This window comes from Pseudomonas fluorescens (assembly GCF_040448305.1).
Classification (GTDB): domain Bacteria; phylum Pseudomonadota; class Gammaproteobacteria; order Pseudomonadales; family Pseudomonadaceae; genus Aquipseudomonas; species Aquipseudomonas fluorescens_BH.
In genome coordinates this window covers 6648646-6705763 of sequence record NZ_CP148752.1, presented here as the reverse complement: position 1 = coordinate 6705763, position 57118 = coordinate 6648646, and the positions used below count along the sequence as shown (strand labels likewise).

Below are 57118 nucleotides of genomic sequence, written 5' to 3'. Positions count from 1 at the left end.
AGCCTGCCGGCCTTTGATGATCCCGCGCAGTTGAGCGACGGCTCGGCCATCGGTCTGTTGGGCATCGAGTTGCACACCCGCCGCCGCAACCGCATCAATGGGCATGTTCGCGCCATGACCACAGACGGTTTCGCGGTGACGGTGGATCAGTCCTTCGGCAATTGCCCGCAGTACATTCAGTTGCGCCAGTTTCGCTCGGTGCCGCTGGCCGATCCCTCGACGCGTGCCGCCCAGCATTTCAACGAACTGGATGACGCGGCCAAAGCTATGATCGCCGAGGCGGACACGTTCTTCGTTGCCAGTTATGTGGATGTCGACGGTGAGCGCTCGGTGGATGTGTCGCACCGCGGCGGTCAGACCGGTTTCGTCCGTGTGGAGGGCAATCGCCTGACCATTCCGGACTTCGCCGGCAACCTGCATTTCAACACCTTGGGCAACCTGCTGCTCAATCCCCGGGCGGGGTTGTTGTTCATCGATTTCAATACCGGTGATTTGCTGCAACTCAGCGGGCGCACCGAAATCATCCTGGACGGTCCTCAGGTCGAGGCGTTCCAGGGAGCCGAGCGCCTGTGGACGATCGATGTCGAGCAGGTGGTCCGTCGCCCGGCCGCCCTGGCATTGCGCTGGCGCTTCGACGGAGTTTCACCCACCAGTTTGCTCACCGGCACTTGGGAGCAGGCCAAGGCGCGTTTGCAGGCCAAGGCCCTGGGCGATCAATGGCGGCCGTTGCGGGTGGTGCGGATTGAAGCGCAAAGCCACAACATTCGCTCGATTTACCTGGAGCCCGCCGATGGCGCCGGGTTGCCACTGTTTCAGGCCGGGCAGCATTTGCCCCTGCGCTTCAACATTGGCGGCGATGTGCACATTCGCACGTACAGCCTATCGAGCGCGCCGTCCGATGATTTTTTCCGCATCAGCGTGAAGCGTGACGGGCGGGTGTCTACGCATTTGCATGAGCAGATTCGTGTTGGCGACCTGTTGGAGGCGCGGGCGCCGCAAGGGCATTTCACCGTGGCGCCCCATGAGCGTCGGCCACTGGTGTTGCTGGCGGCCGGGGTCGGCATCACGCCGCTGTTGTCGATGCTGCGGGAGGTGGTTTACCAGGGTTTGCGCACCCGCCGTATCCGGCCGACATGGTTCATCCAGAGTTCGCGCACGCTGGCCGACCAGCCGTTTCGCCGGGAGCTGGATCGCTTGCTCGAGGATGCCGGTGACGCGGTGCGGGTGGTGCGCTTGCTCAGTCAACCGGAAGCCGAGGCGATACAAGGAGAGGACTTCGACCTCAGTGGACGGATCGACGTCGCGCTGCTCAAGGATCTGCTGACAGTCGAGGACTACGATCAGCCGGATTTTGTCGTCTGTGGTCCCGGGAGTTTTACCCAGTCGCTGTACGACGGCTTGCGCGAGTTGGACATTCGCGATTCGCGGATTCACGCCGAAACCTTCGGCCCGTCCACCTTGCGCCGGCGATCGGACCCCGATGCGGTGGTCATCGAGCAACCGCCAGCCGCCACCACGTCCGTACCCGTGGTGTTCCAGCGCTCGGCCAAGGAGGCGCGCTGGCAACCGGAGGGCGGCAGCTTGCTGGAGTTGGCGGAAAGCCGTGGCCTGCGTCCGGAATTCAGTTGTCGTGGTGGTTCCTGCGGCACCTGCAGTACGCGCCTGATCAGCGGTCAGGTGCATTACCCACTGCCTCCAGCGGAGGTGCCGGATGACGGACAAGTGCTGATTTGCTGTGCGATTCCGGCGCAGGGGGCGCAGCCGTTGGTACTCGATATCTGACGATCATTGCAGGCGAATATTGCCCGCCGGTCGATGGCTGGGTAGGGTAGTGAGCAGAACGAAAAAGGGCCGCAGAGGCCCTTTCTGAATTTCAGGAACAGGCGTTTCAATGGTTTTTTTCACTCGCTCGATGGTCTTGCTGATGGCGCTGGCGCTCACCACCGGTTGCGAAAGACAGGATGCACCGCCGCTGGATCAACAGCTTTACGTCTGGCAGCGCCAGTGGACGCCGGCCCACGACGCAGCCCTCAGGGACAGCCGCGTCGATTTTTCGACGTTGCGAGTGCTGGCCTTGCAGGCTTTCCCCAACGCCGGCTGGAGTCGGGCCCGGATTGACCCGGCACTGCTCAAGCGCGATGGCCGGCCGGTGATTGCGGTGATCCGCCTGGATGGGCAGCTCAAGGCGCTGGATCAGGATGAGGTTACGGCGCAAATCCGGCAGGTGATCAGCGATTGGCAGGGACAGGGATTGAACCTCGCCGGCGTGGAAATCGACCACGACGCCGGTAACGCTCGGCTACCGGCGTATCGCCAGTTTCTCGCGCATTTGCGCGGAGCGTTGCCGACGTCGTTGCCCCTGAGCATCACCGCGTTGCCGTCCTGGCTCGACAGTCGCGAACTGTCGGCGTTGTTATCCACAGTCGACAGCAGTGTGTTGCAGGTGCACGCGGTGAGCGATCCGCGTCGTGGCTTGTTTGATGCCGATCAAGCCCGGCAATGGGCGAAAACCTGGAGCCGAATCACGACAAAACCCTTCTATCTGGCGCTGCCGGCCTATGGCGTGGCGTTGCTGCCGTCGGCGGGTGGCGCGCCCATTGTGGAAAGCGAAGTCACGGTGGAGCGCGAAGGACTGCGCCGGGAGTTGCTCGCCGATCCGCAGTCGTTACGCACCCTCGGTACCGAGCTGCGGGCCGATCCACCGAAACATCTTGCGGGCCTGATCTGGTTTCGCCTGCCATTGGCCAACGACCGTCGGGCCTGGAGCCTGACTACTTTGCGCGCTGTGGCGCGCGGTGATGCGCTCGACAGTCAATTGAACCTGAAACTCTCGGCCGACAATGGCCTCTATGACATCGGCATCAGCAACCAGGGCAACCTCGACCGCGCCTGGCCCGAACGCCTGACACTGGCAGTCAGCGGTTGCGAGGGGGCCGATGCCTTGGCCGGTTACGCGTTGCAACAGCGTCCGGATCTGCTTACCTTCACCCGCCTGCGCGATGGCCGAATACCGGCCGGCGGACAGCGTGCCATTGGTTGGGCTCGCTGCGCACACATTGATCAAGGAGGTTCGAATGTTCACCCGTAACTGGCCGCGTCATTTGCTTTGCCTGAGCCTCAGCTTGCCGCTGGGTTCGGCGCTGGCCTGCGGCCCGGACTTCCCCATGCGCCTGCTGGATAACCGAGGCCAGTCGCTGGCGGAACTGCCGGAAGGCAACTTCAGCTTCGAAATCAGCCGCCTCGGCCACGCCATCAAAGGCTTGAAGAATGTCACCGCTGGGGCCAACTACGCGGATGAAACTGACCCAGTAGCGCTGCGGGATCAGGCCGAGCAAGCCGGACTGCCCGCTGAGCAACAAGTGTTGGTGAAACACCTGCGCAGCCTGACGGATGCCCGTCAGATTGAAACCGAAGGGGCGCAACTGCCGCCTGAACTCAGGTTGTACCTGGCCGGCGCTGTGGCATTTGGCGCGGGTGATCCTGCCTTGGCCGCCGGGTATTTCAAGAAAGTGCTGGCCTTGCCCGCCGAGCAACGGGCCTCGCGCAGCACCTGGGCGGCTTATTCGCTGGGGCGCGCGTTGTTCGCCATGAGCGTCGAAGCCGATGCGGCTCCGGGTCTTCTTGAGCAATCCGCAAGGGCCTTCGAGCAAGCCCGGCAACTGAGCATCGACGGCTTCAGCGATCCACTGGAACTGGGTGTCGCCAGCCTCGGCGAAGAAGCCCGGGTAGTACGCACCGCTGGCGACTGGAACCGCGCCATCGAGCTGTACGCCACGCAGAATCTGCACGGCTCCGCGGTGGGCTACGAATCGCTGAAGCTATTGATGGCGGACCTGATGACGCTGCCGGAGGATCAAGTGGCCAAGTTGCTCAAGGGCCAGCCAGTGCAGCAACTGGTGACCGCATCGCTGATCAGTCGGTTGGGTTGGTCGTTCGGCGATCAACCGGCCAACGAACAAAAAATGATCAAGCTGCTGCAAAACAGCACCCGTGGCAGTCTCGAAAACGCCGACCGCCTGGCGGCGATGAATTATCAACAGGGCGATTACGCCAGCGCCAAGGCTTTCCTCGAACATGCTGGCGATGGCGGATTGGCCTGGTGGTTGCGGGCAAAACTGGCGGTGCGCGAGGGCGATAAGAGTGCGGCCGCCGCAGCCTATGCCAAAGCGGCCCAGGCCTTCCCGCAGAATGAATCCTGGGGCGAGCGACGGACCCCGGACTTCGATTACGAAACGCTTCAGCCCAAATGTCGGGTCGAGGGTGAAAGTGCGATCCTGGCCCTGCAACGCGGGGATTACCTGCAAGCCTTCGATCAGCTGTATCGCAGCCAAAGCATTTACTGGTTCGACGCCGCCACCGTTGCCGAGCGCGTGTTGACCCTCGAAGAACTCAAGCACTACGTTGACACTCAAGTGCCGGCACCCCTGCCGCTCAGCCAGCAGGACCGCGACAACTACGTGCCCTTGCCGGTGGCGGCGAGCCTGCGCAATCTGCTTGGGCGGCGTTTGTTGCGCGAGGGGCATTACGAGGAGGCGCCGGCGTACTTCGATAACGTCGATTTGCAGAACAAGGCCAAGTCGTATGCCATTTTGCGCAAAGAGGCCGATGCCGCTTGGTGGCCGACGACGCGGGCGGCAGCCTTGTTTAACTCGGCTGTCGTCGCGCGTAAGGCGGGAATGGAAATTCTCGGTTACGAAATGGCCCCGGACTTCGCCACGTTTGACGGCAACTACGTGCTGGACAGCGCGGAACTGAAGGTCGGGCCGCTGGTGGCCGCAGACGAAGTGAAGCGTCAGCAGGTCAGCGCTGCCCAGCCAGATCAGCGTTACCACTACCGGTATGTTGCCACGGCGCTGGCCAGCCAGGCGGCGGACCTTTTACCTCACAGCAGCCAGGCTTTTGCCGCGGTGCTGTGTCAGGCGTACGGATGGAATAGCAGTCTCGAAGAACAAAGTGCGCTGTACCAACGCTATGTCAAAGAAGGTCCCTACGTGGATTGGGCGTTCAACTTCGGCTCTCAATGTCCGTATCCGGATTTCCAGAATGCCGACAAGCGTTATGTAACGCAGGTGACCGATGCCGCGCGTTCGTCATTGCGACCCTATAAAAAACCTCTGCAATATGGCGCAGTGATTGTCATAACAGCTGTCGCGTTGTGGCTGATCAACCGTCGCCGCCGCAAGGCGCAGTGAGGTTCAAGCCTGTTGCACAAAGGTCAGCCGCACGGCGAAACCGATCAACAGGCTGCCGAACAACCATTGTTGCAGGCGCTGGGCTGAGGGGCTGCGTTGCAGCCAACGGCCGAGTGCCGCGCCGATCAAAGCGTAGGCGCTGTCGAACAGCAAACCGACACCGACCAGCACCACGCCCAAGGTCGCAAATTGCCCGAGCACCGGCCCGGCCTGTGGGTCGATGAATTGCGGTAGTAGCACGGAGCAGAACAACAGTGCCTTGGGATTGAGCAGGTTGGTCAGCAGTCCGCGTCGGATGGCTGCGCCCCAGCGTGGTTTTTCGCCGGTTGCGTCGGCGCTGGTGAGGCTCGGCAGCATCGTGGTTCGCAGGCACTGAATGCCGATCCACAGCAGATACGCGGCACCGGCCAGGCGCACCACGTCGAAAGTCCAGGGCGCCGCCTTGAACAGTGCCGCCAGCCCCAGCGCCGCCAATGCCACATGGCAACCCCGGGCGATGCCCAGGCCCACGGCCGTGGCCAGCGCGGCGCCTTTGCCCTGGCGGGCACCGGTCTGCAACAGCAGGATCATGTCGGGCCCCGGCAACAGGTAGACCACTGCCAGTGCCATGAAAAACAGCCAGAGACCTTGCATGTTGCACCCCATTCGTTGTCGATTTGGTCGTGCCAGTCTAGGGCTGAAGGGCGGGGCAGGTGCTTGCGTTGTCAGCTTCTATCGGGTCGTGTATTGGCATAATCTGCCACTTAATCAAGATTGAACCATCAGGATCTGCCAAACCATGAAACTCGACGCCTACGACCGCAAGATTCTCGCCGCGCTGCAACGGGATGGCCGCCTGAGCAATGTGCAACTGGCAGACGAGATCGGCCTGTCGGCATCGCCTTGCTTGCGCCGGGTTCGGATGCTTGAAGAGGCGGGGGTTATTCGCGGCTACCAGGTCAACCTGGACCGCGACGAAGTGGGGTTGGGGCTGACGGTGTTTGTCGGGGTCAAGGTCGAGCGCCATAACGACGAACAAGCCGAAGCCTTTCGCCAGGCGGTGACGGCATTACCCGAGGTGATTTCGGCGTTTCTGGTGTCAGGGGAGTCGGATTTTCTGCTGCAGGTGGTGGTGCCGGACTTGCGCGCCTATGACCGCTTTCTCACCGGGCGATTGTTGAAGCTGCCGGGTGTGAGCGACATCCGCAGCAACTTTGCGATTCACACGGTGAAGGCCCCGGGGGTGTTGCCGCTGGAGCATTTGCCGCTGTAGACCGAGTCGTCTGCATCGCGAGCAGGCTCGCTCCCACAAGGCTTGCGCTGTACCTGTGGGAGCGAGCCTGCTCGCGATAGCGATAGATCAGTCACTGCAACGCTTCAAGTCTTACATCTGCGTCGCCATCCCCTCCACATTCATCGCCGCCTGGCGCAAGGCTTCGGAGCGGGTCGGGTGCGGGTGGCAGGTCAGGGCAATGTCTTCGGCCGACGCGCTGAACTCCATGGCCACGCAGTACTCGCCAATCATTTCACTGACGCTCGGGCCGACCAGATGCACACCGAGGACTTCATCCGTGCGCTCATCGGCCAGCACTTTGGCGAAGCCTTCGGTTTCGTGGTTGATCTTCGCCCGACTGTTGGCGGTGAAGGGAAACTTGCCGACCTTGTACGCCCGGCCTTCGGCCTTGAGCTGCTCTTCGGTCTTGCCGACGCTGGCCAGTTCCGGTTTGGTGTAGACCACACTGGGGATCAGGTTGTAATTGACCTCGCCCGCCTTGCCGACGATCTGCTCGACGCAGGCCATGGCTTCGTCCTCGGCCTTGTGGGCGAGCATGGGACCCGAGGTCACGTCACCAATCACCCAGACCCCGGCGGCTTCGGTGCGATGCCCCTTGTTGGCGAGCATGCCGCGTTTGTCAGTGGCGAGGCCGACGTTCTCCAGGCCCAGGCCCTGTGTATAAGGTCGGCGCCCGATGGCCACCAGCACGTAATCGGCTTCCAGCAACTCGGCGGTACCGCCAGCGGCAGGCTCGATGCTGAGCTGAACGCCATTGGCGGAGCTGGTGGCGCTGGTCACTTTTGAACTCAATTTGAAACTCAAGCCTTGCTTGCTCAGGGAGCGCTGCAGGGTTTTACCGGCTTCGATGTCTACGCCGGGGCAGATCCGGTCGAGAAACTCGACCACTGTTACCTGCGCCCCAAGACGTCGCCAGACCGAGCCCAGCTCCAGGCCGATCACGCCGGCGCCGATCACCACCAGATGCTTGGGCACCTCGGTCAGTGCCAGGGCGCCTGTGGAATCGAGGATGCGTTTGTTATCGATGTCCACGCCGGGCAGGGGCGTGGGCTCGGAACCGGTGGCGATGATGATGTCCCTGGCGATCAGTTCGGTCTTGCCACCGGCGCTATCGGTCACCGTGACTTTGCCCGGTCCGTCGATGTGGCCCCAGCCTTTGATCCAGTCGACTTTGTTTTTGCGGAAAAGAAATTCGATGCCCTTGGTCAACCCGGTAACGCTTTCATCCTTTTGCGTCATCATCCGGGCGAGGTTGAGGCTGGGTTTGACGTCGATCCCCAGGTTGGCAAATTCCGCCCCCATGGCCGCGTCGTACAGTTCGGAGGCATGCAGCAACGCCTTGGACGGCATGCAACCAACGTTCAGGCAGGTGCCGCCGAGTGTGGCGCGTCCTTCCACGCAGGCGGCTTTCAGACCCAGTTGTCCGGCGCGGATCGCCGCGTTGTAACCGCCGGGGCCACCGCCGAGTATCACGACGTCATAAATGCTCATGGATGTACTCCTGGATCGAAAGGGGAAGGGATGGGTAAAAGTAGTTCCTGGATAAAATTACGGGCGTAATATGTGCGTTCTGCCGTCTTTCGGTCAAGGCTTCAGCTAAGTGACAGGTTGGGAATCTTTAGATAGCGCGCTTGAAAACAGAAATTTCACCATTTTCGTTATATCGTAACGAATTGTTCTGTAAGCGAAGACACTCTGGGGTGGTATGCAAGTCGATCTCGATGTTGATGAAGCGCCGTTAGCCGGGTTGCCGCGCTTTCAGCAGGCGGTCATTCAAGGGCGGCGTTTGCGCCAGTTCGCCATCGGTGCGGGCGTATTCGCGACGGTGGGTGTGCTGCTGGCGTTTTTTGTCGGGCTGTTTTCGTCGCAAACACTGTGGCCAGCGTTGCTGCTGAACCTGAGCGCGGCGTCTGTGGTGTTGATGGCCGGTTTGCAATCGGCCGGGTGGGTAGCCCAGTGGCGTGCCCGCGCCATGAGTCCCGAGGTGCCGGTGGTCGTTGTCGACGAGTCTGTCGCGCCTTCGGGGTGGTATGAGCGTTTGCTGGACCGGATCAGCCAGCAATCGCAGCACCTGCTCGGGCAAATCGGCGCGCCGACGCTGTGGCTTGGTGGCTGGGCATTGTTGGCGGTATTGGGCGTGGAACAGGCCTGGAACCTCACGTTGCCCCCGGCAGCGCTGGGCCTGTCGGCCACGGTCGGGGCTGCGTGCTTTTTGCTGTTGGCGTTCGGCCTGTTGGTGATGGAGCGCCATCTGGCGCAGGAAAACACCGCGCAATGGCCTGAAGCCGCTACGTTGGCGCAATTGATTCGTGTGGCGATCATCAGCCTGGTGCTCGGTGCTTTTTGTCTGTTGTTTGCCGATGAAACGTCGGTGTGGCCTGTACGCCTGGCGGTGTTGATTGGACTGCTACCGGGGCTGGTGGCGGTAGAACTGTTGCTGCGCGCGGTGTTGTCATTGTTCAGTCCGCGCCGCGACCGTCTTGAGCCGGAGTTGTTGGCGCGCAGTTTTGTCGCTGACATGCTGCGCTGGCCACCACAGCCATTGCTGGCGTTGCAGCACGAATTGCATAACCGCTTCGGCATCGATCTGCGGCAAATCTGGGCCTTCACTTACATGCGTCGGGCGTTCCTGCCGGTGCTGGCGGTGGTGTCGCTGGTTGGCTGGTCGCTGACCGGTATTCACGAAATTGCCCTGCAAGGGCGTGGCATCTACGAACGATTCGGCAAGCCAGTGGAGGTGTTCGGTCCAGGCTTGTACATGGGTTTGCCCTGGCCATTGGGCCGGGTGTTGAGCGTCGAGAATGGCGTGGTTCACGAGTTGGCCACCAGTGTTGGCGAAACCACAGCCCCCATTCAGGCCGACCCCGCTGAAGGCCCGGCCCCGGCGATTGCCAATCGCCTGTGGGACGCCAGCCATGTGAACGACAAATCCCAGGTGATCGCCAGCAGCCGAGCCGACAAGCAGAGCTTTCAGATCGTCAACATGGACGTGCGCTTCGTCTATCGCATCGGTCTGAGCGATGAGGCGGCGTTGGCCGCGACCTATAACAGTGCCGATGTGCCGATGTTGATTCGCAGCACCGCCAGCCGAATCCTGGTTCACGACTTCGCCTCGCGCACCCTCGACGGATTGCTTGGCGAGGACAGGGTAGGGCTGGCCGAAGAGATCGGCCGCGCAGTTCAGGCGGACCTGCAAAAACTCGACAGCGGCGTGGAAATTCTCGCCACGGTGGTCGAAGCGATTCATCCTCCGGCCGGTGCAGCCAATGCCTATCACGGCGTGCAAGCGGCGCAGATTGGCGCGCAAGCCTTGATCGCCCGTGAACGTGGCGCCGCCGCCGAGGCTACCAACCAGGCGCAGTTGCAGGCCAGCATCGCCCGCGATCAGGCGACGGCCAGCGCCCGTGAAATCAACGCTGGCGCCCAGGCCGCAGACCTGAAATTCAACGCCGAGCAAAAAGCCTATGCCAGCGCTGGCCAGGCCTTTGTGCTGGAGCAGTATTTCAGTCAGTTGTCCCAGGGTTTGGCCAACGCCAAATTGCTGGTGCTCGATCATCGTCTGGGCGGCAGCAGCAATGCGCCGACCATCGACCTCCGTACTTTCACGCTGCCGGTTGACCCTGCGCCGTCGCGTAAAACCGCTCAGCCAGGAGCTGCCAATTGAGCCAGTCCCATACGCACGATCACGATGACCACGCCGGACACGATCACGGTCATGGCGGGCATCACCACCACGGCCATCACCATCATCACGGCGATCCGCAGGAGGCCGGTCCATTCCCGTGGCGCCGGATGGGATGGGCGGCATTGCTGGTGGCGTTTGCGGTCGCCGCCGCGAGCCTGGTGCAGGTGCGATCGGGGGAGGCCACGGTAATCACGCGCTTCGGCAATCCATCGCGAGTCTTGCTGGAGCCGGGACTGGGTTGGCGCTGGCCGGCACCGTTCGAAGCAGCGATTCCGGTGGATCTGCGGCTGCGCACCACGTCCAGCGGTTTGCAGGATGTCGGTACGCGGGACGGTTTGCGCATCATCGTTCAGGCCTACGTGGCGTGGCAGGTGCAGGGCGATCCGGACAACGTGCAACGTTTCATGCGCGCGGTGCAGAACCAGCCCGATGAAGCCGCGCGGCAGATTCGCACCTTTGTCGGCTCCGCACTGGAAACCACCGCCAGCAGTTTTGATCTGGCGAACCTGGTCAATACCGATGCCAGCCAGGTGCGCATTGCCGATTTCGAAGCACAACTGCGCAAGCAAATCGATCAGCAGCTGCTCACCACTTATGGCGTGCGCGTATTGCAGGTCGGTATCGAACGATTGACGCTGCCTTCGGTGACGCTCACCGCGACGGTCGACCGGATGCGCGCCGAGCGCGAAACCATCGCAACCGAGCGCACGGCCATCGGCAAGCGTGAGGCCGCGCAAATTCGTTCCGCCGCCGAGCGTGATGCGCGAATTGTGCAGGCCGATGCCACGGTGAAAGCAGCGGATATCGAAGCGCAATCGCGCGTCGAAGCGGCGCAGATTTACGGTCGCGCCTACGCGGGATCGCCGCAGCTCTACAACCTGCTGCGCTCGCTCGACACCTTGGGCACGGTGGTGACGCCGGGAACCAAGCTGATTCTGCGCACCGACGCCGCACCGTTCCGCGTGTTGGTTGACGGTCCGCCGAGTCTCGACAACAAGTCCGGATCGCAGCCATGAGTTTGGTTCCACGTGGAACAAATGAGTTGAGCAGCCCCTGGATTCAGGCCGGGCGCTTGGCGTTTTTGGCCTTGTATGCGGTGACTGTATTGGCGGCGTTGGCTTGGGCGTTTTCCAATGTGCGGCAGATCGATCCGCAAAATCGCGCGGTGGTTTTGCATTTCGGCGCGCTGGATCGCATTCAGAATGCCGGGCTGTTACTGGCATGGCCGCAACCGTTCGAGCAGGTGATTTTGTTGCCGGCGGCGGAGCGGGTGATCGAGCGTCGAGTGGAAGGTCTGTTGCGCAGTGGTGCCGCGATCCAGGCAGATCGCGTGGCCAGTTTTGCCACGCCCATCAGCGATGCCCTCGCAGGCTCCGGCTATCTGTTAACGGGTGATGCCGGTGTGGTGCAACTGGATGTTCGGGTTTTCTACAAAGTCACCGAACCTTACGCGTTCGTGCTTCAAGGCGAACATGTGTTGCCGGCACTGGATCGGTTGGTCACCCGCAGCGCTGTGGCACTCACCGCCGCACGCGATCTGGACACTATCCTGGTTGCCCGGCCAGAGCTGATCGGTGCTGACAATCAGGCGGCGGAACGACGCGAGCGTTTGCGAGGCGATCTGGTGCAGGGCATCAACCAGCGTCTTGCTGAACTCACGGCGACGGGGCAGGGACTGGGGATTGAGGTGGCGCGGGTCGATGTGCAATCGAGTCTGCCAAGCCCAGCAGTGAATGCCTTCAATGCGGTACTCACAGCGAGCCAGCAGGCCGACAAAGCCGTGGCCAATGCGCGTACCGAAGCCGAAAAGTTGACGCAAACGGCCAACGAGCAATCCGACAGAACATTACAGGTTGCCCATGCCCAGGCCAGTGAACGACTGGCCAAAGCATCCACCGACACGGCCACGGTGTTGAGCCTGGCCAAGGCGCAACAACAGGGCACTGACCCGCAAATGCTACTGCGCATTTATCGCGAGCGGTTGCCGAAAATTCTCGGTCAGGCCGGTTCGGTCACGACGGTCGATCCCAAAGACGATTCCCGCCTGATCATTCAGGGAGCTGCACAATGACCGCTCAAACCGCCGCCGCACCGAGCCTGTTGTCTTCGGCTGAACAGCGCCGCGCCGCGCGCCAGCTGACCCTGGCCATGCTCGCATTGGGCTTGCTCGCGCTGGGCTTGATCTGGCGTTGGCTGGCGCCGGAGCAGACTGGCGTCAATCAGCTGCTGCTGGGTTTTGCCTCGCTGCTGGTCGCCGTTCCGGTCATGCGTTCGGCCTGGTACAGCCTGCGCTATCCAAGCCTGCACGGCATCACCGATCAATTGATTGCCCTGGCCATGCTGGGTGCCTGGGCCACCGGGGATCTGCTGACGGCGGCCCTGTTGCCGATCATCATGATCTTCGGTCACGTGCTGGAGGAGCGTAGCGTGATCGGTTCCCAGGAGGCGATTCACGCACTCGGCAAACTGACCCGCAGCCACGCGCGCAAGGTGCAGGCGGACGGCTCCATCATTGAAGTCGACAACGGCACGCTCAAGGCCGGCGACCTGGTCGAGGTCCGCGCCGGGGACCGGGTGCCGGCGGATGGTCGGGTGTTGTCCGGCCAGGCCAGTCTGGACACCGCCTCCATTACCGGCGAATCGGTACCGATGGAAGCGGGTGTCGGCATGTCGGTGTTCGGCGGTGCGATCAACCTCGACGGTCTGCTGCGAATCGAAGTGACCCGCACCGGCCAGGAATCGACCCTCGGCAAAGTCATCGCGCTGATGCAAAACGCCGAGCGCTCGAAACCGCCGATCACTCGTTTGCTGGAACGTTACGCGGGCAGCTATATGGTGTTGGTCTTGTTGCTGGCCGCCGTGACCTGGTTTATCACCAACAACGCTCAAGCGATGCTCGCGGTGTTGGTGGCGGCCTGTCCTTGTGCGCTGGTGTTGTCGGCACCGGCCACGGCGATTGCCGGGGTGGCGGTAGCGGCACGCCACGGGATTCTGATCCGCAGTTCTGCGTTCCTCGAAGAGTTGGCGGACCTGACTTCGCTGGTGGTCGACAAGACCGGGACGCTGACCTTCGGCACCTTGCGCCTGCAATCCATCGACAGTCCGCTGGAGGATCGCAGCCATGTCCTCAAGCTCGCCGCCAGCCTCGGCTCGGCCAGCAGTCACCCGGTCAGCCGTGCGCTGGCGGGGTTGGTGACCCAGGAGCATTTCCTGCTGCTTTCTGACATTCATGAGCGCCAGGGCCTGGGCGTGGTGGCGATGACCGAGCAGGGCGAAGCGGCACTCGGCCGGCCGGAGTTGTTTGCGCAACTGGGCATCAGCACAACAACGGTTCCCGATCATGACGGTCCGATTGCCGGGCTGGCGCTCAATGGGGAGTTTCTTGCCTGGCTGTTGCTGGCCGACAGCGTCAAACCCGAGGCGCAATTTGCCTTGGGTGAGTTGCGCGACCTTGGATTGGGTCGCCAGTTGTTACTCACCGGTGACCGGCACAGCGTCGCGCAAACGCTTGCTCGGGATGTCGGGATCAGTGACGTCGAAGCGCAAGCCCTGCCCGAAGACAAACTGAACCGCGTGCTCAAGGAAATCGACAGCGGCTTCCGGCCGATGGTGGTCGGCGATGGCATCAATGACTCCCTGGCCCTCAAGGCTGGCGTGGTGGGTGTGGCCATGGGTGCGGGCGGTGCGGACATCGCCCTGGCATCGGCGGACATCGTGCTGATCGGCAGTGACCTGCGCCGCCTCGGCACCTGCGTGCGCCTGAGCCGTCAGTGCCGCCAGACGTTGCAGGTCAATGTGATCATCGGGCTGGGCTGGACCCTGGCGATCGTGGCCTTCGCCGCGTTCGGCTGGCTTGGCGCTGCCGGGGCGATGATTGCGGCGTTGCTGCATAACCTCAGCACCTTGTTGGTGTTGGGCAATGCCGGTCGTTTGCTGCGGTTCCAGGAGCCGTTGCTCAAACTGAAGGACGAAGCCTGAAGGCGAATGCTCTAAACCGGGTCATCACGGGGGCTTCAACTTTTTAGAACTGTGCGCCCGGTTCGTAGTCATTGGAGATGAGGGCACATCTTTTTGTGTGTTCGCGGCGGCAGGTGCAGGCGTCGCGAATCATTGAAATCGGCTATTAATTCGATAGCCAGCTATTTTTCAAAGATGGTCTACCCTCTGTTTAGACGTCTGAAACAAGGGAGATTCTCCATGCTCGCGCATCTTCCACCGGCCTTACAGAATCTGCAATTACCGCTTCGCCTGAGACTCTGGGATGGCCATGAACTCAATCTGGGACCGGCGCCCAGCGTCACTATTGTGGTCAAGGACCCACAAATGGTCACCCAGTTTACCCATCCAAGCCTGGACGCCCTTGGCGCTGCATTTGTCGAAGGCAAACTGGAACTCGAAGGCTCCATCAGCGAAGTGATCCGTGTCTGCGATGAATGGAGCCAGGCGTTGCTGGATGAAAACGACGACAATCAGCCGGTTCGTAGCGCCCACGATAAAGAGATGGACGCCAAGGCGATCTCCTACCACTACGACCTTTCCAACGCGTTCTATCAGCTGTGGCTCGACAGCGACATGGCGTACTCCTGCGCTTACTTCGAGACCGGCAGCGAAACCCTCGAACAGGCCCAGCAAGCCAAGTTCCGTCATCTGTGCCGCAAGCTGCGCCTGCAGCCCGGCGAGTATCTGCTGGATGTGGGTTGCGGGTGGGGCGGACTGGCGCGTTTTGCGGCGCGGGAATTTGGCGCGAGAGTGTTCGGTATCACCCTCAGCAAGGAGCAGTTGGCCCTGGCCCGGGAGCGCGTAAAAGCGGAGGGCCTGGAGGACCTGGTCGAACTGCAACTGCTCGACTATCGCGATCTGCCGCAGGATGGCCGTTTCGACAAAGTGGTCAGCGTCGGCATGTTTGAACACGTTGGCCACGCCAACCTGGCCGAGTACTGCAATACCTTGTTCGGCGCGGTGAAAGAGGGTGGCCTGGTGATGAACCACGGGATCACCGCCAAATACACTGATGGCCGTCCGGTAGGACGTGGTGCCGGAGATTTCATCGGGAAATATGTGTTCCCCAATGGCGAGCTGCCGCACCTGTCGATGATCTCTGCCGAGATCAGTGAGGCGGGGCTTGAAATCGTCGACGTCGAGAGTTTGCGCCTGCACTACGCTCGTACGCTCGATCACTGGAGCGAACGCCTGGAAGACAACCTCGAAGCGGCGTCCAAGCTCGTACCGGAACAAGTCCTGCGCATCTGGCGGCTGTACCTGGCCGGTTGCGCCTACGCGTTCGCCCGCGGCTGGATCAACCTGCACCAGATTCTCGCGGTGAAGGCCCACGCCGATGGCAGTCATGAACTGCCATGGACCCGTGACGATATCTACCTCTAGAGAATCGGCGAAATAAGCCGGGCGACCCGCATGCCGACCTGCTGCAGGCGGTGGGTCTCCCGGCCTTCTCCTTTGGCGATTTCGTGGGCGTTGGCGAAGTCATCGTTGAGCATCTGTTCGACCTCGGCGGCAAAGGCTCTGTCGACGGTCAGCAACATCACTTCGAAATTCAGCCGGAACGAACGGTTGTCCAGGTTGGCGCTGCCGATGGCGCTGATTTCGCTGTCGATCAACACCACTTTCTGGTGCAGGAATCCGGGCTCGTAACGGAACACCCGCACACCGGCGCGCACGGCTTCGAAGGCGTAAAGGCTGGAGGCGGCGTAGACGATTCGGTGGTCGGGTCGAGACGGCAACAGCAGTCGCACATCCACACCGCGCAGTACCGCCAGGCGCAACGCTGCGAACACGGCTTCATCGGGGATGAAGTACGGGCTGGTGATCCAGACCCGTTCCGTCGCCGCATGGATCGCTTCGACAAAAAACAGAGAACAGGTTTCGTAGGGGTCTGCCGGCCCGCTGGCGAGCAACTGGCACAGTACGCCGTCTTCCGGATAAACCTCGGGCAGGATCAGTGGCGGCAGGGCATGAGCCACCCAGAACCAGTCTTCAGCGAAAGACTCCTGCATGCACGCCACCACTGGCCCGCGCACTTGCACGTGGGTATCGCGCCAGGGGGCCAGAGGCGGTTTCTCGCCCATGTATTCATCACCGACGTTGTGCCCGCCGACGAAGCCGAGAATGCCGTCTACGACCACTATCTTGCGATGGTTGCGGAAGTTCACCTGAAAGCGATTGAACCAGCCATTACGGGGGCCAAAAGCATTGACCTCGACCCCGCCATCACGCAGGGCCTGCACGTAGCCGTTGGGCAGGGAGTGGCTGCCGATTCGGTCATACAACAGGTAGATCGCCACGCCTTCGGCGGCTTTCTTCAACAGCAAAGTTTGCAGGCGTTGGCCGAGACGGTCGTCGTGGACGATGAAAAACTGGATCAGCACGGCTTCTTTCGCCTGGCTGATGGCATCGAAAATGGCGTCGAATGTCGACTGGCCGTTGATCAACAGCCGCGTCTGGTTATTGGCCAGGCAGGGCATGTGTCCGAGCTTGGGCATCGCTCTGAGTGAGGCGTAGGCGGAAGAAGCGCGGGCGGTGAGAGCTTCTTCTACCCAGGGTCGCCAGTTGAGTTCGGAAACGGCCTTGCGCATCTCCTCGTTGGCCTGCCGCCGGGCCTTGATGTAGCCATCAAAGGTGCTGCGGCCGAACATCAGGTACGGGATCAGCGTGAGGTAAGGGATGAAAAACAGCGACAGGGCCCAGGCGATCGAGCCTTGGGCGGTACGGACGGTCAACACGGCGTGTATGGCCGCGATCATGCCCAGCGAGTGCAGCAGGGCGATGGTGTAACCGAAAATATGCGGTCCGAAATAATCCATGGGGGCTGCCTTGCTCCTGAAGATTCAGTGCTTAACAGACCATGTTCCGTGCAGAATGTCGCTAATTAATTGGCCCATGAACCGAAGCCCGCGGCTGACGTCTAACGGCCACTACTGATCAGGAGTTACTCGATGAACGTTCGTCTGCTGGGTTTGGCCATGGCACTGGGTTTGGCACTTCCTGTGGCGGCTCACGCGCAAATGCTGCAACCAGGATTGTGGGAGATGACCACGAGCAACATGAAGGTCGACGAGCAGAATATGCCGGACCTGCAATTGATCCTCGGCCAGATCCAGAGCCAGATGACCCCTGAGCAGCGCGCCCAGCTGGAAAAGCAGGGCATCACCATGGGCGGCAAAGGGATCCGGGCGTGCCTGACCCCGGAACAGGTCAAGACCGACAACATTCCGCTGACCGATCCGCAGTCGGGCTGCAAACAGGAAATCACCGACCGCTCCGGCAACCAGTGGAAATTCCGTTTCAGCTGCCCGAGAGCCCAGGGTGCCGGTGTGGCGACGTTCCTCAGTGATCGCGAATTCACCACCAAGGTCAACGGGACGTTCAACGCCACCGGCCTTCAGCAGAAGGGCAGCCTCGAATCCCGCGCCGTCTGGTTGGGACAGGATTGCGGTACTGTGAAGCCAAGAGCTTAAAAAGCTTCGCGAGCAGGCTCGCTCCCACAGGGTATGTGTGATCGACACACAGTCAATGTGGGAGCGAGCCTGCTCGCGAAAGCGTCCTTCCAGCCTCCCTAGATCCCCGGCCGACTCAACCACTCACACGCCGCCTCGACAGCCATCCGGCCAAAATCCTCCCCCGTGCGACTGCGCACACTGACAAACCCCCCGGCCTGTTCCTTTTCACCAACCACCACCAGGTACGGCACGGTCTGGCTGTGCTGGCGAATCTTGTAGTGAACTTTTTCGTTACGCAGATCGGCCTTGGCACGCACGCCTTTTTGGCGCAAGGATTCGGTCACCGCTTGTGCATAAGTCGCCTGGCGGTCATCCATGCTCACGACAACCACGTGGGGCGGAACGCGCCAGTGTTGCAGTTCCTGATGGCTGGACCAGCAGGTGCCGTAGATCCGTTGTTGCAACGTGCCGCTGATGTGATCGAGGGCAAACGCCTGCAAGACTTTGGTGGTGGGGACGTGGGGTCCATGGCTCTGGTACTCGGTGTCCCCCAGACGGTACAGCGACACTGCTTCGCGCGCTGGCCGACGACGGATCGAGTGATTGGTCGCTGCCAGTGACTGCATGCGCGCTTCGATGAGGGGCAGGTCTGCCGGGGTCAGCGGTTGCTCGACTGCAAACTCGTAAAAGAAACCGTCGCCCAATTCCTTTCCCGCACGCATTTGCGCATGAGGGTGGAGTTGCTTTACCGCCATGGCCAGCATCAATGCACAGGAGCGGCGCAGGATCTCCAGGCCGTCCGGCTCCCGGGGGGTGACAATGCTGACCCGGGCATCCGCCTCGATCATGTATTCGCAGTCCACCAGTACACCATTGACCCTTCCCGCTACGGCCGCGATGGCCAGCTCGGGGCCGATACTGGCGGCCACCTCATGCACGGACAGTGGCTGATCGTATTCACGCAATGAACCATCGGGCAGGGTGATCTGGATCATGGTCGGCGTACTCACGTGCTTCTAACGAGCGTTATCGCATAAACCATAGGGGCAAACATTAAGACGTTTGTCGTGGCAGGCAATTTGTCCTGACACGTTGGCTGTTTTTGGCCACCCGCTTCAGAACTCGTTTTGCAGGGCTTTGTAGCCGCGCACCAGGTCGACGTTGGTGCGCGCCACGTCTTCGGAAAACTCCGAGGCACTGACGCTCACCGGCGGGTATTGCGAGAGGTCGGTGTTAGGGCCGATCCGTGGTGTGGATGGCACGTAGAAGGCGTCAGGCAGGTCACGACCGTCGACCACCGAGTTGTGCCGCACCACGCAACCGTCACCGACCACGCAGTTGAACAGCACGCTGTTGAAACCGATGAACACTCGATTGCCCACGGTGCAGGGACCATGCACGATCGAGCGGTGGGCGATGGAACTGAACTCGCCAATGGTTACCGCCGCACCGGATTTGGAGTGGATCACCACGCCGTCCTGGATGTTCGAGTTGGCGCCGATGGTGATCGGCTGCATGTCGCCTGAGTCATCGACTTCGTCAGCGCGGATCACCGCGTAGGGTCCGACGAACACGTTCTCGCCTATCACCACTTTGCCGCAAATGATTGCTGTCTTGTCGACGTAGGCCGACTCGGCAATCAGCGGTAAATCTCCGGAAGGGTTCTTGCGGATCATGGTTTGCTCAACGCGTTGTACAGGGTGTTGAGGTTGTACTCGAACAACCCGGTGAAGGTGCTGGCCGGACCGCTCGCCGCCAGGGCATCGGAGTACAGCGTGCCGCCGATCTGCGCGCCGCTTTCATCGGCGATCTGCTTGAGCAGGCGGGCGTCCTTGATGTTTTCCATGAACACGGCTTTGACCTTGGCCTGACGAATCTGGGTGATCAGTGCGGCCACTTCGGCGGCTGAAGGTTCGCGCTCGGTGGACAGGCCTTGAGGTGCCATGAATTCGATGCCGTAGGCCTGGCCGAGATAACCGAAGGCGTCATGGGACGTCACGATCTTGCGATTGCCAGGTGGTAGTGAGCCGAGCTTGGCCTTGGCTTCGGCGAGCAGGGCGTAGACCTGTTTCAGGTACACCTGGCTGTTGTGCTCATAGTCGGCGGTGTTCGCCGGGTCAGCGGCGATCAGCGCCTTGGTGATGTTGGCGATGTACAACTCGGTGTTCGCCAGGTTATGCCAGGCATGCGGGTCGGGAACGGTTTCGCCGTCTTCATCCAGGCTGCGCGGGATGACGCCGTGGCTCGCGCTGATGACCGGTGCCCGGGTCTCTGTGCTCGTCACCAGACGATCCAGCCAGGGCTCGAAACCCAGGCCGTTCTTGATGATGAGCCTGGCCTTGAGCAGCGCTTTGGCGTCGTCCGGTGTCGGCTCGTAGGTGTGGGCATCCGCGTCCGGGCCGACCATGTTGGTGATCTGGATATGCTCCTTGCCGACCTGCCGGGTCATGTCGGCAAGGATGCTGAAGCTGGTGACCACCTGAAGTTTTTCGGCGGCAGACAGTGACATCGACACCATCAAGCTGAACAGCACGAGTAAAGCGCGCATCGGGTAACACCTCATTGGGATGTAAGCAAAGGCGGGCGTCGCAGCAAGCCGTGCACCGGCCCGAACACCACGGACAACAGATACCCACCGCCGGCCACCAGCACGATTGCCGGGCCGCTGGGCAGCGAGTAATAGAACGAGATCAATAAACCGACCCACACCGAGAGGCTGCCGAGCAAGGCGGCGACGACGATCAGTACCGGCAGGCGGCGACTCCAGAAACGTGACGCGGCGGCAGGCAACATCATCAGGCCGACCACCATCAACGCGCCGATCGCCTGGAAGCCGATGACCAGATTCAACACCACCAGCGTCAGGAACACGCCGTGGGCCAGTGGGCCGAGTCGGCTGACGGTTTGCAGAAAAAGCGGGTCGAGGGTGTCGAGCAGCAGTGGTTTGTAGATCAATGCCATGGCAATCAGGCTCAGGCCCGAGACCCAAAGCATGCCGGTCAAGGTCGGGCCGTCGACCGCCAGCGCCGAGCCAAACAGCAGGTGCAACAGGTCCAGGCGTTTGCCGGCGATGCCGAGAATCAGCACGCCACCGGCCAGGGAAATCGGGTAGATCGCCGCGAGGCTGGCGTCCTCTCGCAGGCCGGTGCGCCGCGTAATCCAGGCCGCAAGGCCGGCCATGCTCAGGCCGGCGCCGAGACCGCCGATGGTCAACGCCGGCAGGCTCAACCCGGCAAACCAGAAACCCAGAGCTGCACCGGGAAGGATGCCGTGGGCGACGGCATCGCCGATCAGGCTCATGCGCCTGAGGATCAGAAACACCCCAAGAGGAGCCGTACTGCACGCCAGGAGTAACCCACCGAGCAGCGCCCGACGCATGAACACGAACTCGTGGAACGGTTGCCAAAGATGCGCGGCAGCGATCATCAGGCCACCTGCACTTGTGGTGGTTGGCGGATCAGTTCGGTGCTTGGGCCGAATAGGCAACCGCTGCCTTTGATCAGCAACGTATGTGGGATGTGCTCGCGGACAGCGGCGAGGTCATGGCACACGACCACCAGTGTCCGGCCTTCGAGGTGCCAATCGTGTATGTGTTTCCAGAGCAATGCTTGGCCGAGTTCATCGAGGGCCGCGTGGGGCTCATCGAGCAACAGCAGGGGCGCGTCAGTCAGACTCAAACGGGCGAGCAGGGCGCGTTGCAATTCGCCGCCGGAGAGGGCCATCAACGGTCGATCTTCCAGGCCGTTCAGGCACCATTTTTCGAGGACGGTTTTCAGCCGTTGGATACGGATCTCGGGTGACTGTTTGTTGCCCCAGAAACCGGCGGCGACCAATGCCTGAAGGCTGATCGGAAATTGCCTGTCCAAGTGTTGTTGCTGGGGCAGGAACGACAGGCCGCCCTTGAGTGGAACATCCAGTCGCACCTTTCCCACCAACGGTTTTTGCAAACCGGCGATGACCTTCAACAGGCTGCTTTTCCCGGAACCGTTCGCACCGATGATGGCGGTCAGACTGCCCTGCGACAGTTCGAAGTCCAGCGCGGGTGTGAGTGGCTGCCCCGGTGCGCCCCAGCGCAAGGCGTGGCAAGCAATCATGCGACCTCCCAGTTGAAACGGCTTTCGGCTACGGCGTCATGGGCGTGCAGGCTTTCGGCGTGGGTGACTCGAATGTGGAAGGCGTTGATACCTGTGGAGCGTTTCAGGGCCAGGTTCAAACGGCGTGCGGCGTCCTCGCAGAACATCAGGTTCTGACCATTGGCCAGGGCGAAGGCCTGTTCGTCGGCGCGTTTGACCGCTGTTTGAACGGCGGTGCCGAGTGCGGCTTCGGCATCATTGATGACGGCGATCAGAGGCAACTCGTCCAAAAAGTCGGCCAACCGAACGCGCAACTTTGCACTGCTGCGTTGGCTGTGAGGTGTGGCGACTATGCCGTTCGTGGAACCGAGCCACGCTAAAACGTCGGCGTGTTGCAGTGGCTTGTTGGCGAAATCATCGACGAATTGTTGCTGAATCAACTGTCGAGAAAGGGCCGCAGAACACGGGCAGGTTGAGGAATAAGGCACATCGATTTTTAGTTCCACGTGGAACATTGCGTTTTTCAATCGCGCTTCGATGCTGACTGGATAGCTTTTCCAGCCAGCCAGTGGACTGATCAGCGCCGGCCTTTTCAGCAACAAATCGGCATGAATGGTTAGGTGTGCGCTGCTGGATAGCCCCTCGTGGCTCTCAAGAAAACGCTGCAAAACCCGCCGCAACAAAGCCGGTGAAAGATTTTTCTGCTCCAGCAATTCGAGCGCCAGATAGAGCCGTGACATGTGAATGCCACGCGCATTGCCATCGTCGAGGCTCACGCCGGCATCGGCCTTTGCATTCAGTCGTTGGCCATCAAACAAAACGGGAAGAGCAATGCCGCACATGCCCACCCACTCCAGTGGCAGGGCTTGGCGTGAGGCCTGCGCGGCGATATCCGGCAGAGTCAGCGCATTCATGAGCAGGTCCATCGTGGGAGTTGATTTGACATGTTATAGTATAACAATAAAATCGACGATGCCTTTTTCATGAGCGGACTTTCATCATGCGCAACTGCCACATGCCCAGCCTGATTTCACGGCATCAACAGAAAAACAAAGAGGCTTAACAGCCAGCGATCCGGCTGCAGGTGAACCTGGCGCTGCTGCCGCCGGAGCTTGAAAACCGATTGATCGTGGTCCAGCCGACGCGCCGGTTGTAGCCGACCCAGGCCTCGCCATCGGAAGCGATACCGGTGAAAAACGTCAGCTGACCGTAGCGGCTGTTGGTTTGTGCCCAATAGCGTTTTCCGGCCGCTTCGAAACCCCGCAGATAGAGGGTGCTGCCGGCGGTATTGACGCTATAGGCGTTGCCATCCGCATCCACGCAGGCCAGCAGGTTGGCGCTGCGGGTGCACTTGGCCAGGCTCGGGACCTGGGCCGTCGCGTCGGCAGCCACCAGCAGGGAAAGCATGATCAATGCAGGTTTAAGGGCGTTGCGCATGGGCTTTCTCACGAGGGGAGCAGCATTCAGCATCGTGTCCTTTGCCCTGCCGGGCAAGAGGGGATGGTTTATTTGTGATGTTACAGTATAACATTGTGTAGGCCCGACACAGCGACCGGGCATCCCTGTGAGGAATATGCAGATGTCCAATCGACTTCCCGTGACCGTTCTCTCCGGCTTTCTAGGCGCCGGAAAGAGTACACTTCTTAATTACATACTACGTAATCGTGATGGTTTGCGAGTTGCAGTCATCGTCAATGATATGAGCGAAATCAACGTCGATGGCACCGAAGTCCAGCGCGATGTCAGCCTAAACAGAGCAGAAGAACGGTTGGTGGAGATGAGTAACGGGTGTATTTGCTGTACGTTACGTGAAGACCTGCTGGAGGAGGTGAGTCAACTCGCCAGGGAGGGTCGCTTCGACTATCTGTTGATCGAGTCCACCGGTATTTCCGAACCGCTGCCGGTGGCGGAAACCTTCACCTTCCGCGATGAAAACGGCCAGAGCCTCAACGACATCGCCCGTCTCGACACCATGGTCACGGTGGTCGATGGCATGAACTTCCTGCTCGATTACCAGGCTGCCGAAAGCCTGGCTTCCCGAGGAGAAACACTAGGGGAGGAAGACGAACGTTCGATTACCGATCTGTTGATTGAGCAGGTCGAGTTCGCCGATGTGATTTTGCTCAGCAAGATCGACTTGATCAGCAGCCACCAGCGCGAAGAATTGATCGCCATTCTTGAACGGCTCAACGCCCGGGCGGAAATCATTCCGATGGCGATGGGCGAAATCCCCTTGAACAAGATTCTCAGCACCGGTCGTTTTGACTTCGAAAAGGCTGCTCAGGCACCGGGATGGTTGCAGGAGCTGCGCGGCGAACACGTGCCGGAAACCGCAGAGTACGGCATTGCTTCCAGTGCTTACCGGGCTCGCCGGCCGTTCCATCCACAGCGTTTCTTCAACTTCATCGACGGTCCCTGGGACAATGGCAAACTGCTGCGCTCCAAGGGCTTTTTCTGGCTGGCAAGCAAGTACATGGACGCCGGTAGTTGGTCTCAGGCCGGTGGTTTGATGCGCTATGGTTTTGCCGGGCGCTGGTGGCGTTTCGTACCGAAAAACCAATGGCCGCAGGACGAAGAAAGTACCACCGGGATCATGAAAAACTGGACCGCCGACAGCGGGGACTGTCGCCAGGAACTGGTATTCATCGGCCAGAACATCGACTTCACGCAACTCGCGGCCGAGCTGGACGCATGCCTGCTGACCGATGAGGAAATGGCGCTGGGCGTAGAGGGCTGGCGTTTGCTGCCTGATCCATTCGGCCCTTGGTATGAAGAAGCGGCCTGATCCACTACTGGCGCTTCAAGGCTTGAGCCAGGTGCCCTGGCTCTGGGTCTCGCAGTACGGCTGCAAGTACGCCGCGTCGGTGGCAACGCCGTAATAGTGAATATCCTGTCGGTAGGGCATATTGGCGACTTGGGCGTTGCTGCAGATACCAAATGCGCCGCCGGGGCATTGATCGACATACTGCACATCGACTTTCTGCCCCGCCAGGTTTGGTTGGCAGAAACCATCGGCGAAGAGTTTTGGCGGGATGTTGCGGTTCTGCTGGCAAACCTGGACATCAAGCCGCTCGCCCTGGCTGTGAACCACACACGCCTGGGCCAGCGCCTCGCCTGAAACGAGTGCCAGGAACAACGACAAGCCGATTAACCGCATCCACCACCTCCTCAGAAATCATCAACCATGCTGCAGAATATCCCCACTCATGTCATTGCCGGCCCGTTGGGCGCCGGCAAGACCAGCCTGATCAAGCACCTGCTGGCCCAGCGCCCGGCTGGCGAGCGGTGGGCGGTGTTGATCAACGAGTTTGGCCAGATCGGTCTCGACGCTGCGCTGCTGACCCAGGACGCCGATGGTATCGCACTGGGGGAAGTGGCCGGGGGCTGCTTGTGTTGCGTCAACGGTGCGCCGTTTCAGATTGGTCTTGGGCGCTTGTTGCGCAAGGCACAACCGGATCGGCTGTTCATCGAGCCCTCGGGGCTAGGGCATCCGGCGCAGTTGCTCAGGCAATTGAGTGAAGCACCGTGGCAAGGCGTGTTGGCTGTCCAGCCTTGTGTGCTGGTGTTGGATGCCCAGTCGCTCGCCGCTGGCAAACCGCTGCCGGATGTTCAACGGCAAGCGCTGGGCCATGCGGGATTGCTGCTGTTGAACAAATCTGAAGGCCTTGAAGAAGACAGTCGCCAGCGAATCGCCGGGCAATTGCCGCCGCTCCCCCTGTGCTGGACGCAACAGGCGGCTTTACCCTTGAGCGAGTTGCCAGGGCTGAATGCCAAAGCGCGGGCAGGTGTGGATAACTTCGTCGTGCCCAAGGGAATGGCGCAGCTGCCGGCGCTTTGGAGCGATCCCGCGTTGCCCATTTGCTTGAGTCAGGAGCAGGACGGAGGCTGGAGCATCGGATGGCGTTGGCACCCAAGCCAGGTGTTTGATGCCGCTCTGGTTGGCCGGTGGCTTGAAAGCCTTGGCTGGAGGCGGGCGAAGCTGGTTATCCACAGTACCCACGGCTGGGTCTCGGCGAACGCGGTGGATAACTCGGTGCTGGACTGGAAGCCCAGTGAATGGCGGCAGGATTCGCGTATCGAGCTGATTTTCAGTGAGGTGCAGAATGCAGATCGATTGCAGCGTGAGCTGGCAGCGTGCCGAGCCGGATCGGGTTAACGGCTCAAGGCCGCCACTTGGTATGGTCCTGGCGCCACTGGCTCAGCTCGATCACTTCCGCGCGAGGTTTCGCCACGTCGACCACCGGCTCGGTTTCGTCGAACGGGACCGGGTAGGGCGCCAGCTCAATTTGTGCACTGTGAGCGCCGAACTGGGTGATGGTGCCGTTATGGCGGGATTCACCGGTCACGGTGAATTCGAAGTTATACACACGGGCCAGGCGTCGGCGACCACTGGCATCCCTGATGAACGCGATTCTTTTCAAGGCCACGTTGCCATCGAGCAATTCGATCCCGAGTTTGCCGCAATGCTGCTTGACCCGCTCCAGCGCGCGCTCGCGCAAGCCGTGGTTGTGCCATAGCCATGCGCCGGCAGTGGCGAACAGCATCAGCACGAATATATTTCCAAGGGTCAGCATCAACAGGGTGCTCCAACAAGATAGTGTCAGCTTAACTGCGTCGCTGGTCTGTCGTACAGGCTGCGTTTAGTCGCATACTGCGCGGCTAGAATTTCAATCGTTTTACGGAAATCCACCGCATGAAACGTACACCGCATTTGCTCGCTATCCAGTCCCACGTGGTATTCGGTCACGCCGGCAACAGTGCCGCGGTTTTCCCGATGCAACGGGTCGGGGTGAATGTCTGGCCGCTCAACACCGTGCAGTTCTCCAATCACACCCAGTACGGTCAGTGGGCCGGTGAAGTGCTGGCGCCGCACCAGATACCTGACCTGGTCGAAGGCATCGCGGCGATTGGCGAGCTGGGCAACTGCGATGCGGTGCTCTCCGGTTACCTCGGCAGTGCGGCCCAGGGCCGGGCGATCCTGACGGGGGTGGCGCGGATCAAGTCGATGAATCCCAAGGCGCTGTACCTGTGTGACCCGGTCATGGGGCATCCGGAGAAGGGCTGCAGTGTTCCGGCGGAGGTCAGTGATTTCCTGTTGGAAGAGGCCGCCGCCGTGGCGGACTTCATGTGCCCGAACCAGCTTGAGCTGGACAGCTTCTCCGGGCGCAAGCCGCAATCGCTGTTCGATTGCCTGGCAATGGCGCGTGCATTGTTGGTGCGCGGCCCGAAAGCAGTGCTGGTCAAGCATCTGGACTACCCAGGCAAATCGGCAGAGGCCTTCGAGATGCTGCTGGTGACGGCCGAAGGCAGCTGGCATTTGCAGCGCCCGTTGCTGGCGTTCCCGCGTCAGCCGGTGGGCGTGGGCGATCTGACGTCCGGTCTGTTCCTGGCGCGTGTGCTGTTGGGCGACAGCCTGGTGGCCGCCTTCGAGTTCACGGCGTCGGCGGTGCATGAAGTGCTGCTGGAAACCCAGGCCTGTGCCAGCTACGAGTTGGAACTGGTACGGGCTCAGGACCGGATTGCCCATCCGCGGGTGCGGTTCGAGGCGACCTCGATCAGCCTCTGATTGAGCGTTGAGCCCATTCGCGAGCAAGCCCGCTCCCACAGGTTTTGCTGTGTTGCACAAAGAGTGCTTACAACTTGAATCCCTGTGGGAGCGGGCTTGCCCGCGATGGCGATTGAACGATCGAACACGTCAGACGTCGCCCTTGATCTCCTGATAGCGCTTTTCCGACTCCTGACGAATCTGTCGGCGCTGCTGCGCCTGCATGTAACGACGCTTGTCTTCGCTATTCTGCGGTTGCAGCGGTGGTACTGATGCTGGTTTACGCTGGTCATCCACCGCAACCATGGTGAAGAAGCAGCTGTTGGTGTGGCGCACCGAGCGTTCGCGGATGTTCTCGGTCACCACTTTGATGCCCACCTCCATGGAGGTGTTGCCGGTGTAGTTGACTGAGGCGAGAAAGGTCACCAGTTCGCCGACATGGATCGGCTCGCGGAAAATGACCTGGTCCACCGACAGGGTCACCACATAGCGGCCGGCATAACGGCTGGCGCAGGCGTAGGCCACTTCGTCGAGGTACTTGAGCAGGGTGCCGCCGTGAACATTGCCAGAGAAGTTGGCCATGTCGGGGGTCATCAATACCGTCATCGACAGCTGGGCGTTTCCGGGTTCCATAGCATTCTCACGGGTCAAGGCCAGGTTTGAGGGATGCACCTCTGCGGGTGCCTCGGCGGTTTTTTCAAACCATCAGTTATCGGGACGCCGGGTGCGGGGTCGCCGTCACGCCGGATCGATCTGTTTCCATATATTGCACCGCCTTTCTGCCAGAAGTCGCGGTGTTACCCTGCAAAAAGCCCTGCCTCAAGGGCATTTCCTACGTGCAATTCCGATTTTTGTTCTGCTCGATCAGACTTTTCCTGCGTCCGGGGATCGAGCAATACCATCCAGGGAGTCTCACGCCATGCATGCCATCAGTTTCATTCAGGATCTGGCAGTGATCATGTTGATCGCAGGTGTGGTAACCGTGGTCTTCCATCGGCTGAAACAACCGGTGGTGCTGGGATACATCGTCGCCGGTTTCATCATTGGCCCGCACACCCCGCCATTCGGCCTGATCCATGACGAAGAAACCATCAAGACCCTGGCCGAACTCGGGGTGATATTCCTGATGTTCTGCCTGGGCCTGGAGTTCAGCCTGCGCAAGTTGTTCAAGGTCGGTGCCACGGCGTTCATTGCGGCATTCCTGGAAATCGTGCTGATGATCTGGATCGGCTACGAGATTGGTCGCTGGTTCGACTGGAACACCATGGACTCACTGTTCCTTGGCGCGATTCTGGCGATTTCCTCGACCACCATCATCGTCAAGGCGCTCAATGATCTGAAGCTGAAGAACGAGCGATTTGCCCAGTTGATATTCGGAGTGCTGATCGTCGAGGACATTCTGGGCATCGGCATCATCGCGCTACTGTCCAGCATCGCGGTCAGCGGTACGGTCAGCTCCGGCGAAGTGTTTTCCACGGTCGGCAAACTGTCGCTGTTCATGATCGTCGCGTTGGTCATTGGCATCCTGATGGTGCCGCGGCTGCTGGCTTACGTCGCCAGGTTCGAAAGCAACGAAATGCTGCTGATCACGGTGCTGGGCCTGTGTTTTGGCTTCTGCCTGCTGGTGGTCAAGCTTGAATACAGCATGGTCCTCGGGGCATTCCTGATCGGCGCGATCATGGCGGAATCCCGGCAACTGCTGAAAATCGAGCGTTTGATTGAACCGGTTCGCGACCTGTTCAGTGCGATTTTCTTTGTGGCGATCGGGCTGATGCTCGACCCGAAGATCCTGCTGCAATACGCATGGCCGATTGCGGTGATCACGGTAGCCGTGGTGCTCGGCAAGATGTTGTCCTGCGGCCTTGGTGCATTTATCGCCGGCAATGACGGACGCACCTCACTGCGAGTCGGGATGGGTCTTTCACAGATTGGCGAATTTTCTTTCATCATCGCGGCACTGGGCATGACCTTGCAGGTCACCAGTAACTTTTTATACCCCGTGGCTGTGGCGGTTTCGGTGATCACCACATTACTGACGCCTTATCTGATTCGCGCGGCTGATCCATTGTCGATCAAGCTCGCCGGCGTCATGCCAGAACGCCTGGGACGGGTGTTGGGGATGTACGGCGAATGGTTGCGCAGCATCCAGCCTCAGGGTGAGGGCGCGTTACTGGCATCCATGATTCGCAGGATATTGCTGCAGGTGGGGGTCAATCTGGCGCTGGTGATCGCAATCTTCTTTTCGGGCGCGTACTTCGCCGAACGTATGTCGGCTTACCTGCAAGGCTGGATCAGTGATCCGAGCTGGCAAAAGGCATTGATCTGGGGTGGGGCACTGTTGTTGTCGCTGCCTTTTTTGATTGCGGCCTACCGCAAGCTAAAAGCGCTGTCGATGTTGCTGGCGGAAATGGGCGTGAAGCCGGAGATGGCCGGGCGCCACACGCAGCGAGTGCGCCGGGTGATCGCCGAAGTGATCCCGATCTTGTCGCTGCTGGTGATCTTTTTGCTGTTGGCAGCCTTGTCGGCCAGTATTCTGCCGACCAACAAGTTGCTGGTACTGATCGCCGTGGTCGCGGCCGCCGTGGCGGCGCTGCTATGGCGCTGGTTCATTCGTGTGCATACGCGGATGCAGGTGGCGTTGCTGGAAACCCTCGACAATCACAAGGAGTCGTCCGGGCATTGACCACCCAGCGGCGTTGACTGGATCAGCTTTCCAGCCAGACGTCCCGTGCCCAGTGCCAAACCGACTCCCAGGTCTCTTCGGCGATCAGCTCTTCTTCGGCCTGCCAAAGCACCACGGTGCCGTCTTCTTCGACGCAGTAGTAATCGTCACCGTCCTGGCAGATCGGGATCAGGCTGCGATCGACGCCGGCGTCCCAAGCGTTGGCGGCAACGTCGGGCAGGTAGGTGTGGGATTGCGGGTCGGTCACGGTGACCGGTTCCAGGCTGCCGTAGACAACGTCGCTGACGGTCAGCAGAAACTCTCTGAAGACGAAGGGTATGTCGATGAACAGTTGTTCTTCGATTTCGACCAGCATGTCTTCGTCGGGCAACTCCAAGGGGACCGGTACCGGTTCGTTGGCTTCACGCAGTTGTTCGATGATTTCTTCCACGTCCGGGATCCTCTTGCTTGTATGGCGCGGTTTATATGGGGCGGTTTATACAGTAGCTTGCTATAGATGCAACCGCGAAATAGAAAACCCCAGCCAGGGCTGGGGTTTTGTTTACAGCAGATGAAGCTCTGCGCGGGATCAGCCGTTCTGGCGGATACCAGCTACCAGCCAAGGCTGGTTTTCGCCCTGTGCACGTTCCATGTTCCAGCTTTCGCTGAAGACTTCGCCCTGGTCGAAACGCGAGGTTTTCGACACGCCAGTGAAAGTCAGGGTGGCAATGGTCTTGTCGGCGCGATCGTCTACACCGTCCAGCTGTACATTGAGGTTATCGATGTAGGTGGACTGGAAACCGTCACCCAGGTCAGCACGCTCACGCTTGAGGAACTCCAGCATTTGCGGGGTCACGAACTCGGTGATCTTGTCCATTTCGTTGGCGTCCCAGTGCTGTTGCAGGGACTGGAAGTGATTGCGTGCCGCTTCGACGAAGTTTCTTTCGTTGAACCAGGCTGGCGCATTGATCACTGGGCGAGCGGCAACAGGCGCTGCCGAACCACCGAAGATCGAACCGCCGGCAGGCTTTTGTTCGAACGCCTCACGTTGCATCGGCGCGTGGCCGGCCGGAGCGTACTGCTCCTGCTGCTTGCGACGACGGGCGGCGATAAAGCGGAAGACCAGGAACGCAATGACGGCCATGATCAGGATGTCGAGGATCTGCATGCCCTGGAAGCCGTCACCCATGAACATGGATGCCAGCAGGCCACCGGCCGCGATACCGGCCAGTGGGCCGAGCCAGCGCGAAGCGCCACCGGCCTTGGCAGCGGCGCCAGCGGCACCGGCAGCACCCGCGGTCGCCGCAGCGCCGCCCATGCCTGGAGAAGAAGGAGCCATCTGGCTGGTCTGGTGAGTCGGCGCAGCGCCTGCGCTTTTGCCACCACCGAAGCGCTTGGCGGCATTGACGTCGAGACTCATCGTCAGGCCGATGCACAACGCCATGGCGATGCTAAGAAAACGTTTCATAAAGGGAATTCCCATTTGTGGAAGGCACGCGCGCCATGTTGCACAGGTGAAGTGTTACTGGCTAGCGGCAGAGTGTTTCGGGCTTTTGCCTGACAGGTCGTGTTCAGCTCCAGTCAGTGCAAGAAGGCCTTTTGACTTTGATCTGTCAGATGAGTGGACAGGGCTTGTAGGACGCTTGCCTAGCGTCGCAGAGCCAGCATGACCACCCCGGCCGTGATCAGGCCGATTCCTCCAGCAGGAACAGGTAGCTCTTCGCAGAGATCGATCCCAATGACTGATATTGGCCCGTGGCGTACAAAATCAAGGCCAGGCTGACCAATACCACTATCGTACGTAGCAGGGTGGCGAAGTCGGAGTTGACGTTTTCGATGCTAACTTTCGCGAAAATGGCGGTTATTGCGGCGAATGCTGCCGATAACAGGACCCAGAATGTCCAGGAGGAAAAAAGCTTGAGCCCATTTTTCAGCGCCTTTAGTCAGGTCAACCTGTGGGAGCGAGCCTGCTCGCGAATGGGAATATCACGGTGTCTCTGAAACACCGCGTCATCGTTCTTCGCGAGCAGGCTCGCTCCCACAGAAAAACAGTCAGTGCGACCTTAAATAGCTTCCAGTTTGGCGTAACCCAACATCAGCCACTTGCTGCCTTCGCTGAAGTTCACCTGCACCCGGGCCTGGGCCCCGGCGCCTTCGAAGTTGAGGATCACGCCATCGCCAAACACCGAGTGGCGTACGGTCTGGCCGAGGCTGAAGCCGGTCTGCGGAATCTCGCTGCCGCTGAACAGGTTGCTGCCACTCATCGACTGGTTGCCACCAAATGGACGGCTGACGCTGTTGGACAACCGCACCTCCTGAATCAGGCCTTTCGGAACTTCGCGTACGAAACGCGACACCTTGTTGTAGGTCTCGCTGCCATAAAGGCGTCGGGTTTCGGCAAAGGTCATCACCAGATTCTGCATGGCCCGGGTGATGCCTACGTAGGCCAGACGCCGCTCTTCCTCAAGGCGGCCGGGCTCTTCCAGGCTCATCTTGTGCGGGAACAGGCCTTCTTCCATGCCCACCAGGAACACGTAAGGGAATTCCAGGCCCTTGGCGCTGTGCAGGGTCATCAATTGAATGCTGTCTTCGTGCTCGTCGGCCTGGGTATCGCCGGCCTCCAGCGACGCGTGACCGAGGAACGCTGCCAATGGCGTCAGGTCTTCGTCTTCTTCGCTGTTTTCGAAGTTGCGCGCGGCGCTGACCAGTTCCTCAAGGTTTTCTACCCGGGCCTGGCCTTTCTCGCCTTTTTCCGCTTCGTGATAGGCGATCAGCCCCGACTGCTCGATGACGGTCTGGGTCATCAGGTGCAGTGGCATTTCCATGCACTTGGCGGCGAGGTTCTCGATCAACTCGATAAACGCGCCCAAGGCACCGGCCGCACGACCGGTCAGGCCTTTGTTGGCTACCAATTGGCGCATCGCTTCCCACATCGACACATCGCTGTGGCGCGCATGGTCGCGGATCGCTTCAACGGTTTTCTCGCCGATGCCACGGGCCGGCACGTTGATGACCCGTTCCAGCGCGGCATCGTTACCGCGGCCTTCGAGCAAGCGCATGTAGGCCATGGCGTTCTTGATTTCGGCGCGTTCGAAGAAGCGCTGTCCGCCATAGATACGGTAGGGAATGCGCTCGCGCAGCAAGGCTTCTTCCAGAACCCGCGATTGGGCGTTGGAACGGTACAGAATCGCGATATCGCTGCGAGACAAGCCGGTTTTCAGCGCACTTTCGATGGTTTCGACAACGTAGCGTGCTTCGTCGTGCTCGTTGAAGGCGGCGTACAGGTTGATCGCTTCGCCGTCGCCGCCGTCTGTCCACAGCTCTTTGCCCAAGCGCCCGGTGTTGTTGGCGATCAAGGCGTTGGCAGCCTTCAGGATGCCGGCGGTGGAGCGATAGTTTTGCTCCAGGCGAATGGTTTCGGCGTCCGGGAAGTCTTCGGAATACTGGTAGATGTTCTCGATTTTCGCGCCGCGCCAGCCGTAGATCGACTGGTCATCGTCGCCTACGACCATCAGGCTGTCGCCACCCTTGGCCAGCAGGCGCAGCCAGGCGTATTGCACGGCGTTGGTGTCCTGGAACTCGTCCACCAGAATGTGCCGGAAGCGCTTTTGGTAGTGAGCGAGCAGGCCTGGGTGATCGCGCCACAGATCGAGGGCGCGCAGCAGCAATTCGGAGAAGTCGATGACGCCCGCACGCAGGCAAGCAGCCTCGTAGGCTTCATAGATACCGCGCATGGTCGCCAGGAACAGGTCGCCACTGGCCTGGATGTGTTGCGGGCGCAGGCCTTCGTCTTTCTGGCCGTTGATGAACCATTGGGCCTGACGGGCCGGCCAGCGCTGTTCGTCCAGGCCGAGCTCGCGGATCACCCGCTTGACCAACCGCTGCTGGTCATCGCTGTCGAGAATCTGGAACGTCTGGCTTAAGCCCGCTTCCTGCCAGTGCGCCCGCAACAAGCGGTGCGCCAGGCCGTGGAAGGTACCGACCCACATGCCGGCCGGGTTGATACCCATAAGCTGCTCGATGCGCTGGCGCATCTCGGCAGCGGCCTTGTTGGTGAAGGTCACCGACAGGATGGAGTGGGGCGAGGCGTTTTCGACCTGGATCAACCAGGCGATACGGTGCACCAGCACTCGGGTTTTACCGGAACCAGCACCGGCCAGGACCAACTGACGACCCACGGAGGCTGCTACAGCCTGGCGTTGGGCATCGTTGAGGGAGTTCAGCAGAAGGGAGAGATCATCGCGCATCGGGGCATTCTAGGGGGCCGCGACACACCGGGCAAACCCCGCTTCGCTTTAACCGATGAAAGTTATGCGAAGGGCGACCGGTCAGTCATCGGCTGCAGGCGTTGGCGGGGCGTGCCCTCAGCATTTTCAGGGGCATCGGCGGCTGAAATATTTGGCGATTTATTGATCAGCAGCAGTTTGGTCCGGGCAATTGCTTGTGTATGCTCCGAGCAGTTTCGGGCCCATGCTCATCATTATAAGAACAAGAACATCGCCTATGACTCTCAGCTTCGACCTGTCGGGCCCCACTGTGGAGCCCCGGGAGATCCGTAAACAGTACGCCATGGAAATGGCGGTCGAACGCACGCGCCTGTTGTATCAAGGCTCGCTGCTGCCCACGTTATTCATGCTGATCAATGGCCTGGTCTGTGCCGGTTTGCTCTGGAGCCCGCAGCGCTATTTCCTGGTCAGTGTCTGGCTGGTGTGGTTGTTGTCTTTGGTGGCATTGCGGGTGATTCAGGTCGCAGCCTTCGATTCGGCCATTCCCAACCGTCAGGCCCATCCCATTTGGCGACGGATGTTTTTGCTGGGCTCCGGCCTCACCGGTCTGACCCTGGCCGGTGCCGGCATCGCCCTGGTTCCCGCCGATAACTTCATTCAGCAAGCCTGGGTCTTCGGCCTCATTGGTGCCGCAGCGCTCTCGGCCAGCGTGGCTTATGCGGTCAGTTTGCCGGCCTTTCTGTCATTTACCTTGCCCTGCCTGTTGCCGGCCATCGCCTATATGTTTTGGGGAGCTGACGAACAGCAGCAAGGTTGGGGCTGGTTCGGGCTGATTCTGCTAGGTGCATTGAGCGTGGTTGCCTGGCAAGTCAATCGATTGATCGATCGGGGCTTGATGCGACGCTTTCAGAATCAGGCACTGATCGAGCACCTACAGCAGGCGCAAAGCTGCAGTGACCAGCTCAATCAGAAGTTGGCCAAGGAGATTGAACAGCGCCGGCGTGCCGAAACCGAATTGCGAGAAATCCAGATCGACCTGGAAAACCGTGTTGCTCAGCGCAGCCTGGAACTGGATGCCGCCAATCAGGCACTGAGCAAGAGTGAGGCGCGCCTGGCGCTGGCATTGAAGGCCAGCGAGTTGGGGTTGTGGGACTGGAATCTGCAAACCGACGAAGTCCATCACACACAGATTCAGGAATTGTTCGGCCTGGAGCCGGAACAGGTCACGGCGATATTGCGTCACCTCAAGCCGCGCCTTCACCCCGAGGATCTTCCTGCGCTGAAAAGGGCGTTGGTCGAGCATTTGAAGGGCCGCACCGAGGACTATCAAATCGAGTATCGCGTGCGGCATGGCGACGGCCACTGGGTCTGGATCGAGGACCGCGGGCGGGCGGTTGAGCGCGCCAAGAACGGTCGGGTGATTCGCATGGTCGGCACTCGCCGCGATATCAGCGCCAGCAAAGGCCTGGAAGAGCAGCGGCAACTGGCGGCGACCGTGTTCGAGGCGGCCAGCGAAGGGATCGTGATTTTCGACCCGAACTACGTCCTGATCGCGATCAATCAGGCCTTCAGTCGGGTGACCGGCTATGACATCGAGGACATGATCGGACGCAATGTCATTGAGTTGCCATGCAGTCGCGATGCGCGTCGGCATTACGCGGTAATTCATCAGGCGCTGGAACAGCAGGGCAGTTGGCAGGGCGAATTGGTGGAAACCCGCAAGAACGGCGAGATGTATCCGCAATGGCTGCAACTGAATGCCGTGCGCGATACCCGGGGAAATGTGAGTCATATTGTGGGCTTCTTCGCCGATCTCTCGGCCCGCCGAGAATCCGAAGAGCGCATGCGCTATCTGACCCATTACGACGAGCTTACCGGTCTGGCCAACCGCGCGATGTTTCGCGAACGACTCAGCGAGGCTCATCAACGAGTGCGACAGGGCGGTTATCGCAGCCTGGCGTTGCTGCACATCAATCTCGATCGGTTCAAGCAACTCAACGACAGCCTGGGGCATGAAGTCGCCGACCAGTTGTTGCAGAAGATGGCCCGGCGGTTGGTGAATGCATTGCCTGAAGCAGACACCATTGCGCGCCTTTCCGGGGATGAGTTTGCCGTGTTGTTCAACTCCTACGGCAACCTTTCGAGCCTGGCCCGGGTGGCGACTCGTCTGGCGAACAAGTTGCGTCTGCCGGTGACCATTGAGGGGCATGAGCTGGTGGTCAGCGTGTCGATGGGCATCAGCTTGTTGCCGGACAGCGCCCGGGAAATTTCTGCACTGGTCAGTCAGTCGAATATGGCGATGCAGCACGCCAAACACCTGGGTGGTAATAATTTCCAGTTTTACACCGACAGTTTGCAAGCCAGCACGCTGGAGCGTTTACAGCTGGAAAACTACTTGCGCAAAGCCATCGAAGACAGGCAGCTGAAGGTGTTTTACCAACCGAAACTGTGCCTGGCCACTGGCAAATTGAATGCCGCCGAAGCCTTGGTGCGTTGGGATCATCCGACCATGGGCCGCGTGCCGCCGGGGGATTTCATCGGCCTGGCTGAAGAAACCGGATTGATCGGCCCGATCGGTGAGTTCGTACTGCGTCAGGCCTGCTGGCAAGCCTGTGAGTGGCAACGGCAGGGGCTGGAAGCGATTCGGGTGTCGGTCAATCTGTCGGTGCATCAATTGCGCCAGGGCAAGCTGGTCAGTCTGGTGCGCCAGGTGCTGGAAGAGACCGGGCTGGCGCCGCAACTGCTGGAGCTGGAGCTCACCGAAAGCCAGTTGCTGGACAGCGTTGAACACATCATCGCGACGTTCCAGCAGTTGCGTGATCTTGGGGTGAAACTGGCCATTGACGATTTTGGCACTGGTTATTCATCCCTGAGCTACCTCAAGCGCATCCCGGTGGATTACGTGAAGATTGATCAGGCGTTTATCCGTGGCTTGGGGGAGGGCAGCGAAGACGCGGCGATTACCCGGGCCATTATTGCCATGGCTCACGGCCTGAAGCTGAAGGTCGTGGCGGAAGGGGTGGAGCGGGAAGAGCAGCTTGAGTTCCTCAAAGCCGAGCGCTGCGATGAAGTACAGGGCTATTTGATCAGCCGCCCGGTCGAGGCCGAGACGTTGGCCGGTTTGCTGCACGCGCAAGCTGCAAGCTGACGAGGATACGTAAGGTGCTTTTGTCCTTTAAAGCGCGCACCTGGCGCACCTGGGCATGCGTCATGAGTGCTACATCAAGCGCGGGCACCTGAAATCGAGGGATTCGGTAACGCATTGAGCAGGCAAAAAGCCGATTCATGTAGTATAACTACAAGCGTGCTACATCCCCGGCACCTGCCAATAACAAAGAGTCCAGCCCCTTGAATCTGCTGCAACACATCGCCCAGTCTCGCCACCTGTTACGCAAGTCGGAGCTCAAGGTCGCCGACCACGTGCTGCTTGATCCTGCGGCCGTGATGCACAGCTCCATGGCCGACCTGGCCCACAGCGTGGGCATCAGCGAACCGACCATCGTGCGTTTTTGCCGTGCCATCGGTTGTTCCGGCTTTCAGGACCTGAAGCTGAAGCTGGCCCAGAGCCTGGCGGCGGGTGCGAGTTTTGGCCAGTTTGCGATTCACGAAGACGATTCGGTCGCCGATTACAGCCTGAAAATCTTCGACACCACCCTGCATACGTTGATGGAGGTTCGCGAGAAGCTCGATCCGCTGGAATTGCAGCGGGCGGTGACGCTCATGTCCCAGGCCCAACGTGTCGAGTTCTATGGCTTTGGTGCCTCGGGTGCGGTCGCGGCGGACGCCCAGCACAAATTCTTCCGCTTGCTGCTCACTGCTGCGGCATATTCCGACCCGCACATGCAGGCGATGTCGGCTGTGACGCTCAAGCCAACCGACGTGGCGATCTGCATTTCCCAGTCCGGGCGTTCAAAGGACCTGCTGATCACTGCCAACCTGGTGCGCGAAAGCGGTGCCTCGTTGATCACCCTGTGCCCGAGCCAGACGCCATTGGCCGAGCTGTCTACGGTCAATCTGGCGATCGATGTGCATGAAGACACTGAAATCTATACGCCGCTGACTTCGCGTATCGCCCACCTGGTGGTGATTGACGTGCTGGCGATGGGCGTGGCCATGGCGCGCGGCCCGAGCCTGGTCAACCACCTCAAGAGCGTCAAGCGCAGCCTGCGCAGCTTGCGGTTGTCGCCCAAGTCGGTGAAAGCGCTGGACGACTGACGTCGTCGTAAGGTCGTTCCGACCTTAATCGCGAGCAGGCTCGCTCCCACCTTTGACCGCGATCTCCTGTGGGAGCGAGCTTGCTCGCGATGGCGGCCTCGAATACACCGCAATTTTCATCAGTCTGTAACACCCAAGCCGCCAAACCGTCATCCCTCGCGCCTATCTTGAAACTCCCGTACTCGCCTTGGGAGACTCGAAATGGCCATGCCCTACGAAGAACGCAACAGCGCTGTCAAAACCCGTCGTCAGCAAGAAGATCAGCGCCGCATGGAATTCCGCCGCGCCATCGAAGATCGCTGCGAACGCCGTCAGCTTCTGGCCGAAATTGGCGATTTTCCGGAGTTGGAACTCAACTTCTGGCAGGCATCTCCCTCGGCGTCCCGTCGAAACGCTCAACCAGCGCGCTGATCTGAAGCCGTTCGCTACGGATAAACGCCAGGAAGGCGTGAGCCACCGGTGACAGGCGTTTCGCCTTGGCCTGCACCAGGCACCAACTGCGAAACAGTGGCAGCTCTTCGACCGGTAGCTCGATCAGCCCACCGGTTGCCAGCTCAAGGCTCAGGGCGTGGCGCGTCAACAGCGCAACGCCCAGGCCTGCCAGTACACATTCACGCTGAGCTTCGGCAGACGAGACCTCCTGGGTCTGGTTGAAGTGCACGCGCTTCTCTTTGAAATATTCTTCGCACGCCAGCCGCGTCCCGGAGCCTGGCTCACGCAGCAGCAGTGTGTAGGGCTCGAGATCCTGCAGGCGCAGCGGCCCCATATGACACAGCGGGTGATCCGGTGGCGCCACGGCGACGATCGGGTTGTTCAGGAACGGCAGGAATTCCAGGCCCATGTCCTGAGGCACCATGGACATGATCACCAGGTCGTCGCGGTTGTCCGACAGACGTCGAATGACTTGGCCGCGATTGACCACCGTCAGTTGCAGGTTCACTTCCGGGTGCTGGCGTTTGAATGCGGCAAACAGATGCGGCACGAAGTATTTGGCGCTGGATTCAATCGCCAGTTTCAGTTGCCCCTGCAGCGAGCCCTGCATGTCCGACAGCTGCATGTCGAGGTTTTCCAGGCGCCCGAAAATATCCCGACTGGCCCGCTGTAACGCTTCAGCCGCTTCGGTCATGTAGAGTTTTTTGCCGACGTAATCGAACAAAGGCTGACCAATCAGCTCTTCAAGTTGACGAATCTGCAGGCTGACGGCAGGTTGTGTGAGCGACATTTCCTCGGCCGCGCGGCTGTAGGAACGCAAATCACAGACCTCGTTGAAGATCTGCAATTGCCGCAAAGTCATACGCATCAATGACTTACGCATTATCTGGTCGCTCTCGTCGCTGGCTGGTGAATCAACTATAAGTCTTTACTTATGCACGACCCAATTTTTATTCATTTTTGTTAATCCCTTGTGGGCGCTAGTGTGGACCTGCGACCAAATTGAAACATTTGGTCACTCGTCGACCTGGTCTAGCAGGTCGTGGGTACCACCGGCTCAAGGGAAACTCCAAGTGATAACAAAGATCCTGATCGCCAACCGTGGTGAGATTGCCGTACGAATCGTACGTGCCTGCGCCGAAATGGGCATTCGCTCGGTCGCGATCTACTCCGACGCCGACCGTCATGCCTTGCACGTCAAGCGTGCGGACGAGGCCCACAGCATTGGTGCCGAACCGCTGGCCGGTTACCTGAACCCGCGCAAGCTGGTGAACCTGGCGGTGGAAACCGGTTGCGATGCACTGCACCCCGGCTATGGCTTCCTTTCGGAAAACGCCGAGCTGGCGGAGATCTGCGCCGAACGCGGGATCAAGTTCATTGGCCCGTCGGCTGAAGTCATTCGCCGCATGGGCGACAAGACCGAAGCCCGCCGCAGCATGATCAAGGCCGGCGTACCGGTGACCCCGGGCACTGAAGGCAACGTGTCGGGCATCGAAGAAGCCCTGACCGAAGGCGATCGCATCGGTTACCCGGTGATGCTCAAGGCCACTTCTGGTGGTGGCGGCCGCGGCATTCGTCGCTGCAACAGCCGCGAAGAGCTCGAACAGGCTTTCCCACGGGTGATTTCCGAAGCCACCAAGGCTTTTGGTTCTGCGGAAGTGTTCCTGGAAAAATGCATCGTTAATCCGAAGCATATCGAAGCACAGATTCTTGGCGACAGCTTCGGCAACGTGGTGCACCTGTTCGAGCGTGACTGCTCGATCCAGCGCCGTAACCAGAAGCTAATCGAGATCGCCCCGAGCCCGCAACTGACCCCGGAACAGCGCGCCTACATCGGCGACCTGTCGGTGCGCGCAGCGAAGGCCGTGGGTTACGAGAACGCCGGCACCGTGGAGTTCCTGCTCGCCGAAGGCGAGGTGTACTTCATGGAGATGAACACCCGGGTGCAGGTGGAGCACACCATCACCGAAGAAATCACCGGCATCGACATTGTCCGCGAGCAGATTCGCATTGCCTCCGGCCTGCCGCTTTCGGTGAAACAGGAAGACATCCACCACCGTGGTTTCGCCCTGCAATTCCGGATCAACGCCGAAGACCCGAAAAACAACTTCCTGCCGAGCTTCGGCAAGATCACCCGTTACTACGCCCCCGGCGGTCCTGGCGTGCGTACCGACACGGCGATCTACACCGGCTACACCATCCCGCCGTACTACGACTCGATGTGCCTGAAACTGGTGGTGTGGGCGCTGACCTGGGAAGAGGCGATGGACCGTGGCTTGCGCGCCCTGGACGACATGCGTCTGCAAGGGGTCAAGACCACCGCTGCTTACTACCAGGAAATCCTGCGTAACCCGGAATTCCGTAGCGGCCAGTTCAACACCAGCTTCGTTGAAAGCCACCCTGAACTGACCAACTACTCGATCAAGCGCAAACCCGAAGAGCTGGCCCTGGCCATCGCCGCCGCCATCGCCGCCCACGCAGGCCTGTGAGGAATAGAACAATGAGCAAGCAAATCCACGTTACCGACACGATCCTGCGCGACGCCCACCAATCGCTGCTCGCGACCCGCATGCGCACTGAAGACATGCTGCCGATCTGCGACAAGCTCGACAAAGTCGGCTACTGGTCGCTGGAGTGCTGGGGTGGCGCGACGTTCGATGCCTGCGTACGTTTCCTGAAAGAAGATCCGTGGGAGCGTCTGCGCCAGTTGCGCGCCGCGCTGCCTAACACCCGCCTGCAAATGCTGTTGCGCGGCCAGAACCTGCTGGGCTACCGCCACTACAGCGACGACGTGGTCAGAGCCTTCGTCGCCAAGGCAGCGGTCAACGGCATCGACGTGTTCCGCATCTTCGACGCCATGAACGACGTGCGTAACCTGCGCGTGGCCATCGAAGCGGTGAAAGCCTCCGGCAAACACGCCCAGGGCACCATCGCCTACACCACCAGCCCGGTGCACACCATCGAGGCCTTCGTGAACCAGGCCAAGCAAATGGAAGCCATGGGTTGCGACTCGGTGGCGATCAAGGACATGGCCGGCCTGCTGACCCCATACGCCACCGGCGAACTGGTCAAGGCTCTGAAAGCCGAGCAGTCGCTGCCCGTGTTCATTCACTCCCACGACACCGCTGGCCTGGCCGCGATGTGCCAAATGAAGGCCATCGAAAACGGCGCCGATCACATCGACACCGCGATCTCCAGCTTCGCCTGGGGCACCAGCCACCCGGGCACCGAGTCGATGGTCGCCGCCCTTAAAGGCAGCGAGTTCGACACCGGCCTGAACCTGGAGCTGCTGCAAGAGATCGGCCTGTACTTCTACGCTGTGCGCAAGAAGTACCACCAGTTCGAAAGCGAATTCACCGCCGTCGACACCCGTGTTCAAGTCAACCAGGTACCGGGCGGGATGATTTCCAACCTGGCCAACCAGTTGAAAGAGCAGGGCGCACTGAATCGCATGAGCGAAGTGCTGGCCGAAATCCCGCGGGTTCGAGAAGACCTCGGCTTCCCACCGCTGGTGACCCCGACTTCGCAGATCGTCGGCACCCAGGCGTTCTTCAACGTGCTGGCCGGCGAGCGCTACAAGACCATCACCAACGAAGTGAAGCTGTACCTGCAAGGCGGCTACGGCAAGGCGCCGGGCACCGTGAACGAACAACTGCGTCGCCAGGCCATCGGCAGCGAAGAAGTGATCGACGTTCGCCCGGCCGATCTGCTCAAGCCGGAAATGGCCAAGCTGCGTGCCGACATCGGCGCACTGGCCAAGTCCGAAGAAGACGTGCTGACCTTCGCCATGTTCCCGGACATCGGTCGCAAGTTCCTCGAAGAACGCGCCGCTGGGACTCTGACACCTGAAGTGTTGCTGCCGATTCCTGAAGCCGGTGGCGTCGCCTCGGCTGGTGGCGAAGGCGTACCGACCGAGTTCGTCATCGACGTTCACGGCGAAACCTACCGCGTCGACATTACTGGTGTGGGCGTCAAGGCCGAAGGCAAGCGTCACTTCTACCTGTCCATCGACGGCATGCCGGAAGAAGTGGTGTTCGAACCGCTCAACGAATTCGTCGGTGGCGGCAGCAGCAAGCGCAAGCAAGCCACTGCACCGGGTCACGTCAGCACCACCATGCCGGGCAACATCGTCGACGTGCTGGTCAAGGAGGGCGACACCGTCAAGGCGGGTCAGGCTGTGTTGATCACCGAAGCGATGAAGATGGAAACCGAAGTCCAGGCAGCCATCGCCGGTAAAGTCACCACCATTCATGTGGCCAAGGGCGACCGGGTGAACCCGGGCGAGATTCTGATCGAGATCGAAGGCTGAGTTAACAGCCGCGATACAACGCTTTATACCTCGGGGGGGCATGTGCTCCCCTTTTTTTCGCCCAGCATTCGGCGATCAGGTGTTGGTCCGCGGCCGAACTCCCCTGCATCGTCAGTAAAACAATTTCCGGCTTTGTTGCTTTCGAATTATTGGCTTGGTGGGATCTGCATTATTTTGCGATTTTTCTGTTTTTAAGTCATTGGATCTGCATTTAAATACACATTGCCGCTGTACCTGCTTTCTTTATGTGCACTATATTGCATCTATCGCAATAATTAGTCTTAGAATTATGCATTTAAATGCAGGTGGTGACGTCATGTACGATCTGACTTTACAGATCTATTGGGCAGGAAACTGGCACGACGCCATGGTTCTGAGCTTCGACAGCCCTGAAAAAGGCTTCGAAAGTCGCTGTAGTTTTGGCTACCAACAATCATATCTTTTCGAAAATTACGAGGATATTGGAACTCCGTTCGCCAAGGCGGTGAGCGCAAGATTTCCTTTGGATTGGGATGGCAGACGATCCAACGCGCCAGCATTTGTACATGACATAGCACCTGCCGGTGCCGCCAAAAAATTCCTTTTGGCGCATATAGGCAGAGACAAGCCCGCAGACGTCAATGCAGACCTCTACCTGCTGGCGAGAAACACACCGGCGCCGATTGGAAATATGCGGGTCAAGGAATCTGCTGAAGCGGTGGATCAGCGTGAGCCGATAGGTTTTGAGCGGCAGGACGTCGTCAGTCGCAATAATCGATTTCTCGAGTACGCCTATGAGCAAGGGGCAGCCATTGGTGGGGCAACAGGTGCAGGTGGCGAGGCTCCGAAGCTGTTGTTGGCCCGGAACAAGGCCGGGCTTTTGTATCCCGACGCCGTGCTGGACGACGCCGACGTCACCCAGCATTGGTTCGTGAAATTTGCTCGCAATAAAGGATTAGCGACTGATCAGGTCATTCTGAGAAGCGAATACCACTACTACAAAGCCCTCCAGACACTAGGGATCGAGACGGTGGCAGTCGAGGGGCTTGCGCTGGAGGAGGCGACCAAGCCCAGCTTGTGGATGCAGCGTTTTGACCGCCAAGTGACCGACCAAGGAATCGAACGCTTTGCCGTGGAGTCAATCTACTCGCTGGCAAACATTACGACTCCGGGTAGCGCTTTGGATCACATGGACGTTCTCCGGCTGTTGGCAGGACTTTGGCGCGAGACGGGGCAGGCGGATCAGATTCCGAATCTCGTTGCCGATTATCTGCGCCGGGATCTGATCAACAAAATTCTCGGTAACTCGGATAACCACGGACGCAATACCGCAATCATCCGTGATGACACCTCGTTCCGCCTTGCACCCATCTATGATCTGGCGCCCATGGTGATGGATGACGAAGGTGTGACACGCACAACCAAGTGGCCAAAAGAACTTGAGAGAGCGGGTGACGTTAATTGGCGTGGGGTGTGCCGTACATTGGCCGACATCACTGCCCCGGAAGATCCATTAGCCGCTTTGAGTGACGTACAGGATTCATTTGAGCGCCTGCGTGAGGATGCAAATCGTCTGATGGCGCTCCCCGATATTCTCGCTGCCAACGGCCTGCCTGACGCGACCATGAATCACCCGCAAATTGCATTGAAAAATCTGGAGCAACGTTTGAAAGAGTGGGGTTTGAAATGAGCATGACTGTTGCTGAGCGCACAGTGCTCATAGAAAGCATTCAAGAAGATTTAGCTCAGGGCACTCTTGAAATTGGCGAAGCGGTTCGCCGATTGCGAGTTGAGGTTACCGGCCTGCGCCAGACTCAATTTGCGAAAATGTGCAAAATATCGCTGCGTACGCTGGTGCATATCGAGCACGGAGAAGGGAATCAGACGCTAAAGTCGTTGAACGCCGTATTCAGGCCGTTTGGATTGAAGATGGGGGTGGTGCGGATTCGGCGTGATATCAGCTGAATCCGCATGGCTATGGCGAGGAAATCCGCTTGCTCGCCACAGGTATTGCTCAGATGGTCAACTGCGACACTCCACCAACCCTTTAACCTGCCCCGAAGCCGTCTGGTTCTCATCGCTCAGCCACTTCTCGAACCCGGCGCCAATCGCCGGCCATTCCGAGTCCAGAATCGAGTACCACGCGGTGTCGCGATTTTGCCCCTTGACCACCATGTGCTGGCGGAACACACCCTCAAAACTGAAGCCCAATCGTTCGGCCGCGTATTTGGAGCGGGCGTTGGCGTTATTGCATTTCCATTCCAGGCGACGGTAACCCAGGGCAAAGGATTCCTTGGCCAACAGGTAAACCGCCTCGGTGCTTTTCGGCGAGCGCTGCATCGGCGCGCCGAAGGTGACGTGGCCGATTTCGATGCGGCCCTGGGCCGGGACGATGGACATCAGGCTGAGAATGCCCTGGACCTCGCCGCTGGCGCGGTCGATCACGCTGAAGAAATACGGGTCGCTGCTGACCGCGTGGTTGTTCAGCCAGTCGTTGAAGACGCTGCGCTCCGGGAAGGGGCCGTAAGGCAGGTAGTCCCACAACTTCGGGTCGGCGCCGGGACCTTGCAGGACTTTGTACAGGCCGTCGCCGTGGCGTGCAGGGTCGAGTTTTTCCAGGCGGATGTAACGCCCTTCGATCAGTTGAGTCGTGGGGGCCGGGACGCCTTTCCAGTCGGCGAGTGAAATCGACATGCTGTTCTCCTTGAACCTAGATGGCTTTGCGAAACTGGATGAAACCGGGGCGTTCAGCGATGCGCTCGTAGAGCTGGATCGCGGTGGCGTTGGTTTCGTGGGTCAGCCAGTGGACTTTGTTGCAACCGTCGGCCTTGGCCGTGGCGTAGACAAATTCGATCAATTGCCGGCCGACGCCGGTGCCTCGAGTTTCCGGGACCACCAGCAAGTCTTGCAGATAGCAGGAGTTTTCGATGGCCCAGTTCGAACGATGGTAGATGAAATGCACCATGCCCACCGCTTTGCCGTCGGCCCAGGCGAGGGCGGCGTGGGTTGGCTCGTTCGGATCGAGCATGCGCTGCCAAGTGCTTTGGGTGACGGCATCCGCCAGTTCGGTGTTGTAGAAGCTCAGGTAGGCTTGCCACAGCGGCAACCAGGCCGCGTGATCACCGGCGGTGACTTGGCGAATGTCGATTTGACTCATGGTGACTTCCTTAGCGCATCAATTGGGCGAGGGTTTGGTCGTTGACGTCGGGGCTGGCGGCCAGGCCTTCGCGCACGCCGGCGATGTCGGCGGGGCTGCGGTTCTGGCTGAGCTTGCGCTTGCCTTCCAGACGGTCGATGGGAATGGCGAAACCGACAATGGCCTTGAGCATGCCGTCGATGTAGTCGGCGGGGGCATCGGCCACTGACCACGGTTGGGCGCGGCCAGCTTCATGACGATCGGTGAGGGTGCTGACGATGTCGAGCAGCCGCCCGCCATCGCTGAAGGTTTCGGCTCGGCCATAGGCGTGTACGGCGACGTAGTTCCAGGTTGGCACGACTTTGCCGTGTTCGGCCTTGCTCGGGTAGAAGCCAGGGCTGACGTAGGCGTCGGCACCGGCAAAAATCAGCAGGGCTTCGGCGCCGTCGCGCAGGTCTGTCCACTGTGGATTGGCTTTGGCCAGATGCCCGTACAACGTGCCGTTCGAGCCTTGTTCGCAATGCAGCAGCACCGGTACATGGCTGGCTTGCAGGCCGCTTTCACCGTGGGTCACCAATATGGCGAGACGGGTGGCGAGGATCAGTTCATGCAGTTGGGACAACTCGTCGATGGCAAAAGCGCGCGGCGTATACATGGAGATATTTTCCTTGGCGAATGCCTGCATCCTAGGCAGGCTATTGGTCTGTTGTAAGAGCCATTAATGACCAATTTCATGGGTCCATTGCGATGACTAGCGAGCCACTGTCCCTGACCTTCAACCCCGCAGGTATCGAACTTGATCGTCGCCAGGGGCTGAGTCGTCAGCTCTACCAGGCATTGCGCACGCGTGTGTTGGACGGGCGACTGGCCAGCGGTACACGTCTGCCTGCCAGTCGTGATCTGGCAGCCGCGCTGGCGATTTCCCGCAACAGTGTGGTGCGTGCCTACGATCAGCTGTACGCCGAAGGGTTTATTGAAGGGCGGGTCGGCGACGGGACTTATGTCGCGCAATTGCCCCAGGCAACCGTGCCGGCAAAAAAACTATCCACAAAAGTATCCACAGGGTTTTCAACAGGCTTACCCACAGCCTTATCCACAAATTGGCTCGATTTACCTGTGGATCCATCCAGCAAAGTTATCCACAACGACCCGTTGACCCGGGTCAAAAACAACCATTTGGCCAGTCCGCCGAGCGGTCCGCCCCGGGCATTTCGGGTCGGTGTTCCGGCGTTCGACCTGTTTCCATTCGAGGTCTGGGCCAAGCTGAATGCGGCTTTCTGGCGCAAACCGGATTTTCAACAGCTGTGCTACGGCGACCCGGCAGGCGATGCACGCTTGCGCGGGATGATCGCCGCGTATTTGCGCAGTTCCCGCGGCATGCAGTGCTCGGCTGAACAAATTCTGATCACCAGTGGCGCGCAGCAGGGAATCAGCCTTTGTGCACAGTTGCTGGTGGAGCCCGGTGACGGGGTGGCGATTGAAAATCCGGGGTATCGGGCGGCCGGTCATGCCTTCGCCGTGGCGGGCGCGCGGTTGCACGGGGTAGCGGTGGACAGCGAGGGCATCAATTGCAGCGAACTGTCAGCACTCGATGATTGTCGGCTGACCTATGTCACGCCGTCACACCAGTATCCCACCGGCGTGGTCATGAGCCTGGCGCGACGCCTGGAGTTGCTGGCCTGGGCCGAGCGCACCCAAGGCTGGATCGTCGAGGATGATTACGATGGCGAGTACCGCTACAGCGGCGCGCCACTGGCGCCTTTGGCCGCGCTCGATCGTCACGGGCGGGTGTTGTATGTCGGCACGTTCGGCAAGGTCGCGTTTCCGGCGTTGCGTCTCGGTTATCTGGTGCTGCCGCCGGGGCTGGTGCAGGCCTTTGCGCAACGACGCGCGGTGGACGTACGGCACTCCGAAGTCAGCACCCAGGCGGTGATGGCCGAGTTCATGGCGGCCGGGCATTTCCAGCGTCACATTCGGCGCATGCGGCGCGCGGCGCTGAGTCGGCGCAATACCTTGCTCAATGGTTGGCCGCTGGATATTCCAGGCATCGGCAAACTGCCCACCGTCGCCGCGGGACTGCACATGACGGTGCCGGTCGACAGCGTGGCCCGTGAACGCGAGCTGATCGAGTTGGCGAGCAGTGTCGATGTCGAGGTCAACGGCTTGAGCAGTTATTGGCTGCCGGAGTCCGTGACTCCGACGGATCAACGTGCGGGACTGGTACTGGGCTTTGCCGCCGTACCTGAAAAGGCGATCGAGTCCGCATTGGAGCGGTTGCGCAGGGTGTGGAAAGTGCTCTGAAGCGGGCGGCCTGTTCAGTCCATTCGCGAGGGGGCATCGGTGTGCGGTTTGCGATAAGTAAATATCGCGGGCAAAAAAAGACCTGCGCGAACGCAGGTCCTGATGACAGCTGGATCGCGGTGGGTTTCAGGTACCGGACTTGATCTTGGTCCAGGCCCGGGTCCGCGCACGTTCGGCATCGCGCGGCAGCGGTTGCAGGGTGTAGAGCGTGCCCATCGCCGCGTCGGTCGGATACAGGTTGGGGTTGTTGCGGATCGCCGGGTCGACCAGTTCCGTGGCGTCCTTGTTCGGGTTCGGATACCCCACGAAGTCACTGACCGGCGCAATCACTTGCGGCTGCAGCAGGTAGTTGATGAAGGTGTAGGCGTCTTCGGGGTTTTTCGCCCCCTTCGGAATCGCCAGCATGTCGAACCAGATCGGCGCGCCTTCCTTCGGCAAACGCATGTCGACGACCACACCGTTCTTGGCTTCTTTGGCGCGGTTGGCGGCTTGCGAGAAGCTGCCGGAATATCCGACCGCGACGCAGATGTCACCGTTGGCGATATCGGCCATGTACTTCGACGAGTGGAAGTAGGTGATGTACGGACGGATCTTCATCAGCAGTGCTTCAGCCTTGGCGTAGTCCGCAGGCTTCTTGCTGTTGGGGTCCAGGCCGAGGTGTTGCAGGGCCAGCGGCAGGATCTCCGAGGGCGAGTCGAGCAGGGCGACGCCGCACTGCTTGAGCTTGCTGATGTTCTCTTCCTTGAAGATCAGGTCCCAACTGTCTACCGGCGCGTTGTCGCCGAGCACGGCCTTGACCTTGTCCGGGTTGAAGCCGATCAGGATGGTCCCGTACATGTACGGTACGGCGAACTTGTTGCCTGGGTCATTGGCTTCGATCAGCTTCATCAGCTTGGGATCGAGGTGATTCCAGTTCGGCAGCTTGCTGCGATCCAGGGGCTGGAATACCCCGGCTTCGATTTGCTTGGCGAGGAACACGTTGGACGGCACCACCACGTCGTAGCCGGAGTTGCCGGTCAGCAGCTTGGCCTCCAGCGCTTCGTTGGTGTCGAAGATGTCGTAGACCAGTTTGGTCTGGGTGTTCTGGGCCTTGAAGTCTTCCAGGGCCTTGGGCGTGATGTAGTCGAACCAGTTGTAGACGCGCAACGTTCGCTCTTCAGCGTGGGCGGCAACGCTGAGCACCGAGGCACAGAGCGCTGGTACGATGAAACGCTTAAGACTTTTCATTCTTTTACTTCCTCATTAAGCGCTTTCGAAACCTTCGAGAACGTTCACGGCGTTGATGCCGATTTCTTCCACGGCATAGCCGCCTTCCATGACGAACAGCGTGGGTTTGCCGAGCGCCGCAATGCGTTTGCCCATGGCCAGGTAATCCGGGCTGTCGAGTTTGAATTGCGAGATCGGATCATCCTTGAAGGTATCGACGCCCAGGGACACGACGACGATGTCGGCGCCGTAGCTTTCGATCTCTTTGCAGGCCTGTTCCAGCGCTGCGCTCCAGGTGTCCCAGCCCGAACCGGCGGCCAACGGATAGTTGAAGTTGAACCCTTCGCCAGCGTCTTCGCCGCGTTCATCTTCATAGCCGAGGAAGAACGGGAACTCGGCTTCCGGGTGGCCATGGATCGAGGTGAACAGCACGTCGCTGCGTTCGTAGAAAATCGACTGGGTGCCGTTGCCGTGGTGGTAGTCGACGTCGAGGATCGCGACCTTTTCATGGCCCTGATCGAGGAAGGCCTGGGCGGCGATGGCGGCGTTGTTGAGGTAGCAATAACCGCCCATCAAATCGCTGGCGGCGTGGTGTCCCGGTGGACGGCACAGGGCGAAAGCAGAACGGGCGCCGCGCTGGATTTCCGCTTGGGCGGTGAGCGCAACTTGTGCTGCGCTGTACGCCGCTTGCCAGGTGCCGGCGGTGATCGGGGCGCCGCCGTCGAAGCTGTAATAACCGAGCTGGCCGTGGAGGCTGGTGGGTTTGATTGAGCGCAGGGTGCGGGCCGGCCAAGTGTAGGGCAGCAGGTCACCGTCGGTGTTGAATTCGGTCCAGCGTGCCCAGGCGCCTTTGAAGAAGTCGAGGTAGTCACGGCTGTGAATTCGTGCGATCGGCTCGAGGCCGAAATCCTTTGGCGCTTCGACTGGGCCAAGATTCTGGTTCTGCACGCGTTGCAGCACATGATCGGCGCGCGATGGCATCTCGAAGCAAGGCTTGAGCTGGCCGTCGATGAGTTCGCAGCGGCCATGGTGCAGGTGGTGATCGTCAGAGTAGATCGTCAGCATTTGTTGTTCTCCGCAGGGCTGATTCGGTTGCCCCCAGTGTTGCGGTGCACGGCGAATCGGAGAACGGCAGGAAAGGCCAAAAGGGGATCGATATGGCCAAAACATTTGACCGAAATTCGCCCCCTGATAATGCGGAGCTCTCGCGGCCGCCATCGCGAGCAAGCTCGCTCCCACAGGTGAGCCTCAGTGCCCGCGATTTTTGTGCAGGACGCATAACCCTTGTGGGAGCGAGCTTGCTCGCGATGGCGGCAGATCGGCCACTACAGTCCTCAGGGCCGAAACTGGCTGGGTGCCACACCGCTCCAGCGCACAAACGCATGGCGAAAACTCGCGGTCTCGCTGAAGCCCAACGCCTCGGCAATCTGATAGATCGGCAATTGATCCTCGCACAGCATTTGCTTGGCCTGCTCGAAGCGCAGTTCGTCGAGCAGTTCCTGGTAGCTGCAACCCATGTCCTTGAGATGTCGGCGCAAGGTCCGCGCCGAACAGTTCATTTGCTCGGCCAGCCCTTCCAGTCCGGGCGCGGCATTCAATTGCGCGCTGAGCAATTGGCGGATCCGTCCCAGCCACGCCTGTCGCCCGGTGAACTCGATGTTCTGTTTGCGGCAGCGTTCGGCCATGGCTTGATGGGTGATGACATCGGCCAGCGGTAGTGGCTGGTCGAGCCAGCGCTTGTCGAAGGCGAAGGCGTTGTTCCGCGCGCCGAAGTGCACCGGGCAGTTGAAGTGTTCGGCGTAGGTCGCTTCGTAGTCGGGCGCGGCATGTTCGAAGCGTGCGCCGAGCAAGGGCAGTGGATGGCCGAGCAGGTCGTCGCAGGTGACCTTCAGCGACACCAGGCAGAACTCGGCGTTGAACACCGCCATGGCCGGGCTCTCGCGGTAATCGTCGGCGGCGAACCAGATGCGCTCGCCATCATCTTCAAGGCTCAGTTCGAAAAGTGTTCCCAGCAGCGCCGGATAGCGCATCGCCAGACGCAAAGCGTCACCGAAGGTGGCACTGGTGAGCAGGGCGTAACCGAGCATGCCGTAGCAGGAAACGTGCATCCGCCGGCCCAGTTCCAGGCCGATGTCACGCTTGAGGGCGACGGCATTGGCACAGACCTGCATTTCCTGATTGGTGGTGATGCGCGTGTCGGCACGGTTCAGATCCGCCGCACTGATGCCGCTTCCGGCCAGCAGCGCTTCGCTGGACAAGCCTTGTGCCTTGAAGGCATCGAGTACCAGGGAGACCGCGTTGAGCGTGGTGAGGTGGGAGTGGAGCATGAGGACTTCCAGCCTAGGGATAGCTGGAGCGCAGCAAGTTGTATGCCGGGTGATGTCCCCTGTGGGAGCGAGCCTGCTCGCGATGACGGTGGATCAGTCACATCAATGTGAATGGTAGACCGCTATCGCGAGCAGGCTCGCTCCCACAAGGGTGGTGTGGTGTCAGCTCAGTTCACCGCACAGGTCGAGTTCGACGAGCCGACGGACTTCGTCCGTATCAAGCCCCGCACCCAACAACCCATGCAACTTGCCGAACGCCGCTTCACGGGTCATGCCGCCACCAGACAACACGCCCACACCGCGCAAACGACTGCCGGCTTCATAGACGTCCAGTTCAACCCCGCCTTCGTGGCATTGCGTGACTGCTACCACGACCACGCCGTTGTCCCGCGCACGGCCGAGGCTGGCGAGAAACCCGGGGTTGTCGCTCGGGCCGGTACCGCTGCCGTAGCACTCCAGCACCAGGCCCTGAATGCCGCTGTCGAGCAAACCATCCAGCACCTCGGTGCCGATGCCGGGAAACAGCGGCAGCACCGCGACGTTCGCCAATTGTTTGGGCTGGTTGTAATTCAACTGTGTTGGGAGCGAAGGCACTTTCACACCGCCACCCTGACGCTCCAGGCGCTTGAACGGATGCCGACCAAAACTGCGTACCTTGGCACAACGGGTCGGGTCCAGCAGTTCGCCGTGGAAGTACAGATGCACGCCCGGCGCCAGGCCCTGGCCCAGTGCAACCAGCGCACCGCCGAGGTTTTCCCAGGCGTCGCTGTCAGTCACACCGGCCGGCAGCATGGAGCCGGTGAAGCACACGCGGGCATGCAGTCCGAGCAACTGGAAACTCATCGCGGCCGCGCTGTAGGCCAGGGTGTCGGTGCCATGCAGGATCAGCACGCTGTCGCAGCCCTGAACATCCACTGCATCGACCACCGCTTCACGCAACTGCTGCCAATACGTCGGGGTCATGTTGGCGCTGTCGATCAGCGGCGACATCTCGCGAAAGCGCCATTGCGGCACCACCAGCTCAGGCTGGCTGTGCAGATAGTCGCGCATCCGCGCTTCGAAACCGGACGCCGGGGCCAGGCCATGGGCGCTGGCCTGCATGCCGATGGTGCCGCCGGTGTAGAGCACCATGACGTGCTGGGCGGCAGGATAGGTCGGGGCATTCATGGGAGCTTCTCCAAAAATGATGACAGCTTGTTTCCGAGCATGACGCCGGTCGCAAGCTGTGTCACGTCGGGCGCAGGGGATGCGCCCGGTTTTTTACCGATCAGCGTTGCGCTGCGGTCACGCCTGCCGGAGCAGCTTCAGCCTTGGCGGCTGGTGCTGGCGGGTTCGCCGGCCAGGCTTTCAGGTCCAGATCCAGATCCGGGAATTTGCTCGAATCGAACACCGGAGTCTTGATGCCGGCGGCGCGCTGGTCATCGTAGTCACGCAGGATGCGCATGCCGACCTTGAACAGCAGGAACAGCGCGATCAGGTTGACGAACGCGAGCATGGTCATGGTGATGTCGGCGAAGGCAAATACGGTGCCGAGGTTTTCGATGGCGCCCCAGAAAATCAGCACCAGTACCAGCGCGCGATAGCCCATCAGCGCCTTGCGGTTTTCACCGATCAAAAAGCGCAGGTTGTTCTCGCCCAGGTAGTAGTTGTAGAGGATCGAGGTGAACACGAACAACGCCAGGGCCACGGAGATGAACATCCGGCCCCAGTCACCGACCACGGCGGCGAGCGAGTTCTGGGTCAGGGCAATGCCGTCGCCTTCGAAGCCCGGAGTGTAGAAGCCGGAGAGCAGGATCAGCAGCGCGGTGCAGGTGCAGATCACGAAGGTATCGAGGAACACGCTGAACGCCTGGACCACACCTTGTGCCACTGGGTGCTCGACCGCCGCGACAGCCGCCACGTTCGGCGCACTGCCCAGGCCTGCTTCGTTGGCGAATACGCCACGCTTCACACCCATGACGATGGCGCTGCCGATCAGGCCACCGAAGGCCTGGTCCAGACCGAAGGCACTCTTGACGATGGTCATCAGCATGCCCGGCACCTGGTCGAACTGCAGCACGATCACGTAGATGGTCACGCCGATGTACACCAGGGTTTTCACCGGCACCAACAGGTCGGCGACCTTGGCGATGCGCTTGATCCCGCCGATGAACACCAGGCCCAGTAGCACGGCCAGACCGATACCGGTGTAAGTGGTGTCGAGGCCGAACGCGTTGTTCAACGAGTGCGTCACGGCGTGGGCCTGCAGGCCGTTGAAGGCGAAGCCGAACGTCACCAGCAGCAGGAACGCCATCAGCATGCCCAACCAGCGTTTTTGCAAGCCGTGCTGGATGTAATAGGACGGACCGCCACGGAACTGGCCTTCGGAATCGCAGCGCTTGTAGAGCTGGCCGAGGGAGCATTCGAAGAAGCTGCTGGACATGCCGACCAGCGCGGTCACCCACATCCAGAACACGGCACCGGGGCCACCGAGGGTCACGGCAATGCCGACACCGGCGATGTTGCCCGCACCGACGCGGCCGGCGAGGCTGAGCATCAGGGCCTGGAACGAACTGAGTTGCCCGGCGCTGCTTTTGAGGCTGTCGCGGAACACCGCGAACATGTGGAAGAAGTGACGCAATTGAACGAAACGCGAGCGGATCGTGAAGTAGCTACCGAGCCCGACAATGAGCACGATCAGTACTTTCCCTGAGAGGAAGTCGTTAATGACTTCGAGCATGGATTATTCCTCGCTGTTTTTTGTGTAGGCAATAATGCTGGCCGGACAGACACATCGAGTTACACCCCTTGGCGCACAGCACAATGGGCGGTTCGAAGTTCGTCCCGGTTTCATATCGCGGGTTTGTTATTAGTTCGGGTTTCGCATGGGTTGTGGCCTCGCTACCGACGACCGCTCATGCGAAGAGGGGCGGCACTATACCGATGACAGTGCCGTCCGTCTGCACGATTGTGGTGCGTTCGGTGAAGCGAAGCCTTTGAAACACCTGACATTTTTGCTGTCAGGCTTTTGTGGGAGCGAGCCTGCTCGCGATGCAGGCGCCACGGTTTTACAGCTGCACCGCGTTATCGTTCATCGCGAGCAGGCTCGCTCCCACAGAAGACGTTTGTCCTTTCAAACAGTTAAAAAAAAGGGCCTGGAGATTGATCTCCAAGCCCTCAAAAGGTGAGAGGTGTCTAGTCCCTCGACCTGGTGAGCGGTGCTACAAGTAACGCGTCGGGTTATGCCTTCAGAGGCACCAGACGCGGAGCAATCATGTTTTCCGGGCGCAGGATGTCGGCGAGCATGGCTTCGTCGAGCAGACCTTCTTCGCGCACCAGTTCCAGCACGCCGCGGCCGCTTTCAAGGGCGAGGCCGGCGATGCGGGTGGCATTTTTGTAGCCGATGTACGGGTTCAGCGCGGTGACCAGGCCGATCGAGTGCTCGACCAGTTCACGGCAACGTGCTTCGTTGGCGGTGATGCCGACGATGCAGTGCTCGCGCAGCATGTCCATGGCGCGTTGCAGCAGGCGGATCGAGTCGAAGATCTTGAAGGCGATCAGCGGCTCCATCACGTTCAGTTGCAGTTGGCCGCCTTCGGCTGCCATGGTCAGCGCCAGGTCGTTACCGATGACCTGGAACGCCACCTGGTTGACCGCTTCCGGGATAACCGGGTTGACCTTGCCTGGCATGATCGAGCTGCCTGGCTGACGCGCCGGCAGGTTGATCTCGTTGATGCCGGTGCGTGGGCCGCTGGACAGCAGGCGCAGGTCGTTGCAGATCTTCGACAGCTTGACCGCGGTACGCTTGAGCATGCCGGAGAACAGCACGAAGGCGCCCATGTCGGAGGTGGCTTCGATCAGGTCGGCGGCCGGTACCAGCGGTTGACCGCTGATCAGCGCCAGGCGCTGTACAGCCAGGGCCTGATAACGCGGGTCGGCGTTGATGCCGGTGCCGATCGCGGTGCCGCCCAGGTTCACTTCAGTCAGCAGTTCCGGGGCCAGCGTCTTCAGACGGGCCAGGTCTTCGCCCATGGTGGTGGCGAAAGCGCGGAATTCCTGACCCAGAGTCATCGGAACGGCGTCTTGCAGCTGGGTACGACCCATTTTCAGGACGTGGTTGAATTCCTGACCCTTGGTCGCGAACGCCTGAATCAGGCTGTCGAGACTGGCCAGCAGGGCGTCGTGACCCAGCAACAGACCCAGACGGATGGCCGTCGGGTAAGCGTCGTTGGTCGACTGCGCCATGTTCACGTCATCGTTCGGGTGCAGGTACTGGTACTCGCCTTTCTGGTGACCCATGGCCTCCAGCGCGATGTTGGCGATGACTTCGTTGGCATTCATGTTGGTCGAAGTGCCAGCGCCGCCTTGAATCATGTCCACCACGAACTCTTCGTGGAAGTCACCGCGGATCAAACGTGCGCAGGCTTCGCTGATGGCAGCGTGCTTGGCTTCGCTCAGGTGACCCAGCTCACGGTTGGCGTCTGCGGCGGCCTGTTTAACCATGGCCAGGCCGACAACCAGTTTCGGGTAGTGCGAAATCGGAACGCCCGAGAGGCGGAAGTTATTCACCGCTCGCAGGGTCTGGATACCGTAATACGCTTGAGCCGGTACTTCGAGGGCGCCAAGCAGGTCATTTTCTGTGCGGAATGATGCAGCGGAGGACATGATAGAAATCATCTCAATATGGACCCGGTCTGTGCCGGAACGCTGCGAATGCTAGGCCTGTGGAGAATTTTGGGCCAATGCTGTTAAACACTAGGCTATGCATATTCGGCATAATGCCCGTGTGACGCCGGCTTGACGGCGAACGTGTGACCTAAATTGGTGCGTGTCCGGGAGGACGTGATGAATCTGGAAAGCAAATGGCTGGAGGACTTCAGTGCCCTGGCCGCCACCCGCAGTTTCTCCCAGGCCGCCGAGCGGCGTTTCGTGACGCAGCCAGCGTTCAGCCGGCGAATCCGCAGCCTTGAGGCCGCGTTGGGGCTGACCCTGGTCAACCGTTCGCGCACGCCGGTGGAACTGACGGCGGCGGGGCAATTGTTTCTGGTCACCGCACGCACTGTGGTCGAACAGTTGGGCGAAGTGCTGCGCCATCTGCATCACCTGGAAGGCGGACAGGGCGAA

At 60.3% G+C, this 57118-nt stretch carries 49 protein-coding genes and 1 pseudogene (2 of these 50 running past the window's edge); 23 read left to right on the top strand and 27 right to left on the bottom strand.

What is annotated here, in order from left to right:
* The 3 genes from WHX55_RS30715 to WHX55_RS30705 all read left to right on the top strand — a co-directional run.
* Positions 1-1782: the 3' portion of a pyridoxamine 5'-phosphate oxidase family protein gene (locus WHX55_RS30715; protein ID WP_150757432.1), read on the top strand. It extends 249 nt beyond the left edge of the window; the window shows 1782 of its 2031 coding nt (coding positions 250-2031); its start codon lies beyond the left edge, outside the window; the stop codon is at positions 1780-1782.
* Between the two features lie 109 nt (positions 1783-1891).
* A complete protein-coding gene (locus tag WHX55_RS30710; RefSeq protein WP_150757433.1) occupies positions 1892-3088 on the top strand; it encodes a DUF3142 domain-containing protein in 1197 nt (398 codons plus the stop codon).
* Entirely contained in the window at positions 3075-5192 is a 2118-nt protein-coding gene (locus tag WHX55_RS30705) for a hypothetical protein (RefSeq protein ID WP_150757434.1), read from the top strand. Before WHX55_RS30710 ends, WHX55_RS30705 begins: the two co-directional genes overlap by 14 nt.
* A gap of 3 nt (positions 5193-5195) precedes the next feature.
* Here the strand turns inward: WHX55_RS30705 and WHX55_RS30700 are convergent, their stop codons facing one another.
* Positions 5196-5825, bottom strand: coding sequence for a LysE family translocator (locus WHX55_RS30700; protein ID WP_150753791.1), 630 nt, complete (start codon positions 5823-5825; stop codon positions 5196-5198).
* 145 nt (positions 5826-5970) lie between these two features.
* Between WHX55_RS30700 and WHX55_RS30695 the strand changes: the two genes are divergently transcribed.
* A complete protein-coding gene (locus WHX55_RS30695; protein WP_150757435.1) occupies positions 5971-6444 on the top strand; it encodes an Lrp/AsnC family transcriptional regulator in 474 nt (157 codons plus the stop codon).
* Positions 6445-6555: 111 nt separating this feature from the next.
* Here the strand turns inward: WHX55_RS30695 and lpdA are convergent, their stop codons facing one another.
* Positions 6556-7956: a dihydrolipoyl dehydrogenase gene (gene lpdA, locus WHX55_RS30690; protein ID WP_150757436.1), complete on the bottom strand. Its 1401-nt coding sequence runs from the start codon at positions 7954-7956 to the stop codon at positions 6556-6558.
* 214 nt (positions 7957-8170) lie between these two features.
* Here lpdA and WHX55_RS30685 point away from each other — a divergent pair, with 214 nt between their 5' ends.
* The 5 genes from WHX55_RS30685 (at position 8171) to cfaB (ending at position 15532) form a co-directional block, all read left to right on the top strand.
* Positions 8171-10129, top strand: a complete 1959-nt coding sequence (locus WHX55_RS30685) for a protease modulator HflK (protein WP_150757437.1) — start codon at positions 8171-8173, stop codon at positions 10127-10129.
* A complete protein-coding gene (locus WHX55_RS30680; protein ID WP_108218817.1) occupies positions 10126-11166 on the top strand; it encodes a protease modulator HflC in 1041 nt (346 codons plus the stop codon). Before WHX55_RS30685 ends, WHX55_RS30680 begins: the two co-directional genes overlap by 4 nt.
* Positions 11163-12221 (top strand): protease modulator HflK, encoded by a 1059-nt coding sequence (locus WHX55_RS30675; protein WP_150753794.1) that lies wholly within the window; start codon positions 11163-11165, stop codon positions 12219-12221. Before WHX55_RS30680 ends, WHX55_RS30675 begins: the two co-directional genes overlap by 4 nt.
* On the top strand, positions 12218-14128 hold the full coding sequence (locus WHX55_RS30670; RefSeq protein WP_150757438.1) for a cation-translocating P-type ATPase: 1911 nt from the start codon (positions 12218-12220) through the stop codon (positions 14126-14128). The genes WHX55_RS30675 and WHX55_RS30670 overlap by 4 nt, the downstream gene beginning before the upstream one ends.
* Positions 14129-14347: 219 nt before the next feature.
* Positions 14348-15532, top strand: coding sequence for a C17 cyclopropane fatty acid synthase CfaB (gene cfaB / locus WHX55_RS30665; protein ID WP_150757439.1), 1185 nt, complete (start codon positions 14348-14350; stop codon positions 15530-15532).
* On the opposite strand, the gene cls is transcribed toward cfaB, so the two are convergent.
* On the bottom strand, positions 15529-16968 hold the full coding sequence (gene cls, locus WHX55_RS30660) for a cardiolipin synthase (RefSeq protein ID WP_150757440.1): 1440 nt from the start codon (positions 16966-16968) through the stop codon (positions 15529-15531). The two genes, cfaB and cls, sit on opposite strands and share 4 nt — an antisense overlap.
* Positions 16969-17100: 132 nt before the next feature.
* Between cls and WHX55_RS30655 the strand changes: the two genes are divergently transcribed.
* Positions 17101-17622, top strand: a complete 522-nt coding sequence (locus WHX55_RS30655; protein WP_150753798.1) for a DUF3617 domain-containing protein — start codon at positions 17101-17103, stop codon at positions 17620-17622.
* Between the two features lie 98 nt (positions 17623-17720).
* Here the strand turns inward: WHX55_RS30655 and WHX55_RS30650 are convergent, their stop codons facing one another.
* From WHX55_RS30650 to WHX55_RS30620, 7 genes are all read right to left on the bottom strand, one after another.
* Positions 17721-18599, bottom strand: a complete 879-nt coding sequence (locus WHX55_RS30650) for a His/Gly/Thr/Pro-type tRNA ligase C-terminal domain-containing protein (RefSeq protein ID WP_150757441.1) — start codon at positions 18597-18599, stop codon at positions 17721-17723.
* 120 nt (positions 18600-18719) lie between these two features.
* Entirely contained in the window at positions 18720-19280 is a 561-nt protein-coding gene (locus WHX55_RS30645; protein WP_353741774.1) for a carbonate dehydratase, read from the bottom strand.
* A complete protein-coding gene (locus WHX55_RS30640; RefSeq protein WP_150724838.1) occupies positions 19277-20152 on the bottom strand; it encodes a metal ABC transporter substrate-binding protein in 876 nt (291 codons plus the stop codon). Before WHX55_RS30640 ends, WHX55_RS30645 begins: the two co-directional genes overlap by 4 nt.
* A gap of 11 nt (positions 20153-20163) precedes the next feature.
* Positions 20164-21030: a metal ABC transporter permease gene (locus tag WHX55_RS30635; protein ID WP_150753801.1), complete on the bottom strand. Its 867-nt coding sequence runs from the start codon at positions 21028-21030 to the stop codon at positions 20164-20166.
* Positions 21030-21698, bottom strand: coding sequence for an ATP-binding cassette domain-containing protein (locus WHX55_RS30630; RefSeq protein ID WP_150753802.1), 669 nt, complete (start codon positions 21696-21698; stop codon positions 21030-21032). The genes WHX55_RS30635 and WHX55_RS30630 overlap by 1 nt, the downstream gene beginning before the upstream one ends.
* Positions 21695-22591 (bottom strand): GTP cyclohydrolase FolE2, encoded by an 897-nt coding sequence (gene folE2, locus WHX55_RS30625; RefSeq protein WP_150753803.1) that lies wholly within the window; start codon positions 22589-22591, stop codon positions 21695-21697. The genes WHX55_RS30630 and folE2 overlap by 4 nt, the downstream gene beginning before the upstream one ends.
* A gap of 145 nt (positions 22592-22736) precedes the next feature.
* Entirely contained in the window at positions 22737-23114 is a 378-nt protein-coding gene (locus WHX55_RS30620) for a glutamine synthetase (protein WP_150724842.1), read from the bottom strand.
* 142 nt (positions 23115-23256) lie between these two features.
* Between WHX55_RS30620 and zigA the strand changes: the two genes are divergently transcribed.
* On the top strand, positions 23257-24462 hold the full coding sequence (zigA, locus tag WHX55_RS30615; RefSeq protein ID WP_353741773.1) for a zinc metallochaperone GTPase ZigA: 1206 nt from the start codon (positions 23257-23259) through the stop codon (positions 24460-24462).
* Between the two features lie 15 nt (positions 24463-24477).
* On the opposite strand, the gene WHX55_RS30610 is transcribed toward zigA, so the two are convergent.
* Positions 24478-24834 (bottom strand): NADH:ubiquinone oxidoreductase, encoded by a 357-nt coding sequence (locus tag WHX55_RS30610; RefSeq protein WP_150724844.1) that lies wholly within the window; start codon positions 24832-24834, stop codon positions 24478-24480.
* A 27-nt stretch (positions 24835-24861) separates the two neighbouring features.
* Here WHX55_RS30610 and WHX55_RS30605 point away from each other — a divergent pair, with 27 nt between their 5' ends.
* Entirely contained in the window at positions 24862-25833 is a 972-nt protein-coding gene (locus WHX55_RS30605; RefSeq protein WP_150753805.1) for a CobW family GTP-binding protein, read from the top strand.
* A 4-nt stretch (positions 25834-25837) separates the two neighbouring features.
* On the opposite strand, the gene WHX55_RS30600 is transcribed toward WHX55_RS30605, so the two are convergent.
* Positions 25838-26251, bottom strand: a complete 414-nt coding sequence (locus WHX55_RS30600; RefSeq protein WP_150753806.1) for a DUF3301 domain-containing protein — start codon at positions 26249-26251, stop codon at positions 25838-25840.
* Positions 26252-26370: 119 nt separating this feature from the next.
* Here WHX55_RS30600 and pdxY point away from each other — a divergent pair, with 119 nt between their 5' ends.
* Positions 26371-27243 (top strand): pyridoxal kinase PdxY, encoded by an 873-nt coding sequence (gene pdxY / locus WHX55_RS30595; RefSeq protein WP_150757443.1) that lies wholly within the window; start codon positions 26371-26373, stop codon positions 27241-27243.
* Between the two features lie 129 nt (positions 27244-27372).
* Here the strand turns inward: pdxY and WHX55_RS30590 are convergent, their stop codons facing one another.
* Positions 27373-27855, bottom strand: a complete 483-nt coding sequence (locus WHX55_RS30590) for an acyl-CoA thioesterase (protein ID WP_046038855.1) — start codon at positions 27853-27855, stop codon at positions 27373-27375.
* Between the two features lie 286 nt (positions 27856-28141).
* Here WHX55_RS30590 and WHX55_RS30585 point away from each other — a divergent pair, with 286 nt between their 5' ends.
* Positions 28142-29905: a cation:proton antiporter gene (locus tag WHX55_RS30585; protein ID WP_150753808.1), complete on the top strand. Its 1764-nt coding sequence runs from the start codon at positions 28142-28144 to the stop codon at positions 29903-29905.
* Positions 29906-29927: 22 nt separating this feature from the next.
* On the opposite strand, the gene WHX55_RS30580 is transcribed toward WHX55_RS30585, so the two are convergent.
* The 4 genes and pseudogenes from WHX55_RS30580 to uvrD form a co-directional block, all read right to left on the bottom strand.
* Positions 29928-30335, bottom strand: a complete 408-nt coding sequence (locus WHX55_RS30580) for an SMI1/KNR4 family protein (protein WP_034149364.1) — start codon at positions 30333-30335, stop codon at positions 29928-29930.
* Positions 30336-30473: 138 nt separating this feature from the next.
* Entirely contained in the window at positions 30474-31352 is an 879-nt protein-coding gene (locus WHX55_RS30575; RefSeq protein WP_150724848.1) for a Tim44 domain-containing protein, read from the bottom strand.
* A gap of 232 nt (positions 31353-31584) precedes the next feature.
* Positions 31585-31818: pseudogene (locus WHX55_RS30570) on the bottom strand (EamA family transporter); the annotation flags it as partial.
* A 129-nt stretch (positions 31819-31947) separates the two neighbouring features.
* Positions 31948-34131, bottom strand: coding sequence for a DNA helicase II (gene uvrD, locus WHX55_RS30565; protein WP_150724849.1), 2184 nt, complete (start codon positions 34129-34131; stop codon positions 31948-31950).
* A gap of 256 nt (positions 34132-34387) precedes the next feature.
* On the opposite strand from uvrD, the gene WHX55_RS30560 reads away from it, so the two are divergent.
* The 3 genes from WHX55_RS30560 (at position 34388) to WHX55_RS30550 (ending at position 38736) form a co-directional block, all read left to right on the top strand.
* The gene (locus WHX55_RS30560) at positions 34388-37258 is read left to right on the top strand and encodes an EAL domain-containing protein (RefSeq protein ID WP_150753809.1); all 2871 of its coding nucleotides are present in this window, start codon (positions 34388-34390) and stop codon (positions 37256-37258) included.
* Positions 37259-37458: 200 nt separating this feature from the next.
* On the top strand, positions 37459-38325 hold the full coding sequence (hexR, locus tag WHX55_RS30555; protein WP_007954250.1) for a transcriptional regulator HexR: 867 nt from the start codon (positions 37459-37461) through the stop codon (positions 38323-38325).
* A gap of 201 nt (positions 38326-38526) precedes the next feature.
* On the top strand, positions 38527-38736 hold the full coding sequence (locus tag WHX55_RS30550; RefSeq protein WP_046038865.1) for a hypothetical protein: 210 nt from the start codon (positions 38527-38529) through the stop codon (positions 38734-38736).
* Here WHX55_RS30550 and WHX55_RS30545 read toward each other — a convergent pair.
* On the bottom strand, positions 38678-39640 hold the full coding sequence (locus tag WHX55_RS30545; protein ID WP_095943442.1) for a LysR family transcriptional regulator: 963 nt from the start codon (positions 39638-39640) through the stop codon (positions 38678-38680). The genes WHX55_RS30550 and WHX55_RS30545 overlap by 59 nt on opposite strands.
* A 190-nt stretch (positions 39641-39830) precedes the next feature.
* Here WHX55_RS30545 and WHX55_RS30540 point away from each other — a divergent pair, with 190 nt between their 5' ends.
* The 4 genes from WHX55_RS30540 (at position 39831) to WHX55_RS30525 (ending at position 45010) form a co-directional block, all read left to right on the top strand.
* Positions 39831-41246 carry an acetyl-CoA carboxylase biotin carboxylase subunit gene (locus tag WHX55_RS30540; protein ID WP_008045577.1) on the top strand — a complete coding sequence of 472 codons (1416 nt, stop codon included), beginning with the start codon at positions 39831-39833 and terminating at the stop codon, positions 41244-41246.
* Between the two features lie 11 nt (positions 41247-41257).
* Entirely contained in the window at positions 41258-43066 is a 1809-nt protein-coding gene (gene oadA, locus WHX55_RS30535) for a sodium-extruding oxaloacetate decarboxylase subunit alpha (RefSeq protein WP_150757444.1), read from the top strand.
* A gap of 316 nt (positions 43067-43382) precedes the next feature.
* A complete protein-coding gene (locus WHX55_RS30530; RefSeq protein ID WP_150753811.1) occupies positions 43383-44735 on the top strand; it encodes a HipA domain-containing protein in 1353 nt (450 codons plus the stop codon).
* Positions 44732-45010, top strand: coding sequence for a helix-turn-helix transcriptional regulator (locus WHX55_RS30525; RefSeq protein ID WP_150753812.1), 279 nt, complete (start codon positions 44732-44734; stop codon positions 45008-45010). The genes WHX55_RS30530 and WHX55_RS30525 overlap by 4 nt, the downstream gene beginning before the upstream one ends.
* A 57-nt stretch (positions 45011-45067) precedes the next feature.
* On the opposite strand, the gene WHX55_RS30520 is transcribed toward WHX55_RS30525, so the two are convergent.
* The 3 genes from WHX55_RS30520 to WHX55_RS30510 are packed head-to-tail and all read right to left on the bottom strand — an operon-like array spanning position 45068 to position 46836.
* A complete protein-coding gene (locus WHX55_RS30520) occupies positions 45068-45739 on the bottom strand; it encodes a GNAT family protein (RefSeq protein ID WP_150757445.1) in 672 nt (223 codons plus the stop codon).
* 16 nt (positions 45740-45755) lie between these two features.
* On the bottom strand, positions 45756-46202 hold the full coding sequence (locus tag WHX55_RS30515; protein ID WP_150757446.1) for a GNAT family N-acetyltransferase: 447 nt from the start codon (positions 46200-46202) through the stop codon (positions 45756-45758).
* A gap of 10 nt (positions 46203-46212) precedes the next feature.
* Positions 46213-46836: an FMN-binding negative transcriptional regulator gene (locus WHX55_RS30510; RefSeq protein ID WP_150757447.1), complete on the bottom strand. Its 624-nt coding sequence runs from the start codon at positions 46834-46836 to the stop codon at positions 46213-46215.
* Between the two features lie 92 nt (positions 46837-46928).
* On the opposite strand from WHX55_RS30510, the gene WHX55_RS30505 reads away from it, so the two are divergent.
* Positions 46929-48482: a PLP-dependent aminotransferase family protein gene (locus tag WHX55_RS30505; RefSeq protein ID WP_150753815.1), complete on the top strand. Its 1554-nt coding sequence runs from the start codon at positions 46929-46931 to the stop codon at positions 48480-48482.
* A gap of 126 nt (positions 48483-48608) precedes the next feature.
* Here WHX55_RS30505 and WHX55_RS30500 read toward each other — a convergent pair whose 3' ends face one another.
* The 6 genes from WHX55_RS30500 to aspA form a co-directional block, all read right to left on the bottom strand.
* Entirely contained in the window at positions 48609-49709 is a 1101-nt protein-coding gene (locus WHX55_RS30500; RefSeq protein WP_150757448.1) for a polyamine ABC transporter substrate-binding protein, read from the bottom strand.
* 15 nt (positions 49710-49724) lie between these two features.
* Entirely contained in the window at positions 49725-50753 is a 1029-nt protein-coding gene (locus WHX55_RS30495) for a histone deacetylase family protein (protein ID WP_150757449.1), read from the bottom strand.
* A gap of 269 nt (positions 50754-51022) precedes the next feature.
* A complete protein-coding gene (locus WHX55_RS30490; protein WP_353741772.1) occupies positions 51023-52015 on the bottom strand; it encodes an AraC family transcriptional regulator in 993 nt (330 codons plus the stop codon).
* Between the two features lie 162 nt (positions 52016-52177).
* Positions 52178-53182 (bottom strand): asparaginase, encoded by a 1005-nt coding sequence (locus tag WHX55_RS30485; RefSeq protein ID WP_150757450.1) that lies wholly within the window; start codon positions 53180-53182, stop codon positions 52178-52180.
* Between the two features lie 100 nt (positions 53183-53282).
* Positions 53283-54734, bottom strand: a complete 1452-nt coding sequence (locus tag WHX55_RS30480) for an alanine/glycine:cation symporter family protein (protein ID WP_150724860.1) — start codon at positions 54732-54734, stop codon at positions 53283-53285.
* A 500-nt stretch (positions 54735-55234) separates the two neighbouring features.
* Entirely contained in the window at positions 55235-56659 is a 1425-nt protein-coding gene (aspA, locus tag WHX55_RS30475; RefSeq protein WP_150724861.1) for an aspartate ammonia-lyase, read from the bottom strand.
* A gap of 180 nt (positions 56660-56839) precedes the next feature.
* Here aspA and WHX55_RS30470 point away from each other — a divergent pair, with 180 nt between their 5' ends.
* Positions 56840-57118, top strand: partial view of a LysR substrate-binding domain-containing protein gene (locus WHX55_RS30470; protein WP_150753821.1) — the beginning only. The gene runs 633 nt beyond the window's last position; only the first 279 of its 912 coding nucleotides appear in the window; it begins with the start codon at positions 56840-56842; its stop codon lies beyond the right edge, outside the window.

What these genes read in the sequence shown, in the direction of transcription:
- WHX55_RS30710 (WP_150757433.1), top strand. Translation starts at nt 1,892, where the DNA reads ATGGTTTTTTTCACTCGCTCGATGGTCTTGCTGATGGCGCTGGCGCTC.
- WHX55_RS30705 (WP_150757434.1), top strand. Translation starts at nt 3,075, where the DNA reads ATGTTCACCCGTAACTGGCCGCGTCATTTGCTTTGCCTGAGCCTCAGC.
- WHX55_RS30700 (WP_150753791.1), bottom strand. Translation starts at nt 5,825, where the DNA reads ATGCAAGGTCTCTGGCTGTTTTTCATGGCACTGGCAGTGGTCTACCTG.
- WHX55_RS30695 (WP_150757435.1), top strand. Translation starts at nt 5,971, where the DNA reads ATGAAACTCGACGCCTACGACCGCAAGATTCTCGCCGCGCTGCAACGG.
- lpdA (WP_150757436.1), bottom strand. Translation starts at nt 7,956, where the DNA reads ATGAGCATTTATGACGTCGTGATACTCGGCGGTGGCCCCGGCGGTTAC.
- WHX55_RS30685 (WP_150757437.1), top strand. Translation starts at nt 8,171, where the DNA reads ATGCAAGTCGATCTCGATGTTGATGAAGCGCCGTTAGCCGGGTTGCCG.
- WHX55_RS30675 (WP_150753794.1), top strand. Translation starts at nt 11,163, where the DNA reads ATGAGTTTGGTTCCACGTGGAACAAATGAGTTGAGCAGCCCCTGGATT.
- WHX55_RS30670 (WP_150757438.1), top strand. Translation starts at nt 12,218, where the DNA reads ATGACCGCTCAAACCGCCGCCGCACCGAGCCTGTTGTCTTCGGCTGAA.
- cfaB (WP_150757439.1), top strand. Translation starts at nt 14,348, where the DNA reads ATGCTCGCGCATCTTCCACCGGCCTTACAGAATCTGCAATTACCGCTT.
- cls (WP_150757440.1), bottom strand. Translation starts at nt 16,968, where the DNA reads ATGGATTATTTCGGACCGCATATTTTCGGTTACACCATCGCCCTGCTG.
- WHX55_RS30655 (WP_150753798.1), top strand. Translation starts at nt 17,101, where the DNA reads ATGAACGTTCGTCTGCTGGGTTTGGCCATGGCACTGGGTTTGGCACTT.
- WHX55_RS30650 (WP_150757441.1), bottom strand. Translation starts at nt 18,599, where the DNA reads ATGATCCAGATCACCCTGCCCGATGGTTCATTGCGTGAATACGATCAG.
- WHX55_RS30645 (WP_353741774.1), bottom strand. Translation starts at nt 19,280, where the DNA reads ATGATCCGCAAGAACCCTTCCGGAGATTTACCGCTGATTGCCGAGTCG.
- WHX55_RS30640 (WP_150724838.1), bottom strand. Translation starts at nt 20,152, where the DNA reads ATGCGCGCTTTACTCGTGCTGTTCAGCTTGATGGTGTCGATGTCACTG.
- WHX55_RS30635 (WP_150753801.1), bottom strand. Translation starts at nt 21,030, where the DNA reads ATGATCGCTGCCGCGCATCTTTGGCAACCGTTCCACGAGTTCGTGTTC.
- WHX55_RS30630 (WP_150753802.1), bottom strand. Translation starts at nt 21,698, where the DNA reads ATGATTGCTTGCCACGCCTTGCGCTGGGGCGCACCGGGGCAGCCACTC.
- folE2 (WP_150753803.1), bottom strand. Translation starts at nt 22,591, where the DNA reads ATGAATGCGCTGACTCTGCCGGATATCGCCGCGCAGGCCTCACGCCAA.
- WHX55_RS30620 (WP_150724842.1), bottom strand. Translation starts at nt 23,114, where the DNA reads ATGCGCAACGCCCTTAAACCTGCATTGATCATGCTTTCCCTGCTGGTG.
- zigA (WP_353741773.1), top strand. Translation starts at nt 23,257, where the DNA reads ATGTCCAATCGACTTCCCGTGACCGTTCTCTCCGGCTTTCTAGGCGCC.
- WHX55_RS30610 (WP_150724844.1), bottom strand. Translation starts at nt 24,834, where the DNA reads ATGCGGTTAATCGGCTTGTCGTTGTTCCTGGCACTCGTTTCAGGCGAG.
- WHX55_RS30605 (WP_150753805.1), top strand. Translation starts at nt 24,862, where the DNA reads ATGCTGCAGAATATCCCCACTCATGTCATTGCCGGCCCGTTGGGCGCC.
- WHX55_RS30600 (WP_150753806.1), bottom strand. Translation starts at nt 26,251, where the DNA reads ATGCTGACCCTTGGAAATATATTCGTGCTGATGCTGTTCGCCACTGCC.
- pdxY (WP_150757443.1), top strand. Translation starts at nt 26,371, where the DNA reads ATGAAACGTACACCGCATTTGCTCGCTATCCAGTCCCACGTGGTATTC.
- WHX55_RS30590 (WP_046038855.1), bottom strand. Translation starts at nt 27,855, where the DNA reads ATGGAACCCGGAAACGCCCAGCTGTCGATGACGGTATTGATGACCCCC.
- WHX55_RS30585 (WP_150753808.1), top strand. Translation starts at nt 28,142, where the DNA reads ATGCATGCCATCAGTTTCATTCAGGATCTGGCAGTGATCATGTTGATC.
- WHX55_RS30575 (WP_150724848.1), bottom strand. Translation starts at nt 31,352, where the DNA reads ATGAAACGTTTTCTTAGCATCGCCATGGCGTTGTGCATCGGCCTGACG.
- uvrD (WP_150724849.1), bottom strand. Translation starts at nt 34,131, where the DNA reads ATGCGCGATGATCTCTCCCTTCTGCTGAACTCCCTCAACGATGCCCAA.
- WHX55_RS30560 (WP_150753809.1), top strand. Translation starts at nt 34,388, where the DNA reads ATGACTCTCAGCTTCGACCTGTCGGGCCCCACTGTGGAGCCCCGGGAG.
- WHX55_RS30550 (WP_046038865.1), top strand. Translation starts at nt 38,527, where the DNA reads ATGGCCATGCCCTACGAAGAACGCAACAGCGCTGTCAAAACCCGTCGT.
- WHX55_RS30545 (WP_095943442.1), bottom strand. Translation starts at nt 39,640, where the DNA reads ATGCGTAAGTCATTGATGCGTATGACTTTGCGGCAATTGCAGATCTTC.
- oadA (WP_150757444.1), top strand. Translation starts at nt 41,258, where the DNA reads ATGAGCAAGCAAATCCACGTTACCGACACGATCCTGCGCGACGCCCAC.
- WHX55_RS30530 (WP_150753811.1), top strand. Translation starts at nt 43,383, where the DNA reads ATGTACGATCTGACTTTACAGATCTATTGGGCAGGAAACTGGCACGAC.
- WHX55_RS30525 (WP_150753812.1), top strand. Translation starts at nt 44,732, where the DNA reads ATGAGCATGACTGTTGCTGAGCGCACAGTGCTCATAGAAAGCATTCAA.
- WHX55_RS30520 (WP_150757445.1), bottom strand. Translation starts at nt 45,739, where the DNA reads ATGTCGATTTCACTCGCCGACTGGAAAGGCGTCCCGGCCCCCACGACT.
- WHX55_RS30515 (WP_150757446.1), bottom strand. Translation starts at nt 46,202, where the DNA reads ATGAGTCAAATCGACATTCGCCAAGTCACCGCCGGTGATCACGCGGCC.
- WHX55_RS30510 (WP_150757447.1), bottom strand. Translation starts at nt 46,836, where the DNA reads ATGTATACGCCGCGCGCTTTTGCCATCGACGAGTTGTCCCAACTGCAT.
- WHX55_RS30505 (WP_150753815.1), top strand. Translation starts at nt 46,929, where the DNA reads ATGACTAGCGAGCCACTGTCCCTGACCTTCAACCCCGCAGGTATCGAA.
- WHX55_RS30500 (WP_150757448.1), bottom strand. Translation starts at nt 49,709, where the DNA reads ATGAAAAGTCTTAAGCGTTTCATCGTACCAGCGCTCTGTGCCTCGGTG.
- WHX55_RS30495 (WP_150757449.1), bottom strand. Translation starts at nt 50,753, where the DNA reads ATGCTGACGATCTACTCTGACGATCACCACCTGCACCATGGCCGCTGC.
- WHX55_RS30490 (WP_353741772.1), bottom strand. Translation starts at nt 52,015, where the DNA reads ATGCTCCACTCCCACCTCACCACGCTCAACGCGGTCTCCCTGGTACTC.
- WHX55_RS30485 (WP_150757450.1), bottom strand. Translation starts at nt 53,182, where the DNA reads ATGAATGCCCCGACCTATCCTGCCGCCCAGCACGTCATGGTGCTCTAC.
- WHX55_RS30480 (WP_150724860.1), bottom strand. Translation starts at nt 54,734, where the DNA reads ATGCTCGAAGTCATTAACGACTTCCTCTCAGGGAAAGTACTGATCGTG.
- aspA (WP_150724861.1), bottom strand. Translation starts at nt 56,659, where the DNA reads ATGTCCTCCGCTGCATCATTCCGCACAGAAAATGACCTGCTTGGCGCC.